Annotated in this window: 54 protein-coding genes, 1 tRNA gene and 1 pseudogene (1 of these 56 running past the window's edge); 23 read left to right on the top strand and 33 right to left on the bottom strand. The window is 64.9% G+C overall.

Annotated elements, in window-relative coordinates:
• The 8 genes from IE126_RS14815 to IE126_RS14780 all read right to left on the bottom strand — a co-directional run.
• Positions 1–46 carry the 5' portion of an inorganic phosphate transporter gene (locus IE126_RS14815; RefSeq protein WP_108128680.1) on the bottom strand. 1,424 nt of this gene lie to the left of the window's left edge, so the window shows 46 of its 1,470 coding nt (coding positions 1–46); the start codon lies at positions 44–46; its stop codon lies beyond the left edge, outside the window.
• 88 nt (positions 47–134) lie between these two features.
• On the bottom strand, positions 135–1,073 hold the full coding sequence (locus tag IE126_RS14810; protein WP_189381454.1) for a phosphotransferase enzyme family protein: 939 nt from the start codon (positions 1,071–1,073) through the stop codon (positions 135–137).
• Entirely contained in the window at positions 1,070–1,492 is a 423-nt protein-coding gene (arfB, locus tag IE126_RS14805; RefSeq protein ID WP_108128678.1) for an alternative ribosome rescue aminoacyl-tRNA hydrolase ArfB, read from the bottom strand. Before arfB ends, IE126_RS14810 begins: the two co-directional genes overlap by 4 nt.
• A gap of 333 nt (positions 1,493–1,825) precedes the next feature.
• Positions 1,826–2,449: a queuosine precursor transporter gene (locus IE126_RS14800; RefSeq protein WP_189381453.1), complete on the bottom strand. Its 624-nt coding sequence runs from the start codon at positions 2,447–2,449 to the stop codon at positions 1,826–1,828.
• A 78-nt stretch (positions 2,450–2,527) separates the two neighbouring features.
• Positions 2,528–3,415 (bottom strand): esterase-like activity of phytase family protein, encoded by an 888-nt coding sequence (locus tag IE126_RS14795; protein ID WP_189381452.1) that lies wholly within the window; start codon positions 3,413–3,415, stop codon positions 2,528–2,530.
• On the bottom strand, positions 3,388–4,293 hold the full coding sequence (gene mepA, locus IE126_RS14790) for a penicillin-insensitive murein endopeptidase (RefSeq protein ID WP_189381451.1): 906 nt from the start codon (positions 4,291–4,293) through the stop codon (positions 3,388–3,390). The genes IE126_RS14795 and mepA overlap by 28 nt, the downstream gene beginning before the upstream one ends.
• Positions 4,293–5,657: an MFS transporter gene (locus tag IE126_RS14785; protein ID WP_189381450.1), complete on the bottom strand. Its 1,365-nt coding sequence runs from the start codon at positions 5,655–5,657 to the stop codon at positions 4,293–4,295. The genes mepA and IE126_RS14785 overlap by 1 nt, the downstream gene beginning before the upstream one ends.
• 70 nt (positions 5,658–5,727) lie before the next feature.
• Positions 5,728–6,264, bottom strand: coding sequence for an acyl-CoA thioesterase (locus tag IE126_RS14780; protein ID WP_054302830.1), 537 nt, complete (start codon positions 6,262–6,264; stop codon positions 5,728–5,730).
• 122 nt (positions 6,265–6,386) lie between these two features.
• Between IE126_RS14780 and IE126_RS14775 the strand changes: the two genes are divergently transcribed.
• Genes IE126_RS14775 through yaaA form a run of 3 tightly spaced genes read left to right on the top strand, consistent with a single transcriptional unit; the run spans position 6,387 to position 9,492 of the window.
• The gene (locus IE126_RS14775; RefSeq protein ID WP_189381449.1) at positions 6,387–6,674 is read left to right on the top strand and encodes a YggT family protein; all 288 of its coding nucleotides are present in this window, start codon (positions 6,387–6,389) and stop codon (positions 6,672–6,674) included.
• 3 nt (positions 6,675–6,677) lie between these two features.
• Complete coding sequence (gene recQ / locus IE126_RS14770; RefSeq protein WP_189381448.1) at positions 6,678–8,717, top strand: DNA helicase RecQ; 2,040 nt, start codon at positions 6,678–6,680, stop codon at positions 8,715–8,717.
• A 10-nt stretch (positions 8,718–8,727) separates the two neighbouring features.
• Positions 8,728–9,492, top strand: coding sequence for a peroxide stress protein YaaA (gene yaaA / locus IE126_RS14765; protein WP_189381447.1), 765 nt, complete (start codon positions 8,728–8,730; stop codon positions 9,490–9,492).
• Positions 9,493–9,495: 3 nt separating this feature from the next.
• Here the strand turns inward: yaaA and IE126_RS14760 are convergent, their stop codons facing one another.
• Positions 9,496–12,036 (bottom strand): hybrid sensor histidine kinase/response regulator, encoded by a 2,541-nt coding sequence (locus IE126_RS14760; RefSeq protein ID WP_189381446.1) that lies wholly within the window; start codon positions 12,034–12,036, stop codon positions 9,496–9,498.
• A gap of 180 nt (positions 12,037–12,216) precedes the next feature.
• Between IE126_RS14760 and IE126_RS14755 the strand changes: the two genes are divergently transcribed.
• Entirely contained in the window at positions 12,217–17,655 is a 5,439-nt protein-coding gene (locus tag IE126_RS14755) for an alpha-2-macroglobulin family protein (RefSeq protein WP_189381445.1), read from the top strand.
• The gene (gene pbpC, locus IE126_RS14750; RefSeq protein ID WP_189381444.1) at positions 17,652–19,688 is read left to right on the top strand and encodes a penicillin-binding protein 1C; all 2,037 of its coding nucleotides are present in this window, start codon (positions 17,652–17,654) and stop codon (positions 19,686–19,688) included. Before IE126_RS14755 ends, pbpC begins: the two co-directional genes overlap by 4 nt.
• A 3-nt stretch (positions 19,689–19,691) precedes the next feature.
• Here pbpC and IE126_RS14745 read toward each other — a convergent pair whose 3' ends face one another.
• Positions 19,692–20,867, bottom strand: coding sequence for an acetyl-CoA C-acyltransferase family protein (locus IE126_RS14745; RefSeq protein WP_189381443.1), 1,176 nt, complete (start codon positions 20,865–20,867; stop codon positions 19,692–19,694).
• 117 nt (positions 20,868–20,984) lie between these two features.
• On the opposite strand from IE126_RS14745, the gene IE126_RS14740 reads away from it, so the two are divergent.
• On the top strand, positions 20,985–22,112 hold the full coding sequence (locus tag IE126_RS14740; RefSeq protein ID WP_054302838.1) for an MFS transporter: 1,128 nt from the start codon (positions 20,985–20,987) through the stop codon (positions 22,110–22,112).
• A gap of 6 nt (positions 22,113–22,118) precedes the next feature.
• Here the strand turns inward: IE126_RS14740 and IE126_RS14735 are convergent, their stop codons facing one another.
• The 4 genes from IE126_RS14735 to IE126_RS14720 all read right to left on the bottom strand — a co-directional run bounded on the left by IE126_RS14735 (position 22,119) and on the right by IE126_RS14720 (position 26,181).
• Positions 22,119–22,286 carry a hypothetical protein gene (locus IE126_RS14735; protein ID WP_158640712.1) on the bottom strand — a complete coding sequence of 56 codons (168 nt, stop codon included), beginning with the start codon at positions 22,284–22,286 and terminating at the stop codon, positions 22,119–22,121.
• Between the two features lie 114 nt (positions 22,287–22,400).
• Positions 22,401–23,132, bottom strand: a complete 732-nt coding sequence (locus IE126_RS14730) for a metallophosphoesterase (protein WP_108128656.1) — start codon at positions 23,130–23,132, stop codon at positions 22,401–22,403.
• Between the two features lie 201 nt (positions 23,133–23,333).
• The gene (gene serA / locus IE126_RS14725) at positions 23,334–24,929 is read right to left on the bottom strand and encodes a phosphoglycerate dehydrogenase (RefSeq protein WP_054302840.1); all 1,596 of its coding nucleotides are present in this window, start codon (positions 24,927–24,929) and stop codon (positions 23,334–23,336) included.
• A 94-nt stretch (positions 24,930–25,023) separates the two neighbouring features.
• Complete coding sequence (locus IE126_RS14720) at positions 25,024–26,181, bottom strand: phosphoserine transaminase (protein WP_054302841.1); 1,158 nt, start codon at positions 26,179–26,181, stop codon at positions 25,024–25,026.
• 283 nt (positions 26,182–26,464) lie between these two features.
• Between IE126_RS14720 and IE126_RS14715 the strand changes: the two genes are divergently transcribed.
• The 6 genes from IE126_RS14715 to IE126_RS14690 all read left to right on the top strand — a co-directional run bounded on the left by IE126_RS14715 (position 26,465) and on the right by IE126_RS14690 (position 31,890).
• Positions 26,465–27,034, top strand: a complete 570-nt coding sequence (locus IE126_RS14715; RefSeq protein ID WP_054301951.1) for a hypothetical protein — start codon at positions 26,465–26,467, stop codon at positions 27,032–27,034.
• A gap of 176 nt (positions 27,035–27,210) precedes the next feature.
• Positions 27,211–28,032, top strand: a complete 822-nt coding sequence (gene phnC / locus IE126_RS14710) for a phosphonate ABC transporter ATP-binding protein (protein WP_054301950.1) — start codon at positions 27,211–27,213, stop codon at positions 28,030–28,032.
• Between the two features lie 50 nt (positions 28,033–28,082).
• A complete protein-coding gene (gene phnD / locus IE126_RS14705; protein WP_108128651.1) occupies positions 28,083–28,979 on the top strand; it encodes a phosphonate ABC transporter substrate-binding protein in 897 nt (298 codons plus the stop codon).
• Positions 28,980–29,055: 76 nt separating this feature from the next.
• Entirely contained in the window at positions 29,056–29,934 is an 879-nt protein-coding gene (gene phnE / locus IE126_RS14700; protein ID WP_189381442.1) for a phosphonate ABC transporter, permease protein PhnE, read from the top strand.
• A 2-nt stretch (positions 29,935–29,936) separates the two neighbouring features.
• A complete protein-coding gene (phnE, locus tag IE126_RS14695; RefSeq protein WP_189381441.1) occupies positions 29,937–31,268 on the top strand; it encodes a phosphonate ABC transporter, permease protein PhnE in 1,332 nt (443 codons plus the stop codon).
• 4 nt (positions 31,269–31,272) lie between these two features.
• Positions 31,273–31,890 carry an LbetaH domain-containing protein gene (locus IE126_RS14690; RefSeq protein WP_189381440.1) on the top strand — a complete coding sequence of 206 codons (618 nt, stop codon included), beginning with the start codon at positions 31,273–31,275 and terminating at the stop codon, positions 31,888–31,890.
• Here the strand turns inward: IE126_RS14690 and IE126_RS14685 are convergent.
• The 5 genes from IE126_RS14685 to IE126_RS14665 all read right to left on the bottom strand — a co-directional run bounded on the left by IE126_RS14685 (position 31,887) and on the right by IE126_RS14665 (position 36,347).
• Positions 31,887–32,564: a glycosyltransferase family 2 protein gene (locus IE126_RS14685; RefSeq protein WP_189381439.1), complete on the bottom strand. Its 678-nt coding sequence runs from the start codon at positions 32,562–32,564 to the stop codon at positions 31,887–31,889. The two genes, IE126_RS14690 and IE126_RS14685, sit on opposite strands and share 4 nt — an antisense overlap.
• Positions 32,561–33,136: a DedA family protein gene (locus IE126_RS14680; RefSeq protein ID WP_189381438.1), complete on the bottom strand. Its 576-nt coding sequence runs from the start codon at positions 33,134–33,136 to the stop codon at positions 32,561–32,563. The genes IE126_RS14685 and IE126_RS14680 overlap by 4 nt, the downstream gene beginning before the upstream one ends.
• A gap of 10 nt (positions 33,137–33,146) precedes the next feature.
• Positions 33,147–34,280, bottom strand: a complete 1,134-nt coding sequence (locus tag IE126_RS14675) for a ceramide glucosyltransferase (protein ID WP_189381437.1) — start codon at positions 34,278–34,280, stop codon at positions 33,147–33,149.
• Positions 34,280–35,092 (bottom strand): UDP-2,3-diacylglucosamine diphosphatase, encoded by an 813-nt coding sequence (locus tag IE126_RS14670; RefSeq protein WP_054301942.1) that lies wholly within the window; start codon positions 35,090–35,092, stop codon positions 34,280–34,282. The genes IE126_RS14675 and IE126_RS14670 overlap by 1 nt, the downstream gene beginning before the upstream one ends.
• A gap of 112 nt (positions 35,093–35,204) precedes the next feature.
• Complete coding sequence (locus IE126_RS14665; protein WP_108128634.1) at positions 35,205–36,347, bottom strand: alpha-D-ribose 1-methylphosphonate 5-triphosphate diphosphatase; 1,143 nt, start codon at positions 36,345–36,347, stop codon at positions 35,205–35,207.
• 104 nt (positions 36,348–36,451) lie between these two features.
• Between IE126_RS14665 and IE126_RS14660 the strand changes: the two genes are divergently transcribed.
• Complete coding sequence (locus IE126_RS14660) at positions 36,452–37,132, top strand: DUF1045 domain-containing protein (RefSeq protein ID WP_308429983.1); 681 nt, start codon at positions 36,452–36,454, stop codon at positions 37,130–37,132.
• Here the strand turns inward: IE126_RS14660 and phnN are convergent.
• Genes phnN through phnG form a run of 9 tightly spaced genes read right to left on the bottom strand, consistent with a single transcriptional unit; the run spans position 37,114 to position 43,687 of the window.
• Positions 37,114–37,638 carry a phosphonate metabolism protein/1,5-bisphosphokinase (PRPP-forming) PhnN gene (gene phnN, locus IE126_RS14655; protein ID WP_189381435.1) on the bottom strand — a complete coding sequence of 175 codons (525 nt, stop codon included), beginning with the start codon at positions 37,636–37,638 and terminating at the stop codon, positions 37,114–37,116. The genes IE126_RS14660 and phnN overlap by 19 nt on opposite strands.
• 1 nt (position 37,639) lies before the next feature.
• Positions 37,640–38,323 (bottom strand): phosphonate C-P lyase system protein PhnL, encoded by a 684-nt coding sequence (gene phnL / locus IE126_RS14650; protein ID WP_054301938.1) that lies wholly within the window; start codon positions 38,321–38,323, stop codon positions 37,640–37,642.
• Positions 38,320–39,279, bottom strand: coding sequence for a magnesium transporter CorA family protein (locus tag IE126_RS14645; protein WP_189381434.1), 960 nt, complete (start codon positions 39,277–39,279; stop codon positions 38,320–38,322). Before IE126_RS14645 ends, phnL begins: the two co-directional genes overlap by 4 nt.
• 3 nt (positions 39,280–39,282) lie before the next feature.
• Positions 39,283–40,080: a phosphonate C-P lyase system protein PhnK gene (gene phnK, locus IE126_RS14640; protein ID WP_229825538.1), complete on the bottom strand. Its 798-nt coding sequence runs from the start codon at positions 40,078–40,080 to the stop codon at positions 39,283–39,285.
• Between the two features lie 56 nt (positions 40,081–40,136).
• Positions 40,137–41,003, bottom strand: a complete 867-nt coding sequence (locus IE126_RS14635) for an alpha-D-ribose 1-methylphosphonate 5-phosphate C-P-lyase PhnJ (protein ID WP_054301936.1) — start codon at positions 41,001–41,003, stop codon at positions 40,137–40,139.
• Positions 41,000–41,596, bottom strand: a complete 597-nt coding sequence (locus IE126_RS14630; RefSeq protein ID WP_054301935.1) for an HAD family hydrolase — start codon at positions 41,594–41,596, stop codon at positions 41,000–41,002. Before IE126_RS14630 ends, IE126_RS14635 begins: the two co-directional genes overlap by 4 nt.
• Positions 41,593–42,675, bottom strand: a complete 1,083-nt coding sequence (locus tag IE126_RS14625) for a carbon-phosphorus lyase complex subunit PhnI (RefSeq protein WP_108128624.1) — start codon at positions 42,673–42,675, stop codon at positions 41,593–41,595. Before IE126_RS14625 ends, IE126_RS14630 begins: the two co-directional genes overlap by 4 nt.
• Entirely contained in the window at positions 42,675–43,244 is a 570-nt protein-coding gene (gene phnH / locus IE126_RS14620; protein ID WP_189381433.1) for a phosphonate C-P lyase system protein PhnH, read from the bottom strand. Before phnH ends, IE126_RS14625 begins: the two co-directional genes overlap by 1 nt.
• Positions 43,241–43,687: a phosphonate C-P lyase system protein PhnG gene (phnG, locus tag IE126_RS14615; RefSeq protein ID WP_108128620.1), complete on the bottom strand. Its 447-nt coding sequence runs from the start codon at positions 43,685–43,687 to the stop codon at positions 43,241–43,243. Before phnG ends, phnH begins: the two co-directional genes overlap by 4 nt.
• Positions 43,688–43,804: 117 nt before the next feature.
• Here phnG and phnF point away from each other — a divergent pair, with 117 nt between their 5' ends.
• Positions 43,805–44,515: a phosphonate metabolism transcriptional regulator PhnF gene (phnF, locus tag IE126_RS14610; protein WP_108128618.1), complete on the top strand. Its 711-nt coding sequence runs from the start codon at positions 43,805–43,807 to the stop codon at positions 44,513–44,515.
• A gap of 2 nt (positions 44,516–44,517) precedes the next feature.
• On the opposite strand, the gene rlmH is transcribed toward phnF, so the two are convergent.
• The 3 genes from rlmH to IE126_RS14595 form a co-directional block, all read right to left on the bottom strand.
• Entirely contained in the window at positions 44,518–44,988 is a 471-nt protein-coding gene (gene rlmH / locus IE126_RS14605) for a 23S rRNA (pseudouridine(1915)-N(3))-methyltransferase RlmH (protein WP_108128616.1), read from the bottom strand.
• The gene (gene rsfS / locus IE126_RS14600) at positions 44,988–45,359 is read right to left on the bottom strand and encodes a ribosome silencing factor (RefSeq protein ID WP_170120548.1); all 372 of its coding nucleotides are present in this window, start codon (positions 45,357–45,359) and stop codon (positions 44,988–44,990) included. Before rsfS ends, rlmH begins: the two co-directional genes overlap by 1 nt.
• A 184-nt stretch (positions 45,360–45,543) precedes the next feature.
• Positions 45,544–46,095: a hypothetical protein gene (locus tag IE126_RS14595; RefSeq protein ID WP_108128614.1), complete on the bottom strand. Its 552-nt coding sequence runs from the start codon at positions 46,093–46,095 to the stop codon at positions 45,544–45,546.
• 66 nt (positions 46,096–46,161) lie between these two features.
• Here IE126_RS14595 and IE126_RS14590 point away from each other — a divergent pair, with 66 nt between their 5' ends.
• The 9 genes from IE126_RS14590 to IE126_RS14550 all read left to right on the top strand — a co-directional run bounded on the left by IE126_RS14590 (position 46,162) and on the right by IE126_RS14550 (position 53,776).
• Positions 46,162–46,692, top strand: a complete 531-nt coding sequence (locus IE126_RS14590) for a DUF2975 domain-containing protein (protein WP_145693630.1) — start codon at positions 46,162–46,164, stop codon at positions 46,690–46,692.
• 1 nt (position 46,693) lies between these two features.
• A complete protein-coding gene (locus IE126_RS14585; RefSeq protein WP_054301927.1) occupies positions 46,694–46,906 on the top strand; it encodes a helix-turn-helix domain-containing protein in 213 nt (70 codons plus the stop codon).
• A gap of 206 nt (positions 46,907–47,112) precedes the next feature.
• Complete coding sequence (gene leuC / locus IE126_RS14580) at positions 47,113–48,531, top strand: 3-isopropylmalate dehydratase large subunit (protein ID WP_054301926.1); 1,419 nt, start codon at positions 47,113–47,115, stop codon at positions 48,529–48,531.
• A gap of 12 nt (positions 48,532–48,543) precedes the next feature.
• A complete protein-coding gene (gene leuD, locus IE126_RS14575; RefSeq protein ID WP_108128610.1) occupies positions 48,544–49,149 on the top strand; it encodes a 3-isopropylmalate dehydratase small subunit in 606 nt (201 codons plus the stop codon).
• A 264-nt stretch (positions 49,150–49,413) separates the two neighbouring features.
• Complete coding sequence (locus IE126_RS14570) at positions 49,414–50,250, top strand: hypothetical protein (RefSeq protein ID WP_054301965.1); 837 nt, start codon at positions 49,414–49,416, stop codon at positions 50,248–50,250.
• Between the two features lie 23 nt (positions 50,251–50,273).
• On the top strand, positions 50,274–51,293 hold the full coding sequence (locus IE126_RS14565) for an endonuclease/exonuclease/phosphatase family protein (RefSeq protein ID WP_229825537.1): 1,020 nt from the start codon (positions 50,274–50,276) through the stop codon (positions 51,291–51,293).
• Positions 51,294–51,397: 104 nt separating this feature from the next.
• Entirely contained in the window at positions 51,398–52,504 is a 1,107-nt protein-coding gene (leuB, locus tag IE126_RS14560; RefSeq protein WP_189381431.1) for a 3-isopropylmalate dehydrogenase, read from the top strand.
• Positions 52,505–52,667: 163 nt separating this feature from the next.
• Positions 52,668–53,633 carry a DMT family transporter gene (locus tag IE126_RS14555; protein WP_054301923.1) on the top strand — a complete coding sequence of 322 codons (966 nt, stop codon included), beginning with the start codon at positions 52,668–52,670 and terminating at the stop codon, positions 53,631–53,633.
• Positions 53,634–53,699: 66 nt separating this feature from the next.
• Positions 53,700–53,776 (top strand) — tRNA-Pro (locus tag IE126_RS14550).
• Positions 53,777–54,545: 769 nt separating this feature from the next.
• Here IE126_RS14550 and IE126_RS14545 read toward each other — a convergent pair.
• Together IE126_RS14545 and IE126_RS25965 are read right to left on the bottom strand one after the other, a co-directional pair.
• Positions 54,546–54,932: a hypothetical protein gene (locus IE126_RS14545; RefSeq protein WP_189381430.1), complete on the bottom strand. Its 387-nt coding sequence runs from the start codon at positions 54,930–54,932 to the stop codon at positions 54,546–54,548.
• A gap of 758 nt (positions 54,933–55,690) precedes the next feature.
• Positions 55,691–56,489 (bottom strand): annotated as a pseudogene (locus tag IE126_RS25965) (hypothetical protein); the annotation flags it as partial.

Genomic DNA, 56,489 nt, shown 5'->3' with positions numbered 1-56,489 from the left:
GATCCTTGTCGAGCGTCTTCCACTTGTTCTGCTGAAATTGTGGCATGTTCCGTCATCGGCCTGTTACACGCGCTGCGCATAGCCCGGCCACTGCGGGCGGGCAACCGATTCCCGGTTTATTCCTGATGTTTTGGTCAGTTTCCTGCGGAAAGCTGGCGGTCGGCCCACATCGTCGCGCGGGCAATATGACTGCGGTGAACCGGGTGATCGGCAGGAAGACGGGTCATCGCCCAGCCGACCGAAGCCAGCACACGCGCCAATGTGAACAGTGACACCATATTGAAATCATCCTGCCGAAGGCTGCCGTAGCCTTCGATCAAGGCCGCCTGCAAAGCGGGGTGCTGCGGCTCATAAAGGTCTTGCGACAGAACGGTGCCAAGGTCGTAAAGCCGGAAGCCAATCCCGCTGTCGTCGAAGTCGATCAGCGAAAGCCGGTCGCCGGAAACGAGGATATTCTCGCGCAGCACATCGGCATGAATCGGGCCGGGCTGGCTGTGCCGGGCATGATCGGTCAGACGCTCGCGCAGCAGATCGCGGGCGCGGCGCAGCAGTGCCGCCTCTGCGGCCGACAGCGCGGGATGATCCCAGAAGCGGCCCCAAAGCGGGGTCTCGCCTGTCAGGCCGTCGATGTCCCAACGTGGGCGGGTGAAATCAGGCGGCAGCGTCAGCCGGTCGGTGGCGTCATGCACTTCGGCCAGAAGACGCCCAAGCGCATGATGGCGCGCTGTCTGTTCTGCGGCGGTGCCGGTCAGCGGCACCAGTGCTTCGCCGAAGGGAGCGCCTTCAACCCAGGAGATGACCGAAGCCAGGCGTCCGCCTTGTAACTGGTGAAGACTTGCACCGCTGGCAGAGGCGACGGGGGCAGGCACCGCGACGCCTGCCTTTGCCAGTTCAGCACACCACCACAGTTCCGAGCGGATGGCGGCCGGGTTCTGATAGCCGGTGCGATGCAGGCGCAGGGCGGCTTGCGCGCCATCGGGCAGGGCGATGGCGTATACCGCATTCTCGCGGTTGCGCAATTCATGCAGGATGCGCGCGCCCCACAGCGCCGCCGCCTCTTCCGCTTCGGTCATTCCTCGCCCTCCACCCGGCCGCGCAGGGCCTTCACTTCACCACGCTGGCTTTTGGCTGCCAGCCGCCGCCGCTGGCTGCCCAGTGTCGGCTTGGTGGCGATGCGCCGCTTGGGGGCGACCAGCGCCTGACGGATCATTTCGACCAGGCGCGCCTCGGCCAGTTCGCGGTTGCGGGCCTGACTGCGGGTTTCCTCTGCCCGGATCACGATGGCGCCTTCCGTGGTCCAGCGTCGCCCGGCGATGCGCTTCAGCCGCGCCTTCACCGCAGGTGTCAGGTGGGGCGAGCGTTCGGCCTCGAACCGCAGTTCCACCGCAGTTTCCACCTTGTTCACATTCTGCCCGCCCGGCCCGGAGGACCGGGAAAAGCTTTCTGAAAGCTCCCAGTCGGCGATGGAGATTGTCTCGGTGATGCGCAGCATGGCGCGAGATTAGCGGCTTTGACCGTCTGGAAAAGAGGGAAATAGCGACCTGACGAAACGATATTCAGGGGGTGCCCGACGCTGGTAATTCCGGCGTCGGAAACGAGAAAGGGCCGCCTTAAATCGGCGACCCTTTCCGAGTTCCAAGGAGATGGGCCAGTTAGGTTTCAAGCCCAATCATAGGATTGATTTTCAAGGGGTTGCCCTTAAATATCGCTCCTCCTGACTGTCCCGACACCTCTCTCCAATATCACTCTAGACACTGGATCACCTCCTTTCAAAAGATTGCCGATATAGGGAGCGTGACACAGATCTGGGCTTTGTCAAAAGGTTTTATACCGGACGTAGAGTCAACTTTCCGACAATGATGCGGAATGGCACAAGTGCAACAGCTGCCAGTGCCAGCTTGACCATCCAGTCGGCGACGGCGAGCGAAACCCACAGCGGGGCTTGCGGTCCGAAACCCAGGATCGGCAGCACTTCGCCCGCCCAGGATACATCGTTCGCGGGCTCGATGAAGGCGAGGCTGGCCGAGAAGGCGGTGGTGAAGAAGATCACTGTATCAAGGCTGGAACTGAACAGCGTGGAGACAAGCGGCGCGCGCCACCAGCTTCCCGCGCGCAGGCGGTTGAAGATAGCGATGTCGGTCAGTTGTGCGGCAAGGAAAGCAGCGCCCGAGCCGATTGCGATACGCAGGGTAACCAGCGGCCCGAATTCTCCCATGATCTGCGAACCGATCAGCGAGCACAGGATTCCAGCGACAAAACCCACCAGCACGACGCGGCGCGCAGCGGCGGCGCCATGCAGGCGATTGGTCAGGTCGGTCACCAGAAAGGCAACGGGGTAGGTCAGTGCGCCCCAGGTCAGCCAAGGGCCAAGCAGGTATTGCACAAGGATGTTGGAAGCCACGACAGTGGCCGCCATGGCGAGAACGCCGGGCAGGAGGGATTTCGACATGTGATATCCGTTTTTACAAGGTCGCGGAGACTTGGCCCTTCGGGCAGGCCGCTCCGTTACGCCTGGACGCTGCGCGAGTCAATCCGGCAGGCGGTATTCGACGATTTCGGTGGTCTGGAAGAAGCGGAAATTGTCGTCCGCAATCAGCGTCAGCCGGATGCCCTGCGCATCGCGCCAGACGGCAATGCCCTCCAGATTGTCATGTTGCCCGGCGCGGGTTTGCAGCACGGTTTCCCCGCTGTCGATCTTGTTGCCGGTCACGTTGAAGCGCCGGACGCGGGAGGCAAAGCCCATCAGACCGCGGAACTGGCGCTCCAGCAGGTAAAGCCGTCCATCCGGCCCGAAATCGGCACCGACCGGCAGGAAAGAACCCTCGCGCGGGATGGTAAAGGGCTGATCCCAGCCACCGTTGCGAAACCGCCAGACCGGAAATGGCCTGTCCTCGCGCCCCGATCTTTCTGGCAGGGTGTAAAGCGTGCCATCCGGCCTGATGGCCAGCGCCTCCAGCGAGGAGTTGCGCTGCATCTTCGCAAAGGCGGGCGGCGTCGGCAGGTTTTCGGCCCCGGCGCCCATCCGGGCATAGCGCAAGACCCGCGCCACTCCTTCGAACGACACATAGGCGGTGCCATCCGGGGCGATGGCGAGGCCCTCGCTGTCATTGCGGCCAGCGGCCAGCGGCTCTTTGCCCTTGCCGCGCAACGGCTGCACCGGCGCGGCCTCGATCCCGGTGATCCGGCCGGACCCATCGCGGAGCAAACGGCCCGAAGTCCAGCCGCCGCGATCTGACAGGGCGGTAAAGCGCAGACCCTCGTCGCTGATCTCCAGCCCCGACATGCCGCCCATGCGCGGATCATCCGACCGCCAGACGAAGCGTCCGATATGGCCGGGGGCCTCGGTCGGGCTGGCGCTGCCTTCAAGGGCGAGCCCGCAGGCGAGGATCAGCGTGATGACAGAACGGCGGCGCATTGCTTGGGCAGATCGGCCATCGTGTATTCACGCGGCCCGCGCTTTTTCGGCGCATTCGGGTCTTTGGGCTTTTTCGGCTGCGGCTCCAGCGCGGCGGTCACCCACCAGGTCAGGCTGTCGTCGCAACCATCGCCACCATTGGACAGTTCGGCCACTGTGGGTTTCTGCGTCTCGCAGGCCGTGGCGCCACGCGGGCATTTCAGCCGGACGTGAAAATGCGTGTCATGCCCCCAATAGGGGCGGATTTTCTGAAGCCAGTCCTTGTCCTTGCGACCGGCGGTGCGGCAAAGCTCGATCTTCACCGGCGGGGTCACGAAGATACGATCCACGCGCGGGTCAGAGGCGGCGGCCTTCAGCACCGCCGCATGCTGTGCCGTCCAGTTCGTGGTGATCTTGCGCTGATCGGCAGAGCGCACCGAAATCGAACTGATCTTTTCCCGATCCGCCCGGCTGAGGTTCAGCCGCTTGGGTGGCAGCATCCAGATATCGGCATCAAGTCCGATCTGGTGGCTGGCATGGCCGCTGATCATCGGGCCGCCGCGTGGCTGGCTGATGTCGCCGATGTATAGTCCGGCCCAGCCATTGATGCGGGATACCTGCGCCGACAGATCCTCAAGGAAGGCAATCATTTCCGGCTGGCCGAAGTTCCGGCCACGCGACAGACGCATGGCTTGCCAAGTCGGGCCGGTTTCGGGCAGCTCCACAAGTCCCGCCGCACAGCCCCGTGCGTAAGACCCGATGGGCATGGGCGCCTGTTGCGACGGCGCATCCTTTGCGCCGAACAGTTTGTTCGCCAGTTTCTCGGCGCTGACGGGTGCTGCGCTCAGGGAAAGGCTTGCGGCGGCCAGCAGGCTGGCCAGAAACATCTTGCGGATCATCAGACTGCCCGTTCACCATTCGGTTTTACCCAGATTAGCAGAATGAGGCCGATGAGAAACAGCCCGATCAGCGGGGCGACGCCAATGCGCTGCGATCCGCTGATGTCCGAGGCGACGGCGATGGCGAAAGGTGCGATGAAGGATGTGGCCTTGCCCGACAGGGCGAACAGGCCAAAGGCCTCGGTCGCGCGTTCGGGGGTAGTGTGAAACACCATCATGGTGCGCGAGGCGGCCTGAACCGTGCCTCCCGCCGCGCCGATCAGGATACCGCAGAGATACATGATGATATCCGGTGTGCCGGACGCTTCTGCGAAGGGAATGCCAAAGATCTGTTCGCGTGACATGCCGACGATGACGGCACAGACGACAATCAGCACCCAGACCGACATCACGATCACCGGCTTTGGCCCGCGCGCGGCATCCAGCTTGCCGCCGATCCAGGTCGCAAGGCTGGCAGAAATGGCGCCGATGATGCCGAAAATGCCGATTTGCGTGACGCTCCAACCCAGTACGCCCGAGGCATAGACCCCGCCGAAGCCGTAAAGTGCGTTCAGCGAGTCGCGGTAGAACATCGAAGACATGAGATAGGCGAACAGGCTCTGACGGCTGGGCAGGGTCTTCAGCAGCCGTCCCAGATCAGCCAGCGCCGCCTTCACCGGCTGCCCGGTGCCGGTGCCGGGCGTTTCGCGCACCCACAGGAAGAAGGGCACCATAAAGACGATATACCACAGCGCGGTGAAGGGCCCGACCGCGCGGGTGCCCTCGCGGCTGGCTGCATCCAGCCCCAGCACCGGGTCCAGTCCGATCAGCGTCTTGCCGGTGACGCCGCTTTCGGCAAGGAACAGCAGCATGATGACCAGCGAAATGATCCCGCCCAGATAGCCGAAAGCGAAGCCCGAGCCGGAAATCTTTCCCATCTCCTCATGCTCGGCGAGGCTGGGCATCAGGGAATTGGTGAAAATCGTGGCAAACTCCATGCCGATCAGGCCCAGCCCGAAGAACATCATCGCCATCGTCAGATCGGGCATATCGGGGGTCAGATACCAAAGGCCCCACGAGCCGATGACATAGAAGGCGGAAAATACCCAGATCCAGATCATCCGGCGACCGGAGCCGTCGGCGATGGCACCCAGAACCGGGGCCAGCAGGGCGATCAGCACGCCGGAAATGGTTTGACCATAGCCCCAGAAAGCTTGTGCCTGTGCGCCCGCCGCCTCGGCCGAAAGGCCCTGGGTCAGGTAATAGCTTTTCGCCACTTCCGCAAAATAGGGGCCAAAGACGAAGGTCAGCAACAAGGTGTTGTAGGGCTGGCTGGCCCAGTCAAAGAAAAACCAGCCCCAGATGCGTTTCTTCGCGCTGACCATGGCTGTCCCCTTTGCCTGTTCGGGCCGATCAAGCCTGAAAGGCTATCGGCTGGCAACCCCTCCGATGCAGTCAGCCGTGCCGTTCCGGTGGCCAGGGGCGGGTGGCATCCGCCGCGATCCAGGCGGCGACCCATTGGGGCAGAGGCGGGCTTTCGACGGGCTGGCCCATCGCCTCCAGCACGCGCGCGGGCGGCACCATCCCGGCTTTGGAGGTGAAGGCTGATCGGGCAAGCATCTGGCCGGTGCAGTCATCACCGCGCCACATGCTTTGTTCCAGATACATGAACCGCGCATCCCAGCCCACGCAGCGCGAATGCATCGTCACGCGCTGGAATGTCGTGACCCGCTTGCGATAGCGTGTGGTATTGCCAGCCACCGCCATGCCCCAGCCCTGTTCGCGCACCACCCGCACCAGCCCTGTGCGAATGGCCAGCGGCACCCGGCCCAGATCGAACAGCGTCAGCGTGCGGCCGTTGTTCAGCTCCATCCACGGGTCGATATCCCAAGGCCAGATGCGATGTGTGCTGACATGGGTGTCGAAGATCCCCAGGGCGGGGGCATTGCGGAACTTCACGATTTCCTTGGCGAGTCGGGCATAGGGATACATGGGCGCCTCCTGTCCCCGTGGCCTGCCGCGCGTCATCCACGGGGTCAAGCGGAACGCTGCGGAAAGGCTTGCTCCCCTAGGGTCATCGCGTTACCTAGACCACAACAGCTTGTGAGGGCACCATGGTTTCCATTCTGCAAATCCTGCTCCTGCTGCTTGACGTGGCGCAGTGGGTGATCATCGCCCATATCATCATGTCGTGGCTGATCAACTTTCAGGTGCTCAACACCCGGCAGCCGCTGGTCGCGCAGCTGTGGTATGGCCTGAACCGCGTGCTGGAGCCGGTTTACGGCACGGTGCGCCGCATCCTGCCCGCGATGTCGGGCATCGACTTCGCTCCGCTCATCGTGCTTCTGGGCATCTACGCGCTGCGCATCGTCATTATCAACAACGCCGCCTCTTTCTACTGATCCATGCAACACCCGCGCGAGCTTCTGGCGAGGGTCTTCGGCTACGGGGCCTTTCGCCCCGGTCAGGAAGAGATCGTCGAGGCGGTGCTGGCAGGCCGCGACACGCTGGCCATCATGCCCACCGGCGGCGGCAAGTCGCTGTGCTTCCAGCTTCCGGCGCTGTGCCGCGAGGGGGTCACGGTCGTCATCTCGCCGCTCATCGCCCTGATGCGCGATCAGGTGCGCAGCTTGCGCGAGGCGGGGGTGGAAGCCGGGGCGCTGACCTCCGGCAATACCGACGAGGAAACCGAAGAGGTGTTCCGCGCGCTGGATGAAGGACGGCTGAAGCTGCTGTATATGGCGCCGGAACGGCTCGCCTCCGGCAGCACCACTGCGCTCTTGCGCCGGGTCGGCACCAATCTCATCGCGGTGGACGAGGCGCATTGCGTCAGCCAGTGGGGCCATGACTTCCGCCCCGATTACCTGCGCATCGGCGAGCTGAAACGTGCGCTGAATGTGCCGCTGGCCGCCTTCACCGCCACGGCGGACGAGGAAACCCGCGCCGAGATTGTGACGCGGCTGTTCGGGGGGGGGGCGCCTGCTACCTTCTTGCGCGGGTTTGACCGGCCCAATATCCATCTGGCTTTCGCCGTGAAGGACAGCCCGCGTCGCCAGATCCTTGATTTCGCGGGCGCGCGGAAGGGGCAATCCGGCATCGTCTATTGCGCCACACGGTCCAAGACCGAGGTGCTGGCCCAGGCGCTGCGCGAGGCCGGACATGCCGCCTGCTACTATCACGGCGGCATGGATGCCGAAGACCGCCGAAGCGTCGAGGTGCGGTTTCAGCAGGAGGACGGGCTGATCGTCTGCGCCACCATCGCTTTCGGCATGGGGATCGACAAGCCTGACATCCGCTGGGTCGCGCATGCTGACCTGTCGAAGTCGATCGAGGCTTATTATCAGGAAATCGGTCGCGCCGGGCGTGACGGTGCCCCGGCCGAGACGCTGACGCTTTATGGCCCCGATGATATCCGCCTCCGCCGGTCGCAGATTGACGAAAGCCCCGCCCCCGCCGACCGGAAAGAGGCCGATCACGCCCGGCTGAACGCGCTTCTGGGTCTGGCCGAAGCGACAGGCTGCCGCCGTCAGGTGCTGCTGGGCTACTTCGGTGAGGCGTCAGAGCCTTGCGGCAATTGCGACATCTGCGACCGCCCCGCGCAGGTTTTTGATGCAACGGAACCCGTGCGTAAGGCCCTGTCAGCCGTGCTGCGCACCGGTGAATGGTTCGGTGCCGGGCATCTGATCGATATTCTGACCGGCAATGACACCCCCAAGGTACGCGAGAAGGGGCATGACCAGCTGCCCACCTTCGGCGTCGGGCGCGACCTGTCGAAGACCGGCTGGGGCGCGGTATTCCGTCAGATGATGGGGCGGGATCTTCTGCGCCCTGATCCCGAACGCTTTGGCGCCCTGCGCATGACCGAGGCCGCGCGTCCGATCCTGCGCGGTGAGGCAAACATCACCCTGCGGCGCGACACGGTGCAGACCACCGCGCGACCAGCGGTCAAATCACTGGTGGCGGAAGAGGATGCGCCGCTGCTGTCTGCGCTGAAAGCGAAACGCCGTGCTTTGGCCGAGGCTGCGCGCGTGCCCGCCTATGTCATCTTCCCTGACCGCACGCTGATCGAGATGGCAGAACGCCGCCCCGCGACGCTGGACGAGATGTCGCGCGTCAGCGGCGTAGGCGCGAAGAAGCTGGAAAGCTATGGCACGGCTTTCCTTTCAGTCATCAATGGTGCGGCCGATCCGGTGCATCCGGCTCGCGCCCGACTGGCCGGGCAGCCCGCCGGCGCGCTGTTCGATCTGCTGGCCGAAGCGCAGTTGCGGCTGATGCGCGGCGAAGATGGCACTGGCAAACCGATGTCTCTGTCGCAAAGCGCGCTGCGCCGCATCGCCGAGGCACGGCCTTCTACCCTGTCGGACCTGGATCGCGCCGGAGATCTTGGCCCCGCGCGGCTGGAACGCTTTGGTGAAGCGTTTCTGACCCTGTGCCGTGAGGTCTGAAAGATATTTCATGCTGACTGTCATTTCCCCCGCCAAACGTCTCGATCCCGCGCCGCCCGCTCTGCCCGCCGGTCTTGCTGCGACCGATCCGCAGTTTGCGGCTGAAGCAGCCGAGCTTGCCCGGATCGCGCGTGGCCTGACGCCCGCGGATCTGCGCAGGCTGATGGGGATTTCGCCGGCGCTGGCCGAGTTGAATGCGGATCGCTTCGCGGCTTTCGGTGCCCAGGACCGCGCGCCTGCCGCTCTGATCTTTGCAGGCGACACCTATGCCGGGCTGGAGGCTGGCAAGCTTGATGCTGATGCCTGGCGCTGGGCCACGACGCATCTGCGTATCCTGTCGGGGCTTTACGGTCTTCTGCGCCCGACCGACCGGATCGAGCCCTACCGGCTGGAGATGGGTTCGCGGCTTGCCAATCCGCGCGGCGGCTCGCTTTACGACTGGTGGGGCGAGCGGCTGGCGCAGGCGCTGGACGCGACGGCGGAGGAGGCGGGCGCGCGCTTTCTGGTGAACTGCGCCTCGGTTGAATATTTCTCGGCGGTCGATCCTGCCGCGTTGCGCCTGCCCGTGATCACCCCGGTCTTTCTGGAAGACCGAGCGGACGGGGCAAAGGTCATCAGTTTCTGGGCCAAGAAAGCCCGTGGGGCGATGGCGCGGTTCATCATGGAGAACCGCCTCTCCGACCCGGCGGACCTACGCGGCTTTACCGCAGGCGGCTATCGCCATGATGCATCCGCGTCCGAAGGGCCGCGTCTGGTCTTTCGCAGGACGGCCTGACCGTCAGGCTGCCCCGCTTTCGGGCAAATCAGTCCGCGCGGGCAGCGTGTCCTCTGGCGCATACCGGGCCAGAACCTCGCAAATCGCGGTCTTGCGCAGTGGCTTTGTCAGATACCTGTCGATCCCGGCGGCAAGGATGCTTTGCTCGTCCCCTTCCATGGCATGGGCGGTCAGGGCGATGATCGGCACATGCCGCTGGTCCCCTTCCAGTCTGCGGATGGCGCGGGCGGCGTCTCGGCCGTCCATCTCGGGCATCGAGATATCCATGAACACCAGATCGGGCTTAAAGCTCTGGAACAGTTCCACAGCCTCGCGGCCATTGTCAGCGAAGGTCAGTTCTATAGCCAGATCGCGCACCATCTTGCGGAAGACGAGCTGGTTTGTGCGGTTGTCCTCGGCCGCCAGAACCCGCATCAGGCGCCGTCCCGTCGGCGCGGGAGGCGGAGCCGCCGGCAAGGGCGCCAGTGCCTGAAGCCTGCGGTAAAGATCGGCGCGCAGGATGGGGGTTTGCAGGAAGCCCGAGATATGTCCGTCGCGATCCTGTTCCCGCGCCTGAACCGGATTGGCCGAAAGTAGCAAGACGGGCGTCGTCACCCCCGCTGCGCGGGCGTGTTCGACGAAGGCAAGCCCGCCCATCTCCGGCATGTCTTCGTCCACCAGAATGGCGTCGAAATCGCGGTCCTGTTCCAGCAGGGACAGGGCTTCGGCCGCAGAGCGGCACAGGGCGCTTTGCATACCGCAGGTCGCAAGCTGGCGCTCCAGGATGGTTCGGTTGATGAACTGGTCGTCCACAACAAGCGCACGTTTCAGCGAGACGCTGGCGGGATGATCCTCGCCCGATTCCGCGACCGGCAGTGACAGGCGGAAGCCGAAGCATGACCCACGACCGGGCTCGCTGTCGACCCAGACGGCACCGCCCATATGCTCCACCAGACGGCGCGAGATTGCGAGGCCAAGCCCGGTTCCCTCAAACTTGCGGTTGGCGGCGGTTTCCACCTGATTGAACTCGCCGAAGATATGGTCAAGGTTCTCGGCGGCGATGCCGATGCCCGTATCCTCGACCGTGATGTGAAGCTGCTGCGCGCCGGGTACCGCCTCAAGGCCGACGACCCGGATGAGGACATGGCCCTTCTCGGTGAACTTCACCGCGTTGCCGGCAAGATTTGTCAGCACCTGCCGCAACCGGCCCGGATCGCCGACAAAGCGGGTTGGCAGGAACATATCGTAGTCGATCATCAGATCGATGCCCTTGGCCTGCGCGCGCGGCTGCAACAGCATGGCGACCTCGTGGATCACCCGCTCCAGATCGAAGGGTTCGGGATGCAGTGTCAGCCGCTCGGCCTCGATCTTCGAGTAATCCAGAATGTCGTTGATGATGACCAGCAATGCCTCACCGGAGGAGCGGATGGTATCGGCGAACAGACGCTGTTCATCGTTCAGCGGCGTGTCGCACAGCAGTTCGGCCATGCCGACGACGCCATTCATCGGCGTGCGGATTTCGTGGCTCATATTGGCAAGGAAGGCCGATTTGGCGCGCACCGCCGCCTCGGCGGTTTCGCGGGCATGTTCCAGCGCATCCTGCTGTTCGCGCGCGCGGGTGATATCGACCCGCAACCCGACGCGGCCGCCATCCGGGGTTTCCTTGTCGATGACACGCAGCCAGCGCCCGCCCGCGATGGCCTGTTCGAAATCAACACTGGCGGATTCGCGCAGGCTCAGCCGTTCTTCGATCCAGTCGTCTTCACGGCCTATGGCTTCGGGGTACTGGCCGTGCTCCAGGCCATAGCGCAGGATCGCCTCGAAACTGGCACCCGGAACCATGGCGGGGGCGCTTTCGCTGTACAGCGCGCGGTAATGCTGATTGCAGACCATCAGCCTGTCCTCCCTGTCAAACAGAACGAACCCGTCGGGAATTGCCTCTATCGCGGCCCAGATGCGCATTTGTTCGGTGATGTCGACGGCCAGACTGACCATATCGCCGTCGCGCGCCCGACGGTCGACCAGCCGCACCCAGAGCCCGCTGGAGAATTGCAGCACGATTGGCGGGATCGGATCATCCTCCCAGCGGGCAAGCATGTGATCACGCCAGCTTTCGACCGTATGCTCGCCGATGTCGACCAGCCCGGATTCCGCCACGGTATCCAGAATCTCCGCATATTCGGTGCCCGGCGGGATCGCCTCGGATTCGAAGACCGCCAGATAGGCCCGATTTGCGGCGACCAGCCGATTCGAGGAATCAAACACTGCAAAGCCATCGCGGATCGTATTGATCGAATCCCACAACCGTCTTTCGGCCATGACGGCAGCGGTGTGGGCGCGTTCAAGATCGGTCAGGAAGCGCAGATTCTGGCCCTTCAGGGCCTCAGCCTCCGACAGGGCGGATCTGACGACCTGCCGCTGTTCGACGATCTGGTCAGACAGGGCGCGGGCATGCAGGGCCAGCTTTTCATTGGCGGCGTGCAGTTCCCTGCTTTTCTGTTCCAGCAGCCGTTCGGCCGCCAGCCGCCCGCGCCGTTCCTTGGCCAGCCGTTCCGCCAGTTCCATCCGCTACCCATCATCCAGATCGTTCCGGGGATCGTGGCTCCGCCGGTTTCGGGCAGGTTGGCGCAACATCGTAAAGCAAGGCTTAACCGGGACCGGACCGCGAACAGGCGGAAGCGGCGATTGCACCGCGCCTCCGGGCGTGGCAGCATCAGGCCCAAGTGTTTTCCGGGGGATTTTCCGATGCGCCTGTTTCGCTCTGCCTTTGTTGCAGCCGTGTTTGCCGTGGGATTGCCGGGGCTGTCGTCTGCGCAGGAACTGGTTCCGGCCAAGCGATTCGCGCTGACGCAGGATGCCGACCTTCCGGGCGGGGATCTGTCATCGCAGTTCGATACGACTCTGGACGCCTGTGAACGCGCCTGCATGGCGGAATCCCGCTGTACCAATTTTACCTTCAACACGCGGAACGGATCGTGTTTCGTGAAGGCGGCGCCGGGCGAGCCTGGCTTTTATCAGGGGGCGATTTCCGGGCGCCTGATTCTGGCCGATGCCGCGCTGCTGCGTGATGCTCCGGCCCGTCGCGCCGATCTGACGTTCCTGAACGATGGCGATCTTGCCGCCGCGCTGGATCAGGCGCAGGGGCTTGGCAAGCTTCACACTGCGGGGGAGTGGACAGCGGCGGAACACATGGCTGCGGCGCGTCAGAACGAGGCCGAAGGCAAGCCGATGCGGGCCGCGAACTATGTCGGTGCCGCGCTGAACGTCGAGGATGGTTCTGACCTCTGGGTGGAATATGCGCGGCTTCTGCTGGCGGCGGCGGGCCAGAACCAGAATGACGCCGGATCGTTGCGCCAAAGGGCGCTTTCAGCGGCGGTCAATGCCTATCTGAGGGCCGGGCAACCCGCGATCCGCCACAATGCGCTGGTGCAGATGGCGCTGGCGATGGAAACGCAGGGGCGTGGTGGCGATATGGTCAAGGCGCTGCGGCTGGCGCAATCCATCCAGCCGCGGGACGATACGGCAGCGCTGCTGGACAATGCGGCGGGCAAATACGGCTTCCGTATCCTGGAAACGGATATCCAAAGTGACACGGCGCGCCCGCGTGTCTGCGTGAATGTGTCGGAAGATCTGGTGGAGTCGGGGCTGGATTACACCCCCTTCGTGCAACTGCCGGAAACCGGGCTGACGGTGCAGCCGGGCGGCTGGCGGCAGCTGTGCGTCGAGGGCGTCAGCCATGGCAAGCGCTATCAGTTCACCTTCCGCGAAGGGCTGCCCTCGGCCGACGGGCAGGAACTGGCGAAATCGGTGCAGATCAGCGCCTATGTCCGCGACCGCGCGGCGCAGGTGCGCTTCCCCGGCCGGGCTTATGTGTTGCCGAAAACCGATCAGGCGGCGCTGCCGGTGGTGACGGTGAATACCGACAAGCTGGATCTTGCGTTGTATCGCGTATCCGACCGCAACATCCTGCGGGCGGCGCAGAATGGCTATATCGACTGGCCGATTGCCGAATATCAGGAACAGGGTTTCGCAGGTGAAGTGGGCGAGGAGCTGTGGAAGGGTAGCGCCACCGTCGTGCGCGAGGTGAACAAGGATGTCACCACGCGCCTGCCGCTGGCCGAGGCGCTGCATGACCTGCCCGCCGGTATCTATGCGCTGAAGGCGGCGGTGCCGGGGGTGGACCCCTATGCCATCCCGGCGGCCTGGCAATGGTTCGTGGTCTCCGATCTTGGCATGACTTCGCTTTCGGGGACTGACGGGCTGCATGTCATCATTCGCAGCCTCGCCAGTGCCGAGGCACGGGCAGGTGTGACGGTCGAGCTGCTGAGCCGGACCAACAATGTTCTGGGCACTGCGGTGACTGACGCGCAAGGTTATGCCCGGTTTGACGCCGGGCTGGCGCGCGGCACCGGCGGGGCGGCGCCCTCGATGCTGGTGGCGAAAGATGGCGACAAGGATCTGGCCTTCCTGTCGCTGACCGACCCGGAGTTCGACCTGTCCGACCGTGGTGTGGAAGGGCGAGAGGCAGCGGGGCCGGTGGATGTGTTCCTGACCACGGATCGCGGCGCCTATCGTGCGGGCGAAACCGTCTATGCAACCGCGCTGACCCGCGATCCGCGCGCGCAGGCGGTCGAAGGGCTGCCGCTGACCGCGATTTATCGTCGGCCTGACGGCGTGGAATACGCCCGTGCGCAGGCGACGGATGGGGGTAAGGGCGGCCATGTCTTTGCACAACCCATCGCGGGCAGCGCGCCGCGTGGCGTGTGGAAGATGCAGGTCTATGCCGATCTTGAGGCGAAGCCGCTGGCGACGCAGACCTTCCTCGTCGAGGATTTCCTGCCGGAACGCATCGACTATGCGCTGACCCTGCCGGATACCCCGCTCGCCCCCGGCGATGTGGCCGAAATCGGTGTCGAGGCGAAATACCTGTTTGGCGCGCCCGGTGCCGATCTGGCGATCGAGGGCGAGGTGCTGCTGCGCGCGGCCAAAGGTCTGCCTGCCTGGCCCGGCTATGTCTTTGGCCGCCATGATCAGCCGTTCGACGCGCGGATGGAGGCGATCGCCTCCGGCACCCGCACCGATGCGGCCGGCAAGGCGACCGTTGCCGCCGCGCTGCCCGAAGCAGATGATCCGGGCCGCCCGCTGGAGGCGCGCTTTACCCTGCGCATCGCCGAAGGCTCGGGCCGTCCGGTGGAGCGGCGAGTGGAAACCCCGCTGGTGCCGGTATCGCCGATGATCGGGGTGAAGCCGCTGTTCGATGGCACCGTGCCGGAAAACGCTGAGGCGCGTTTCGCGCTGATCGGCGTCGGCACCGATCTGGCCGCCACGCCGATGAAAGCGGCCTGGGAGCTGACGCGGGTCGAGACCAATTACCAATGGTATAGCTACTCGGGCAACTGGAACTGGGAGCCGGTGACGACACGGACCCGCATTGCCAGTGGCGAGGTCGATCTGGGAGCGGCGCCGGTCGAGGTTTCGGCCCCGGTACAATGGGGCGAATATGAGCTTTCGGTCAGCCGCATCGACGGTACACCTGCCGAAACCTCGACCAGCTTCTATGCGGGCTGGTATGCCCCCGCCGATGCCACGGCCACGCCCGACACGCTGGAATTGTCACTGGATAAACCCGCCTATCGGCCCGGCGAGACGGCAAAACTGCGCATGGTGCCGCGCGCGGCGGGCAAGGCGCTGGTCATGGTGATGTCTGACCGTCTGATCGCCATGCAGGCGGTGAATGTGACCGAAGGCGAGAACCTGATTGATCTGCCCGTGACCGATGAATGGGGGGCGGGGGTTTATGTCACGGCCTCGGTTCTGCGGCCGATGGATGTGGCGGCTGGCCGCAATCCGGCGCGGGCGCTGGGTCTGGCCCATGCCAGCATCGACCCCGGCGCCGCGAAGCTTGACGTTGCCGTGCAGGCCCCGGCCGAGGCTGCGCCGCGCGGTCCGCTGGACATCGCGGTGAAGGTGGCGGGTTTGGCCGAGGGCGATACCGCCTATGTCACCGTTGCGGCGGTGGATGTGGGTATCCTCAACCTCACCGGCTTCACCGCGCCTGATCCGGCGGGTTATTACTTTGGCCAGCAGAAGCTGGGCATCGGCATCCGCGACGTCTATGGCCGTCTGATCGACGGGCTGAACGGAGCCGAAGGCCAGGTGCGTTCCGGCGGCGATGCGGGCGCGCAGGCAAGGCTGCAAGCCCCACCCCCCACTGAAGAACTGGTGGCCTATTTCACCGGCCCGGTCGAGGTGGGGGCCGATGGTCTGGCGCGCGTCAGCTTCAATCTGCCTTCGTTCAACGGCACCGTGAAGGTGATGGCTGTCGCCTGGAGCGGTAAGGGCGTCGGCCAGTCCAGCGCCGATGTGCTGGTGCGTGACCCGGTGGTGGTGACCGCCTCGCTGCCGCGCTTCATGGCCCCCGGCGATGAAAGCCGCCTGCTGCTGGAAATCGTTCATGCCACCGGCCCGGCCGGTCGGATGAAACTGGCCGTCGCGGGAGAGGGTGTTACCCTTGGCAACGTGCCTGCCGAAATCGACCTTGGCGAGAAGCAGAAGACCAGCCTCCGTATTCCGGTGACTGCGGGCGCGGCGGGGATCGACAAGATCACCGTCACGCTGACCACGCCGGAAGGTAAGGACCTGGTGAAAACCCTGACCCTGCCCGTGCAATCGGGCGAGCCCGAGATCGCGCGCGTCAGCCACTTTGATCTGGACAAGGGGCAGGCGTTTACCTTCGATTCCGCTGCCTTCGACGGGATGATGCCCGGCACCGCCAAGGCCACGCTGGCCGTCGGTCCCATCGCGCGACTGAATGCGCCGGGGCTTCTGGAGGCGCTGGATCGTTACCCCTATGGCTGCACCGAACAGATGACCTCGCGCGCGTTGCCGCTTGTCTACTTTGATCAGGTGGCGCAGGCGATGCAGCTGAAAGGGGCCGGGAATATCAACCTCCGCATCGACCAGGCGATTACCGAAATCCTGCAGAACCAGAATGCAGAAGGTGCCTTTGGCCTGTGGTCGGCGCCGGAATATTCGGGCGGCGACCTGTGGCTGGATGCCTATGTGACCGATTTCCTCAGCCGGGCCCGTGCGCAAGGGCATGAGGTGCCGGCGCTGGCCTTCCGCAATGCGCTGGATAATCTGCGCAATCAGGTGAACTACCAGTCCGACTTCGACGAGGGCGGCGAGGCGCTGGCCTATGCGCTGCTGGTTCTGGCGCGCGAAGGGGCGGCGGCGATTGGCGATCTGCGCTATTACGCCGATGTGAAGGGCGATGCCTTCGCCACGCCGCTGGCACAGGCGCAACTTGGCGCGGCGCTCGCCTCTTACGGCGATCCGGCGCGGGCCGATGCGATGTTCCGCAAGGCGATGGCGCGGCTGGATGCAGCGAAGCCCGACACGGCGCAGATCCTGCGGGCGGATTACGGCACCACCCGGCGCGACGCGGCGGCGGTGCTCACGCTGGCGGTGGAATCCGGCTCGCAGGCGGTGAACCGCGACGAGTTGGTCAGTCGCATCGCCACCACCGGCGCGCTTTCGACGCAGGAAAGTGTGTGGACGCTGCTGGCCTCCAACGCGCTGATTGACGGGGCAGGGGCGGATGTCACGATGAACGGGGCGCCCGTCGACGGGCCGCTGGTGCGCGTGTTGTCCGATGGCGATGCGCCGGTGAAGGTACAGAACAACGGCGCGAAGACCTTCCTGACGGTCACCACCTACGGCGTGCCTGCCGAACCGCTGTCGGCGGCTGGCAACGGCTATTCCATCAGCCGCAGCTATTACACGCTGGATGGTCAGGCGGCGACGCTGGACGGGCTGAAGGTCGGCGACCGTCTGGTCACCGTGCTGGAGGTGACCCCCTTCGGGCGCGGTGAGGCGCGGCTGATGGTGAACGATCCGCTGCCCGCCGGTTTCGAGATCGACAACCCCAACCTGATCGGCGGCGGCAATGTCGATGCACTGGACTGGCTGGGTCTGGAAACCGATGCCGCGCATAGCGAGTTCCGGCAGGATCGTTTCCTGACGGCGGTGGACCGTTACGATAACGGCAGCTTCCGGCTGGCCTATATCGTGCGCGCGGTTTCGCCCGGCAGCTTCACCCATCCCGCCGCCTCGGTCGAGGACATGTATCGCCCGAGCTTCCGCGCCCAAAGCGGCACCGGCCGGGTGACGATTGCCGAGTGATGCGCGCGCGCTGGCCCATTGTCCTGGTCGCTGCCCTGTGGGTGGCGGCCTTTGGCCTTGACCGGGCGCGGGACTGGGTGGCGGCGACCGATCTGCCGCCGCTGACCCTGCCAAGCTCGGTCGAGGTGGTGGACCGCAACGACATCCTGCTGCGTGCCTATACCGTGGCAGATGGCCGCTGGCGCATGACTGTGACGCCGGATGAGGTGGACCCGAGTTACCTCGCCATGCTGGTGGCCTATGAGGACAAGCGGTTCTGGCAGCATGATGGCGTCGACTGGCGTTCAATGGCGCGGGCGGTTGCGCAGGCGGTCCGGTCGGGGCGCGTGGTTTCGGGTGGGTCGACCCTGACCATGCAGGTTGCGCGGTTGCTGGAAGACAGTGGCACCGGCAAGGTGTCGGGCAAGCTGCGGCAGATGCGGGTGGCGCTGGCGCTGGAACAGCGGCTGACCAAGTCGCAGATCCTGCAACTCTACCTCAACCTCGCGCCGTTTGGCGGCAATCTTGAAGGGCTGCGCGCGGCCTCGCTGACCTACTTCGGCAAAGAACCGCGCCGCCTGACGCCAGCGGAAGCCGCGCTGCTGGTCGCCATTCCTCAGGCTCCGGAAAGCCGTCGTCCCGACCGCCACCCCGGTCGCGCGGCAGAGGCACGGGGCCGCGTGCTGGAGCGCGCTTTGCGCGATGGTGTGATCAGCGCCGAGCAGGCGCGCCAGACGCAGGGCGAAAGGGTGCCCGATGGGCGCCAGCCGGTACCGATGCTCGCCCCGCATCTGGCCGACCGGGTGGTGGCCGAAAACCCCGGCGTGCCGCGCCTGAAGCTGACCATCGAGGCGGGATTGCAGAAGTCGCTGGAGGCGCTGGCGCGCGAGGCGGTGCAGGCGCGTGGCGAGCAGTTGCAGATCGCCATTCTGGCTGCCGATCACCGCTCGGGCGAGATTCTCGCCTCGGTCGGATCGGCGGGGTTTCTGGCTGACCGGCGGCAGGGCTTCGTGGATATGACGCAGGCGCTCCGCTCGCCCGGCAGCACGCTGAAACCCCTTGTCTATGGCCTCGCCTTCGACGAGGGGCTGGCTCATCCCGAAACCATGATCGACGACAAGCCGGTCAACTTCGGCACCTATGCGCCGCGGAACTTCGACAAGATCTTCCGCGGCACTGTGCGGGTGCGCGAGGCGTTGCAGATGTCGCTGAACATCCCCGTCGTCCTGCTGACCGATGCGCTGGGTCCGGCCAAGGTCATTGCCGGGATGCGCCGTGCGGGCATGGCGCCGGTGCTGAAGGGGGACGAGCCGGGGCTGGCGATCAGCCTTGGCGGAGTGGGGGTGACGCTGCACGATATGGTGCAGCTTTACGCCGCCATCGCGCGCGGCGGCGTGGCGCTTCCCCTGCGGGTCATGGGGGATGGTGCGCCGGGGCAAAGGGTGATGTCGGCGGTCGCGGCGTGGCAGGTGGCCGATGTGCTGGCCGGTTTGCCGCCGCCGCCTGGCGCGCCCTCGAACCGGCTGGCCTACAAGACCGGCACCTCCTACGGCCACCGCGATGCCTGGGCCATCGGCTTTGACGGACGCTATGTGGTGGGCGTCTGGATGGGGCGGGCGGATGGCACGCCGGTGCCGGGGGCCTTCGGCGCCGATACCGCCGCGCCGGTGCTGTTTCAGGCGATCGGTCGGATCAGCCGCAGCCTGACGCCGCTGCCACCGGCCCCCCCGGCGACGCTGCTGGTGTCAAATGCCGAACTGCCGCAACCCCTTCGCCGTTTCCGGTCCCGCACCGCCGCGTTCGAACTGACCGCCGACGCGCCGGTCGTCACCTTCCCGCCGGAAGGCGCGGAGGTAGAGCGGCTGGACGGGCAATTGCTGGTGAAGCTGCGCGGCGGGCGCTTGCCGCTGACGGTGATGGCGGATGGTGTGCCACTGCGGACAGACCTGCGCAGCCGCGAGGCGCTGCTGGCGATGCCCGGCGCGGGCTTTGTCACGCTGAGCGTGATTGACGCGGAAGGGCGATCCTCCCGCGTCCGGGTGCTGCTGAAATAGCGGTCAGATCCGCTCCAGCGCCAGCGCGATGCCCTGACCGCCGCCGATGCACATGGTGACGATGGCGCGCTTGCCGCCGATCCGCTCCAGCTCGTACATCGCTTTCACGGTAATCAGCGCGCCAGTTGCGCCCACCGGATGCCCCAGTGCGATGGCGCCGCCATTCGGGTTCACCTTCGCCGGATCAAGCCCCAGTTCCTTCGTCACCGCCAGGGCCTGGGCTGCGAAAGCTTCGTTCGATTCGATCACGTCGAAATCAGCCAGCGTCAGGCCCGTACGCTCCATCAGTTGCCGCACGGCGGGGATGGGGCCAAGGCCCATCACCTCGGGCCGCACACCGGCGACGGAATAGCCAAGGATGCGGGCGCGGGGCGTCAGTCCGGCTTTCTCTGCCGCGTCGGCCCGCGCCAGCACCAGCGCCGCGGCCCCGTCATTGATGCCGGAGGCATTGCCCGCTGTGACGCTGCCGCCTTTCTGGAATACGGCTTTCAGCCCGGCCAGCGCCTCGGCGGTGGTGGCCTTGGGATGTTCATCGGTGTCAAAGATCACGGTGCCCTTGCGGCCCTGAATCTCGATGGGCGCAATCTGGTCCCTGAACCGGCCTTCCGCGATGGCGCGGGCGGCGCGGGCCTGGCTTTCCAGAGCGAAGGCATCCTGATCCTCGCGCGAGATGCCGCATTCCGCCGCCACATTCTCGGCGGTCACGCCCATATGCCCGGTGCCGAAGGGGCAGGTCAGCGCGCCGGTCATCATATCCAGTGCGCGGGCGTCGCCCATCTTCTGCCCCCAGCGGGCGGCAGGCAGCGCATAGGGCGCGCGGCTCATGCATTCCGCGCCACCCGCCAGCGCGAAATCGGCATCCCCCAGCATCAGCATCTGCGCCGCAGAAACCACCGCCTGCGCGCCGGAGCCGCACAGCCGGTTCACGTTCATCGCGGGTGCGGTTTCGGGCACCCCGGCCTGCACCGCCGCAACCCGCGACAGATACATGTCACGCGGTTCGGTATTGATCACATGGCCGAAGACCGTCGTGCCGATCTGGCCCGGCGCCACCCCCGCCCGCGTCAGCGCGGCTTTCGCGACATGGGTGGCAAGGTCGATGGGGGCAAAGCCTGAGAGACTGCCGCCAAAAGCGCCGATTGCAGTCCGGGCACCAGAGAGGATAACGATGTCGGTCATGAGGAAGCCTTTCACTCGGGTCGGTGCGAGACTGGCGGCAGGGCGCGATGGGCGCGAGTCTGACGTTGCGTCATCAGCGGGCGAAAGGCAAAGGCGGCAACGCCGCAGGAGACGGATATGGAAATGACAGCGCGGGACCGGCACGTCCTGCTGGCGGCGGGAATGGCGGTCTTTGTGCTGATGGGTGCGGTGCAGGCGGTCTATGGTCCGGCCCTGCCGGTGATCGCACGGGAAACCGGGCGCGGGCTGGCCTCGGTTTCGGTGCTGTTCACTGCGCATTGGATCGGCGCTGCCGCGGGGGTGGCGGCGATGTTCGCGCTGGGCGCGCGGATGACGCCGCGTGTTGTGGTGATCGTGCTGGCAGCGGGCTCGGCCCTGCTGGGCGCCGGGATGGGATGGGGCGTGATGCTGGCGGGGGCGGTGCTGGCCGGGATGGGGCAGGGCTGCGCCGCCGTGCTGTTCAACCCGCGCCTGCTGGCCGCCTACGGGCCGCGCGGCCCGGCAATGCTGACACTGATCAATGCGGTTTTCGGGGCAGGGGCCATCCTTGCGCCACTGGCCTTTGTCGCGCTCGCCGGGACCTTCCGGCCGCTGTTTCTGGTGCTGGCTGCCGGTTTCGTCGTGACGCTTGTGCTTGCCCGCGACATCGGGCGTCCGCTGGCCGATACGGCCCATGGTCGCCTGCGGGCCGACTGGATCATACTGGGCTTCGGTGCCTTCGGGGTGGGGTTCGAGGCCACCCTGATCGGCCTTGGCCCCGCCGCTCTGGTGCGCAGCGGCATGTCCGAGGTGGGCGCTGCTGAAATGCTCAGCCTGTTCTTCGTGGCGTTTCTGGCGGCGCGTATCCTTCTGGTCTTTGTCGCACACCTCGTGGCGCCCTTCACGCTGTTTACACTGTCTGTCGCAGGGCTGGCGCTGTCTCTGGGCGGGGCCATGGTCATCTCGCCGGGCTGGATGTTCGTGGCTTCTGGCGCCTTTGCCGCGACGATCTTCCCCGGTTACTTCGTCGCAGCGGTGCAGCGCATGGGCCATGATCCCCGTGTTTCGCCGCTGATCGTCGCTGGTGGTCTGGTTGGGGGCATCGGGATGCCCTTCGCACTTGCCCATATGGTCGAGTCAATGGGGCCGCGCGGCCTGTTCCTTCTGCTGGCAATGTTGTCCGCCATGGTGGTGCTGGCGGCGCTGGCCTTCGGCCTGCGCGGTCGGCCCGTGGCTGGGGGCAGGGGGCCAGAACCGGCCCCCTGAGCCGGGTCAGAGAAACCGCCGCGGCGCCAGCGTCGTGTCGCGCAGGGCGTGCCCGCCCGAGAGCAGGCGCCACAGATGCACCATGGTCACCATGTCATCGCCCCTGGGTTGGGCGTTGCGCGAATGATCTCTCAGTTTCAGAACGCGCATTCCGTCGATCATTTCCACCGTCATTTCCGACACTCCCTTGCTGGACCTGCCCCCGCAGTCCAGCCTGTGCCGGGTCGATTAACGCCAGCTTACCGCCGGGTGACGGGATTGTGGCGTTTTGTTCGGGTTGCGCGCGGCTCAGGGTTGCAATGGCACGCGTCCGGAGGGTGTCAGGTGAAATACCTCGCGCCCCTCGAAGGCGACGGCGGTCAGCGGCCCGCCATAGGCGGCACCGCTGTCGAGGTTCAGCCGGTTGCCGTAATGCGTCGGTGCATCCAGCGCGGTATGGCCATGCACGATCAGCGCGCCATGGTCGCGGTCGTCCGAGAGGAAGGGTTCGCGAATCCAGACCAGATCGGTTTCCGTCTGATCCTCGAACGCGACACCGGGGCGGATGCCGGCATGGACGAAGACCAGATCGCCTGCCCGGTGCATCGTGGGGCGGGAGGCCAGCCAGTCCCGGTGTGCCTGCGGCACAGCCGCCAGCGCATCGGCATGGACCGGCGCGACCGGCCGGTCGCCGGGGGCATGGATGCCATAAGAGGCGAGCGTGGTTGCCCCGCCAAGGCGCGGGTGCAGCCAGGTGTAATCGGGCCGGAGCCCCGGGTCCTGTGCCGCAGGGTCATCCAGGAACAGGCTGAACATGCGGTCATGATTGCCCTTCAGCACCACCCAGTCTTCGCCGCGTGCCTGCCCCTGCATCAGATGCTCAATGACGCCGCGGCTGTCGGGGCCGCGATCCACCAGATCACCCAGATGGATGACCGGCGCAGGGCCGCCATGGCGGGCCATATCCTCTGCGATGAAGGTATGTGCGGCAAGCAGCAGGTTCAGATGACCGTGGATGTCACCGATGGCATAGGCGCGCATGGGGTATCCCTTCGCGGAATGGAAAGCGCCGGGGGCTTCACGCCCCCGGACCCCCGTGGAGTATTTGGACAAGGGGCAAAGGGCAAGGGTGCCACAGGCGCTGAGGCCGGGTTGCGGCGCGGGTGAGCGGATTTCACGGGCGGAACGGCTGTCGCGCCGCTTTGAAAGGAAAAGGGCCGGGGGATGCCCGGCCCTTTCGTATCATGCAACGTGGAATTGAAGGGGTTTGACCTGCTGGAACATGCCGGTCGCCTCCAGCGTGTCGACCACTTTCGGGTCGATGGCCTGATCGAGATACAGGAGCGCGATGGCGTCCTGCCCCACGCCGGAGCGGCCAAGGGTAAAGTTGGCGATGTTCACGCCGTTCTTGCCCATGGTCATGCCCAGAAGGCCGATGATGCCCGGCACGTCCTCGTTGGTGGTGTAGAGCATATGGGCGCCGACCTCGGCGTCGATATTGATGCCCTTGATCTGAATGAAGCGCGGCTTGCCATCGGCGAAGCAGGTGCCCGCGACCGAGCGTTCGCGCTTGTCCGTTACCATGGTGACCTTGATATAGGCATCAAAGGCGCCGGTCTTGTCCTGTTTGGTCGTCGAAACCTGAATGCCCTTGTCCTTGGCCACGATGGGGGCGGAGACGAGGTTCACATCCGGGTTATGCGCCTTCAGGACGCCGGCGATGACCGACTGGTTCAGCGCGGCGAGGTTCATGTCCGCCACGCGGCCATCGTAGAGGATATTGATGGCCTTGATCGGCTCGTCCGTCATCTGGCCGATGAAGGCGCCCAGATGGTCAGCCAGTTTGATCCAGGGGCCCATGACGGCGGCCTGTTCGGCGGTGACGTTCGGCATGTTCAGCGCGTTTTGCACCGCGCCGGTCAGCAGGTAGTCCGACATCTGTTCGGCCACTTGCAGCGCGACGTTTTCCTGCGCTTCGGTGGTCGAGGCGCCGAGGTGCGGGGTGCAGACGACATTGGGGTGGCCGAAGAGCACGTTTTCGGTCGCCGGTTCGACTTCGAACACATCCAGCGCCGCCCCTGCCACATGGCCGCTGTCCAGCGCGTCTTTCAGTGCCGCCTCATCCACCAGACCGCCGCGGGCGCAGTTGATGATGCGCACACCCTTCCTGGTCTTGGCGAGGTTCTCGCGCGACAGGATGTTGCGGGTCTTGTCGGTCAGCGGAACGTGCAGCGTGATGAAATCAGCCTTGGCCAGCAGCTCTTCCAGCTCGACCTTGTGTACACCCAGCGTTTTCGCGCGCTCTTCCGAGAGGAAGGGATCATAGGCGATGACCTTCATCTTCAGCCCAACCGCACGGTCGCAGACGATGCCGCCGATATTGCCCGCGCCGATCACCCCGAGCGTCTTGTTGAACAGCTCGACCCCCATGAATTTCGACTTTTCCCATTTCCCGGCATGGGTGGAGGCATTGGCCTCGGGGATTTGCCGGGCGACGGCGAACATCATGGCGATGGCATGTTCGGCTGTGGTGATCGAGTTGCCGAAGGGCGTGTTCATCACGATCACGCCTTTCTTCGAAGCTGCCGGGATGTCGACGTTGTCGACACCGATACCGGCGCGGCCCACGACCTTCAGGTTGGTGGCGCTTTCCAGCAGCTTTTCGGTGACCTTGGTGGCCGAGCGGATGGCTAGACCGTCATACTGGTTGATGAGTTCAGCCAGCTTTTCCTTGTCCTTGCCGAGCTTCGGCATGTAGTCGACCTCGACGCCACGGTCGCGGAAGATCTGGACGGCGGTTTCAGAGAGTTCGTCGGAGACGAGAACGCGGGGAGCCATTGCGGTATCCTTTGCGAATGTATGTTCACATTGATGCGCAGGGCGCATCCGGGGGATTGTGGGGAGGGGGCGCATCGGGGCGCCCCCGAAAGGATCAGGCAGCTTCGGTCAGCGCCGCTATTTCCGCCGCAAAGGCGAATTCAACCCAAGGCATCAGTGCCGCCACATCGGTGGTTTCCACCGTCGCGCCGCACCAGATGCGCAGGCCCGGAGGTGCGTCCCGATAGGCACCCGCATCCAGTGCCACGCCCTCTTTCTCCAGCCGCTTCGCGACGGCCTTGGCGAAGGCAGCACCGTCCTTGATGCGGGCATCGGTGAACTTCAGGCAGACCGAGGTACAGGAGGCCGTGGCCGGATCGACCGCCAGATTGGCGATCCAGTCCTTGTCGGCGATGAAATCGGCGATGGCCCTGGCGTTACCTTCGCTGCGCGCGATCAGCCCCTTCAGCCCGCCGATGGACTTCGCCCATTTCAGCGCGACCAGATAATCCTCGACGCAGAGCATCGACGGGGTGTTGATCGTTTCGCCTGTGAAGATGCCTTCGATCAGCTTGCCGCCCTTGGTCATGCGGAAGATCTTGGGCATGGGCCAGGCCGGGGTGTAGCTTTCCAGCCGTTCCACCGCGCGCGGGCTGAGGATCAGCACGCCATGGCCGCCCTCGCCGCCCAGCACTTTCTGCCAGGAGAAAGTGGTGACATCGAGCTTGTCCCAGGGCAGGTCCATCGCGAAGGCGGCCGAGGTCGCGTCACAGATGGTCAGGCCCGCGCGGTTTGCCGGGATCGGATCGCCATTCGGCAGGCGCACGCCCGAGGTGGTGCCGTTCCAGGTGAACACGACATCCCGGTCGAAATCGACGGTGGTGAAATCGACGATCTCGCCATAGCCGGCCTTCTGCACCTTGGCATCCAGCTTCAGTTGCTTGACGACATCGGTGACCCAGCCTTCGCCGAAGGATTCCCAGGCCAGCATTTCAACCGGCCGCGCGCCCAGAAGGCTCCACAGCGCCATTTCCACGGCGCCGGTGTCAGAGGCGGGCACGATGCCGATGCGGTAATCGGCGGGCACGCCCAGAATTTCACGGGTGAGGTCGATGGCCTCTTTCAGCTTCGCCTTACCCACGGCGGCACGGTGCGAGCGGCCCAGCGGCGCATCAGCAAGCATGTCGAGGGTGAAGCCGGGAAGCTTGGCGCAGGGGCCAGACGAAAAACGCGGATTGGCCGGGCGCGCAGCCGGGGCGATCAGATCAGCCATGGTATCCTTCCAGATATAAGCCTCTCGTTGGGGAGAGGTGTCCCGCCGCCGGAATTACGGAAGCCCTGAGATTCTTGCAAGCGGAAATGTCGTTTCCGATAGGAAACCCGTCGTAACCGGGCCGGTTGCGAACCGGTTGTCCGGTGGAACGGGTGGCGGGGCGGCGGAAGGAAATGCCACCCGAATGTCGGTTTCTGCTGGACCAGGGCGACTTCCTCGCGTCAGGTGTGCACTGGCCCCGGTTTTTCTGCGGGGCTGACGGATTTCAGAACACGAGGAAGATATGCTGAAGAAAGCCATTTTTGCCGCCTGTGCCGGATTTGTGCTGGCCACGCCTGCTTTTGCCGACGAGGTAACCGACGCGCTTGACGCTGCGAAAGCGGCTTATGAAGCGGGTGACCTGAACGGGACCGCGGCGCAGGTGATTGCTGCCGGGAAGGCGGTGCAGGCCCTGCAATCGAAGCGACTGCAAGCCCTGCTGCCCGAGGCGCCTTCGGGCTGGACGCGTGAGGTCGATGCCGAAGCTGCCAATGGCATGGCGATGATGGGCATGGCCGGAACGCTGATTTCCGCGCGCTACTCCGATGCTGATGGCAACGGATTCACCCTGACGCTGACGGCGGACAGCCCGCTGGTGGCCTCGATGGCGGGGATGCTGGGCAACGCGCAGATGATGCAGATGATGGGTAAGGTCACCAAGGTTGGCGGGCAGGATATGCTGGAACAGGGAACCGACCTGTCGGCGCTGGTCGGCAACCGGGTGCTGGTGCAGGCGCAGGGGATGGAGCCAGCGGCGATGATTCCGGTGCTGGAACAGCTTGATTTCGCAAAGCTGGCGATGTTTGACCGCTGAAGCCCGGCGCGGCAACCAGAGGGCGGTACCGCGCGGTGCTGCCCTCGCGTCAGGGGCGTGACCAACCGGCTTTCCGCCCTGTTCGCCCGCATTGTCACCAAGTCGTCACCTGACTTTGGCGTGGCTGTCATGCGGCCCGCATAGCAATCGCCCCGACTCGAACGGAAGGGGCGGGGATGCTGCAAGTCCGCAATGTATCGCGCGTGTTCGGCCAGAAGGCCGCGGTGGACGCGATCAGCTTTGATATCGACCGCCCCGCCTTCGTGGGGATCATTGGCCGGTCCGGTGCAGGCAAGTCGACCTTCCTGCGCATGATGAACCGCCTGACCGACGCCAGCGCCGGACAGATCATGGTTGAGGGTCGTGATATCCTTGCGCTGAAAGGTGCCGCCGCCCGCGCCTGGCAAAGTGACTGCGCGATGATCTTCCAGCAGTTCAACCTTGTGCCACGCATGGATGTGGCCTCGAACGTGCTGCATGGCATTCTGAACCGTCGGTCCACCCTGCAAACGCTGTTCAACCTCTGGCCCCGCGCCGACATCCTGAAGGCGCTGGAAATCCTCGACCGGCTGGGCATCGCCGAGCAGGCGCCAAAACGGGCCGAGGCGCTTTCGGGTGGCCAGCAGCAGCGCGTCGCCATCGCGCGGGCGCTGATGCAGGACCCCCGTATCATCCTTGCCGACGAACCCATTGCCAGCCTCGACCCGATGAATGCGCAGATCGTGATGGACACACTGAAGCGCATCAATGTCGAGGATGGCCGCATGGTCATTGCCAACCTGCACACGCTGGATACCGCGCGGCGCTATTGCGACCGGGTGATCGGCATGCGGGACGGCCGCATCGTCTTTGACGGCACGCCGGAACAGCTTTCGACCGGCGTCGCGCGCGACATCTACGGCGCCGACGACAGCTTCAACGAGGCCGCGACCTCGACCGCCATTCCCGCCGATACCGCGCCCGACCGGGCCTGGGCCGAGCGGATGCTGGCCAACTGAACCCGTTTCACCCGCCCCGCAGAATGCAGGGCAGAACCCGGAGCACATCGATGAAACACCTCCTCCTCGCCCTTGCCGCGACCACCGCGCTGACCGGCGCCGCCAGTGCCGAAGGCATCACCCAGTTCAACGTGGGTATTCTTGGCGGCGAAAACGCCCAGGATCGCATGACCTCGAACGAATGCTATCGCGCGAAGATCGAAGAGGCGCTGGGCGTGCCGGTCAAGGTCTTTACCCCGGCCGATTATGACGGCGTGATCCAGGGCCTGCTGGGCGGCACGCTTGACCTCGCGTGGCTGGGCGCCTCGGGTTATGCCAAGATCTACCTGACCGACCCGGAAGCGGTGGAGCCGGTTCTGACCAAGCAGAACATGGACGGCTCGACCGGCTACTACTCGATCGGTTTCGCCCGCAAGGACTCGGGGATCACCTCGATCGAGGATGCCAAGGGCAAGGTCTTTGCCTTCGGTGAACCGAACTCGACCTCGGGCTATCTGGTGCCGGGTGCAGAGCTGCAAGAGAAGTATGGCAAGCTGGAAGATTACTTCGGTGAAGTGAAATTCTCGGGCGGCCACGAGCAAACCATCGTCGGCGTTGCCAAGGGCGATTTCGACGCTGGCGTAAGCTGGGCTGACGGTCTGGGCAACTGGGAAGACGGCTACAATTCCGGCGCCTTCCGCAAGGCTGCCGATGCGGGCCTCGTCGACATGAATGACCTCGTGGAAATATGGAAGTCGAAGCTGATCCCCGAAGGGCCGATGGTGGTGCGCAAAGCGCTGCCGCAGGACGTCAAGGACAAGGTGATCGCGCTGACCGCCGATCTTCATGAAACCGACAAGGATTGCGCCTATGGCGTGGCTGCGGGCGAAGCCAAAGACTTCGTTCCGGTTACCCATGACGAGTATCTGGGCATCGTTGCGGCCCGGAAGCTGCAAGAAGGCATGTGAGTTTTTCTGACGTGTCGCCGGGTTCCCTGAAGGGAGCCCGGCAATTTCTTTTCCGGCCCTGCAACAGGACTGCACAATGGTAGATATCGCCTTCGGCCCGCAGGGCGACAAAGGCCCCGGCCCCACGAACGGGCGCGACGCCTATCTTGATCTGGTGCGTCGCCGCCGCATGTATGGCGGGATTCTGCTGGTGCTGTTCGTGGCGCTGATGGCCTCGGGTTTCCGTCTGGCTGAAAGCCGCAATGCGGGTGGCTTTATCGACGGGTTGCCGCAGGTCTTTGCCTTTCCGTCGGAAGTGATTTCCGAAGCCTGGGCCAAACGGGCCGAGGTGCCGGGCCTGATCTGGGCGCATGTGCCCTCGCTGATCGAGACGATCAACATCGCGGCGGTGTCCACACTCGCGGGCGGGCTGGCCGCCATGGTGCTGGCCTTGCTGTCCACGCGGGGGCTGTCGCGCTGGCCGCGCTTCACCGGCGTGTTTCGCCGCATGATGGATGCCTTTCGCGCCGTGCCCGAAATCGTCATCGCGCTGGTGCTGATCTACCTCCTGGGCGGTGGCCCGGTTCCGGCAGTCATCGCCATCGCCCTGCATACCTCGGGGGCTCTGGGGAAGCTGTTTTCCGAAGTGGCCGAAAATGCCGATCTGAAGCCGGTCGAGGGGCTGACCTCGGTTGGCGCCACATGGGGCCAGAAGATGTGGCTCGGTGTCATCCCGCAGGTGGCGCCGAACTGGCTCAGCTATGCGCTGCTGCGGTTTGAAATCAATGTGCGCGCCTCGGCCATCCTTGGCTTCGTGGGCGAGGGCGGCATCGGCCACGATCTGAAACTGGCGATGCAATGGGGGCAGGGGCGATATGACGAAGTCGTCGCGATCTTCCTGCTTTTGTTCCTGACCATCGTGGCCATCGACCGCCTGTCGGACCGCGCGCGTGAAAAACTGGTGAGGGGGCGCTGAACATGGCCGTGACCGATTTTACCGGGGCCCGCGCTCCGCTGACCGAAACGGTCATTCGGCGTTTTACCCTGCGTCGCCGCATGGCGCTGGCGGTGCCTGCAGTGATCTGCGCCTATTTTGTCTATATCTTCTTCGCCTTCGATATCGCGGGCATTGCCGCGCGGATGCGGCCTGACAATGCGGTCATCCTTTTGTCGGATTTCTGGTCCTACAAGACCCATGTGACCCGCGACAACCGCAGCGGCAGGCTGAGCGTCGCCATCGAAGGCGAGGCGAAAGGGGCTTACCCCGAAGGCCAGTTGCCCGACTGGGTGATGCAGACGGGCGACACCACGGTCATCGACCTCGGCGGCGGCAATATCGTCACTTATGACGCGGCCGGTGCGCGCTATGTGGTGCCGGGCTACGGCACCATCGACATCGCGCCCGAAGACGGCAAGCTGCGCCTGACCGCGCCTGAACCGCTGCCAGACTGGATCAACGCCTCTGACAACCGGGTCAGCGTCACCACGGATGCCGGGCGCTTCGCCTATACCCGGTCGAAGGTTGAAACCTTCCGCTACCAGCCAGGGTGGGAGCTGTTCTTCTTCACACTCGACAGCCCCTTCGCAGGCAAGGGCGCGGGCGAACTGGCCGCGCTGGCGCTGTGGGGGGATCGGGTGGACCCTGCGCGCAGCAATCTGGGCTATATGCTGTCCGAGTTCTGGAACAACCGCATGTGGCGTCATGGCGACGTCGCCTGGGCGATGTTTGAAACCGTGCTGATGGCCTTCCTTGGCACCATGGGGGCGGCAGTGATCGCCCTACCGCTGGGCTTTCTGGCCGCGCGCAACTTCATGCCGCTGGGGCCGCTGCGCTTTGCCATGCGCCGTGTGTTCGATTTCATCCGCGGCGTGGACGGGCTGATCTGGACCATCATCCTCAGCCGGGCCTTCGGCCCCGGCCCGATGACCGGCGCGCTGGCCATCCTGCTGACCGACACCGGCAGTTTCGGCAAGATGTTCTCGGAAGCGCTGGAAAACATCGACGAGAAACAGGTGGAGGGCATCCGCTCCACCGGCGCCAGCGCCGTGCAGCGCGCACGGTTCGGGGTGATCCCGCAGGTGACGCCGGTGCTGGTGAGCCAGGTGCTTTACTACCTCGAATCCAACACCCGCAGCGCCACGGTGATCGGCGCCATCGTCGGCGGCGGCATCGGCCTGCTGTTGACCCAGGCCATCATCACCCAGAAAGACTGGGAAGAGGTCGCCTATTACATGGTGCTGATCGTGCTGATGGTCATGGCGATGGACAGCCTGTCGGGCTGGCTGCGCAAGAAGCTTATCAAGGGATAAACCCGTGCCGAAACTCTCCGCCACCGAAGCCTTCGTGCATCCGGGCTGCCAGATCGTCAATTCCACCTTCGGCGCTTATTGCGAGGTGGGCGAGGGCAGCCGGGTGCTGAACTCCGACTTTGGGGATTATGCCTATTGCGACCGCATGGCCGACATCGCCAATACGAGCGTCGGCAAATTTTCGAACATCGCCGCGATGACAAGGATCGGGCCGACGGATCACCCGTTCACCCATGCCGCGCAGCACCACTTCCTCTATCGCTCCTCCTATTATTGGGAGGATGCGGAGGACGACCCGGCCTTCTTCGCCGCCCGCGCCGCGCGCCGCTGCACGCTGGGGCCGGATTGCTGGATCGGCCATGGCGCGATCATCAAGCCCGAGGTCACCATCGGCGCGGGTGCCATCGTCGCCTCGGGCGCGGTGGTCACCCGCGACGTGGCGCCCTTCATGATCGTGGCAGGCTGCCCCGCCGCGCCGCTGCGTGCGCGGTTCACGCCGCAGGTGGCTGACCGCCTGCTGACGCTGGGCTGGTGGGACTGGGATCACGCGACACTGCGCCGGGCGCTGCCCGATTTCCGCAGCCTGCCTGCCGAGGCTTTCCTTGAGAAATACGGCGGCTAGCGCACCTGCCGCGTCAGGCTGGCGATCTGGCTCAGCACCGTCAGCGGGCCAGTAGCGCGCAGAATGTCGACGATCATCAGCACGTCCGAGGCTATGCCACGCCACAGCCCACGTTTCGCGGCTTTGGCGGGGCTTGCGACACCGGGCCAGCGCACGACTGCCGGGCGCATGCCGTGTTTCAGCATCAGCCGGTTCAGGAACACCTCGAAGCCGAACTTCGGCAGGCTGTCCAGTGCTGCCAGATGCGGCGCGATCAGGGCCCGCGGCAGCATTCTTTCGCCCGAGATGTAGTCCACCCCCAGCCAGTGCCACAGCCGGGGTGCATTGCCGCGCAGCGACAGGCTGACATCGGCACGTCCCTCCAGAACCGGCCAGACCAGCCGCGTGATATCCGCCGCAGTCAGCCCGGTCAGATCTGCGTCGATCAGCAGCAGCCAGTCGCCGTCACTGGCGGCGATGCCCTGCGCCAGCGCCCGCGTCTTGCCCCGGTTCGGCACAAGGCGCAGCACCTCGGCCCCGGCCTGCTGCGCGACCCCGGCGGTGCCGTCGCGTGACCCGTCATCGATGACCAGAACCCGGTCGATCTGCGGATGCCCGACCAGCACGGACAGAACGGCGCCGATCCGCGCGGCCTCGTCATGGGCGGGAACCAGACAGGAGATCTTGCTGCTCATTGCCCGATCCTTCTTTTGCGCAGGAACCACAGGCCTGTGGCCAGAAGAACCACAGCCGTCAGCACCAGCGCACCGTGGAAGATCCAGTCGTCGATCCGTTGCCAGGCAGAGCCGAAAATCCAGCCCAGCCCGACGAACAGCAGGCTTTTCGGGATCGAGGCCAGCAGGTTGACCATCAGGAACTTCCCGAAATCCATTCTTGCGATGCCCGCCGCCGTCAGCACCGCCGCGCCTGCCGAATGGGTCAGCTTGCCCACCACCAGCAACCGCGTGCCCTGCGCCCGGAAGGCCCGCACCAGCCGGGCAAGGCGTGGCCGGGTCAGTCCGATCCGGTCGAGCCGGCGTTGCCGTACCAGGCGGCGCCCGTGGCGTCCCAGCGCGTAGAACAGCGCGTCGCCAGCCACATCGGCCACGATGACGCAGATCACCACGGCAGGCAGGTCCATCAGCCCCAGACGGGCCAGATAGGCCGCGATGACCGTGACCACCGGCCCTTCGATCAGGGCCAGAGGGGCCAGCACCAGCAAGCCATGATGCTGAATCAAGGCGACCAGATCGGGTTGGGGCATCATCGGGGGCGGGTCACTCGGCCGGGTGCAGCGCCGGGGCAGGCACTGAGCCCATGGTATTGCCACGCCAGTCGAAGCCACGGCGCAGGAAGGTGGCGCCCCAGATTGCCGGTATCATCAGGTCGCGCAGGGGCAACACCGCGATGTCCTGCCAGCCCGAGGGCCAGCCCGCGCGCCGCATCAGTCGCGCCTCTGCCGCATACCACAGGCCAAGGTAGGCCAATGCCAGCGCAGGCGGCAGTCCGGCACCCGCCAGCGCGCCGAGGCACAGCAGCGCAGGCAGCACGGCGCCATTCGCCGGTTCCGCCCCGAACAGCCGGGGAAATCCGTCGCGACGGATGCGGCTCCACCGCAGTTGCCGGTTCCAGACCTGCGCAAGGCCGCGCCGCCCCACCGGCTGTGCGAAGGGCAGGGGCGTCAGGCGAATCCGCAGGCCCAGCTCGCGGATCAGACGGGTCGCTGCCGCATCCTCGGCGAGTTCCCGGCCCAGCACGGTCAGTCCGCCGAAACGCTCGATCAGCGGTTTGTTGAAGAACAGGGTCTTACCCTGGGCATAGCCCTTTCCGAGGGTGTCAGCGGCGAATTGCAACCGCGCCTGATTGCCGTTCAGGAAAGCGCATTCCAGCCGCCCGGCCAGCCCCTGCGGACGAATACCCACGGCGGGGGAGGACACCAGCCCCGTTGCCGGACCCCAGCTTGCCACCACGCGCGCCAGATAGTCGGGCGGCAGCAACAGGTTCGCATCGGTCATGCAGACCCATTCCGCCGTATCTGAATACCAGCCTTTCCAGACATTGTTGATCTTCGGGTTGCGCGTCACCCGCGCCTCGCCCACCAGCAGACGGGCCGACACCTGCGGATGTTCCGCGATCAGGTGGCGGATCAGCGGCAGAACCGGATCGTCGGGCGATGCGGCGCAGAAGATCACGTCATAATCGGGGTAATCCTGCACGAAGGAACTGCGCAGCGTCTCGGCATCGAACGGGTCCAGCCCGCAGACCGGGCGCAGCAGGGTCACGCGCGGTGTGCCGATCAGTCCGGGGGCAGCCGGGCGGTCAGCCCTCAGCCGCCCGAGGAACAGCAGGACCGAGGCATAATGCGCCACCAGAAATCCGGCAGCGGCAAGGGCAAGCAGAAAGGCGATCATCAGGCACCTGCAAATTCGGGTTCAGCGGCGGCGCGACCCGGCAGCAGCGCGGGTGCCTTGCGCGCATCCAGCAGGCGCAGGCTACCGTCGGCGGTTTCGGCCAGCGCGGTCAGGCTGTCGATCCAGTCGCCGCAATTGGCATAGGTCAGGCCGAAATCGTCATGCAGCCCGGCAATGTGGAAATGCCCGCAGATCACGCCGTCAACCTGTTTGCGGCGTGCGAGGCGCAGCACCTTCCGCTCGTGCGCGCGGCCCAGATACAGCAGCGCATTGACCGAGGTCAGCAGCATGTCCACCGCGCTGCGCGCTTCGGGCGGGGTATCGGGGCGGCGGCGGGTCAGCAGGCGTTCGAACCGGCGCAGGCCATGGTCGATCCGGCTGCCCAGCCGGGTGAAGATATGGGCACGGAACAGCCGCCCGTCGCAGGCATCGCCGTGCAGCACAAGATAGCGACGCCCGTCGGCGGTGGTATGGATCAGCGCTTCCTGCGCCTCGGCCGGAACGCGGCAATGCTGCGGCGCGCGGTCGGGGAAGGGATCGTGGTTGCCGCGCAGGTAAAGGATGCGCGCGCCCTCGGCCTTGCGCGCGACCAGATGGTCGATCACCGCCTGATCGGCCGCGCTCCAGTGAGGCAGCAGCGGGTGCCAGAGGTCGAGGATGTCGCCCACCAGCACATAGGTCTCGGCCCGGTGCGCCTGAAGGAAAGCCAGCACCAGATCCGGCCGCGCGCCAAGCGCGCCCAGATGCAGGTCGGACAGAAACAGCGTCCGATACGGGCAAGCGGCGGCGGGTCGGCGGTCCGGCTGGGTCACGGCAAGGCTCCGTCACGGGGTCGTGAGCGGACCATGAGCGCGGAAGGCCACGATTTGATGACGTTTCGCTTGTAGTTTCACGACGATTGCGGCGGTGCAGCGAAACCTGCGCTCAGGCGACGCGGCGGCCCTGCACCCAGACGCCCCGCACCGCCCCTGCCTGCCCGATCCGCGTGACGCGGATGACATCGGCACGACCGCCGGGCACCAGATGGCCGCGATCTTCCAGCCCGGTCGCCTCGGCCGGGGCGGCGGTCACGGTGGCGATGCCGCGCGCGGTATCGCCCCAGACATCGCCCAGCATCAGCGCCGCCGACAACAGCGACGAGGGCACATAATCCGACGACACGATATCGAGCAGATCGGCCTGCGCCAGATCCTGCGCCGCGACATTGCCGGAATGGCTGCCACCGCGAATGAGGTTCGGTGCCCCCATCATCACGCGGATGCCATGGTCATGGCAGGCCTGCGCGGCCTCGGTCGTGGTGGGAAATTCGGCGAAATGCACCCCATGCCCCGCCGAAACCGCAACCTGCGGCGCGGTCGTGTCGTCATGGCTGGCCAGCACCGCACCAAAGCGCCGCGCCTCGGAGACGACAGCCGCCTCGTGCACCGCGCCCACCTGATCGCGCAGGGCGCGCTGGTCGGCGACGTGCTTGTGAAACTCTGCCTCGCTGAGGCCATGCTTGCCGCAAAGGTAGTCCTTCAGCTTGGTCACATCGCGGAACTGCCGCTCGCCGGGTGTATGGTCCATCAGGCTGACGATGCCGATGCGATCTTCGGCACCGAACTTCGCCAGTTCAGCCACCAGCGTTTCCGAACAGACCTCGGCGCGCAGATGCAGGAAATGGCTGATCCGCAGCGCGCCCTGCGCCCTCAGGTCCAGAATTTCATCGGCCAGTGCACGGGCATATTCGCCGTAATTGGCCTTCTTGTTCGACACGACAGACCCGACGCGCAGCGCGTCGAAAACTGTGGTGATACCGACGCTGGCAAGCTCGGCGTCATGGGCGATAATGGCGGCCTGATGCGGCCAGCCGACACGCGGGCGCGGCTCGATATGGCGTTCCAGATTGTCGGTATGCAACTCGATCAGGCCGGGCATCACCAGATCACCCGCGCAGTCGATGGCACCGGCAGGCACGGCGGCCCCTTCGGCGATGTCAGTAATCCGCCCGTCAGACAGCCGCACCTGGCCGCGCAGGGTTTCTCCCGGCAGAACAAGGGTGGCATTGGCAAGGATCGTATCGGTCATTTCAGAAAGTCCTGTCTTGCGGTTCCGGGCGCAGGCGGCTGCAATGGCACGAAACCGTCACGCCTTTGTGACAGTCGCAGGGTAGGCCAGCCGCCATGGAAAAGATGAAACGCTATGCTGTCTATTACGCGCCGCGCGCCGGCGCCTTTGCCGCGCGGGCGGCGGAATGGTTGGGCTGGGACCCGGTCGCGGCCGAGCCCCGGCCACAGCCACAATTGCCGGGTCTCCCTGCCGCTGTTGCCGATCTGACGGCAGAGCCGCGTAAATACGGCTTTCACGGCACGATCCGCGCGCCCTTCCGCCCGGCAGACGGGCTGGGGCAGGATGAGGTTGCGGCGGGGGTTGCCGAACTCGCCAGCCGTCTGAAGCCCGCCGTCTGTGACCACCTGCGGCTGGTCAATCTGCACGGATTTCTGGCGCTGATCCCCGAAGGCGGTGAGGCCGCGCTTCAGGCGCTTGGCGCGGCGGTGGTCGAAGGCACCGATGCTCTGCGCGCGCCGCTGAACGAGGCCGAAATCGCCCGCCGCCGCCCTGAACGGCTCAGCTCGCGACAGCGCGCCCTGCTGGACCGCTGGGGCTATCCCTTCGTGATGGAGGAATTCCGCTTCCACCTGACGCTGACCAGCAGCCTGAGTGCGCCGGACGCCGCAGCGGCTCGCAACGTGCTGGAGCCGCATTTTGCCCCGGTCCTGCCGCAACCTTTCGCCATCGAGGATCTGTGCCTGTTCGGAGAGGATGGCGCGGGGCGTTTCCATTTTCTGCATCGCTACGCCCTGACCGGCTGAAGCGCCGCCAGAAACCGCGCTATGCCCTCGGACAGACTGCCGTCATTGCGCACCTCGGTGGCCTGAATGCCTTCGGGCAGGGTGAAGGCCGCACGGGCCAGCCGGGCGCGGATATCGGCCTCGGGCTCGCGCCCCCGCGCGGCCAGCCGCTGCGCCAGCACCGCATCCGGCGCGGTGACAAGGATCACGCGCAGACCGGGAAACCGCGCCTGCGCCTGCGGCAGGGCCAGGCGCGAGCCGTTGAAGATCACCACCCCTGGCGCAGCGAGCTGCGCTTGCGGGATGCCATAGCTCAGCCCATGCGCCTGCCAGTCCAGCGCGAAGTCCCCGGCGGCCTTGCGTGCGGCGAAATCCTCGGGGCTGACCCCTTCGAAATCCTCGCCTCCGGCCTCGGTCGGTCGGGTGATCACCCGCCGCACCAGTCGCAGACCTGGCCGCGCTGCCACCGCACCGGCGATCAGCGTATCCTTCCCGGCCCCGGAAGGCCCGACCACCGCGATCAGCATATCAGGCCGCCAGACGCGGGGTGAAGCCGGTCACATCGACCAGCCGGTCACACACGCGATCCCGCGCGCCCTCGTCATGGAAGATCCCCACGATGGCCGCGCCGCGCGCCTTGGCTTCCTCGATCAGCCCCAGCACAACCTCGCGGTTGGCGGCATCCAGACTGGCCGTCGGCTCGTCCAGCAAAAGCGCGGGATAGGGATGTGCGAAGCCGCGCGCGATGTTCACGCGCTGCTGTTCCCCGCCCGAGAAGGTGGTGGGCGAGAGACCCCAGAGCCGTTCGGCAATGTTCAGCCGCGCCAGCAGATCCGCCGCCCGCGCCCGCGCCGCATCGACCGGCACGCCCAGTTGAAGCAGCGGCTCCGCCACCACATCCAGCGTCGGCACGCGCGGCACCACGCGCAGGAACTGACTGACATAGCCCAGAACCTCGCGCCGCAGGCGGATGATCTCGCGCGGGGCGGCGCGAGCGACATCCAGATCGCCGACCCGGATGCTACCCCCTGCGGCCAGGTAATTGCCGTAGATCATCCGCATCAGCGTGGATTTCCCCGACCCCGACTGCCCGGTCAGCCCGACACATTCGCCCGGCGCGACGGCCAGCGCCGCCCCCGCCATCACCGGGATCACGGCGCTGCCCTGATTGTGCAGGGTAAAGGCCTTGGAAAGATTGGTAATCTCGATCATAGCCAGCGTTTCCACTTGAAGAAAAGATAGGTCAGCACCGCCGAGGCCAGCATCAGCGCCAGCGCCATCGGATAGCCGAATGCCCATTGCAATTCCGGCATATGGGCAAAGTTCATCCCATAGGCCGAGGCGATCACCGTGGGCGGCAGGAAGATCACTGCCACCACCGAAACGATCTTCACCGTCTTGTTCTGGGCAAGGTTCACCATGCCCAGGGTCACGTCAGAGGCCATGGCGACGCGGCTGGTCAGAAAGTCGCCATGTACTTCCAGCGCCCGGATATCGCGCATCAGCCCCTTGACCACCGGGCGCAACCCATGGCCCGCGCCGGCCTCGTTCAGCGCCTGCCCGAAATAGCTGATCGCACGTTCCAGGGTCAGCAGCGACTGTCGCACCCGGCTGATGAGATCGCTTTCGCGCGCGACCTGCCGCAGCGCCTCCTGCAGCGCGTCATCGCTGGCCTTCGCACCTTCCTCGAATACCTGCGCCATCAGAGCATCCAGCGCCCGACCCGAGCCCTCCATCAGGTCGGCCAGCCGCCCGACGATTTCCTCCATCAGCGACAGGAAGACCCGGCGCGGATCGGCGCAGCCCGGCCCCACTTTGTCTGCCCGTTCCGGATAGGTCTCGAACGGGCGCGGCGCGTGGTGGCGCACGGTCACCAGCCGTTCCGGGTGCAGGATGAAACAGACCGGGCCGGACATCGGCGCCTTGGTCTCGCTCAACCCCGGCAGCACCACGGTCAGATAATCGACGCTGCCCTCGCGGTAGAGTCGGTTCGACACCTCGATCTCTTCCATATCGGCCAGCGTCGGCACCTCGACCCCCAGAGCCTGCGCCAAAGCCACCTGACCGGAGAGCGGGCGGTACAGATCCACCCAGACCGCCTGCGCAAGGTCGGTCCCTTGCGGCAATTGCTTCAGTTTCCGGTCGGCGGGGGCATAGGCGTAAAGCATGGTTCAGACCTGCAAGACAGAGGATACCAGCAATTGCGTATACCCGTGCTGCGGGTCGTCCAACACCTGATCGGTCAGCCCCTGTTCCACCACCCGGCCCGATTTCATCACCATCAGCCGGTCGGCGAGCAGACGCACCACCGCAAGGTCATGGGTGACGATCACGACCGAAAGCCCCAGATCGCGCACAAGCCCGCGCAAAAGATCCAGCAAGCGCGCCTGCACGCTGACATCCAGACCGCCGGTCGGTTCATCCATGAACACCAGTCGCGGGCCGGTCACCAGATTGCGCGCGATCTGCAAACGCTGCTGCATCCCGCCGGAAAAGGCGGAAGGCCGGTCGTCGATCCGGTCGGCGGCAATCTCCACCCGGCCCAGCCAGTCGGCCGCGGTGTCGCGGATGGTGCCATAGTTGCGCGCACCCACCGCCATCAGCCGCTCGCCGACATTGCCGCCCGCGCTGACACCCATGCGCAAACCGTCGCGGGCATTCTGATGCACGAAGGCCCATTCGGTGCGGCTGAGCCGCCGCCGCTCCGGCTCTCCCAGCGCGCCCATGTCACGGCCGTCGTAAAGGATGCGCCCTGCATCGGGCTTCAGATGCCCGGCCAGGCAGCCCAGCAGCGTGGATTTGCCGGAACCGCTTTCGCCCACGATCCCCAGAACCTCACCGGGGAACAGGTCGAACGTCACATCGGTGCAGCCGATCCGGTTGCCATAAAGCTTCTTCACGCCCTGAACCGACAGAAGCGGCCGGTCCTCTTTTACCCTGGCACAAATATCCATATCCACCGCCCCCATCGCGCGATCCCCTCGGGCAGGAGCGCCAAAATTCTTCAAAGAATTTTGGGCCCCGGTCATTCTGCCGCTCCCGGCTGGCCCAGCCGTCCGACATGTCCTGCCGCGCGGCGTCCCGCACAGAAATCGGTGTCGGAGCAGACATACATCCGGCTGCCCCGGTCATCGGTGATGACCTCATCCAGATAACTGTCACCGGCGCCGCACAGGTCGCAGTCATGCGGGGCTTTCGATGCCTCGAACGGGTGATCCTCGAAATCGAGGCTCACGACCTGCGTATAGGGCGGCAGCGCATAGATGCGCTGTTCGCGACCCGCGCCAAATAGCTGAATTGCCGGGTTGTCCGACAGTTTCGGATTGTCGAATTTCGGGATCGGCGAGGGGTCCATCACATAGCGTTCCTCCACCTTCACCGGATAGGCATAGGCGGTGGCGATGGTGCCGTGGCGCGCGATGTCCTCGTAGAGTTTCACATGCATAAGCCCGTATTCCTCCAGCTCGTGCATCTTGCGCGTTTCGGTCTCGCGCGGCTCCAGAAAGCGCAGGGGCTCCGGGATCGGCACCTGATAGACAAGGATCTGACCCTCGCAGAGCGGTGTTTCCGGGATGCGGTGGCGGGTCTGGATCACGGTGGCTTCGGCGGTCGCCTCGGTCACCGCCACGCCGGCGGTGCGCTGAAAGAATTTGCGGATCGACACGGCGTTGGTGGTGTCGTCGGCGCCCTGGTCGATGACCTTCAGCCGGTCGTCGGGCGTCAGGCAGGCCGCCGTCACCTGCACCCCGCCCGTGCCCCAGCCATAGGGCATCGGCATCTCGCGGCTGGCGAAAGGCACCTGATAGCCGGGCACCGCGATCCCTTTCAGGATGGCGCGGCGGATCATCCGTTTGGTCTGCTCGTCCAGATAGGCGAAGTTGTAGTCGCTCACAGCAGCCCCCGCGCGGTCAGTGCCGCTTCCAAAGCCTCAGGCGTGGTGAAATGTTCGGCCTGCATGCCGAAGGCGCGGGCGCCCTCGACATTCTTCAGGCTGTCGTCGATGAACAGGCAATCGCCCGGCTCCAGCCCGGCACGGTCGCAGAGGCGTGCGTAGATCCGTGCCTCGGGTTTGAGTATCCCTTCCTGCCCCGACACGACGGTCACGTCGAAGGCGTAGCCCAGCCGAGGATGCGCCGCGATACCCGCAGGCCAGGTTTCGGCAGACCAGTTGGTGATCGCATGGATGGCCAGCCCGCGCGCGCGCAGCCGGTCCATCAGCGCCCATGTGCCCTCGATAGCTTCGGGCACTGTGGCGGCGTAACGGTCGACATAGGTGGCGAACAGGGCACGGTCGGCCGGGTCGGCAATCTCTGCCGCCAGCGCGGCAAAGCTTTCGCCGCCGTCGGCGCGCAGATTCCGCGCCATGAAGTCGGTGCGGGTCAGGAAATCCTCCACCGCGTCGCGGCTGCCCAGATCAGGCAGGAAGGCCGGATGCGGTTCCCAGCGGATCAGCACATTGCCGATATCAAACACGATGGCCTTCATTCCGCTGCCTCCTGCATCTGCATCGCCTCGGCCCGCAGACGGCGCACCAGTTCCAGCTCGGACTGGAAGTCGACGTAATGCGGCAGTTTGATATGTTCCAGAAAGCCGGTGGCCTGGATGTTGTCGCAATGGCTCAGCACGAATTCCTCGTCCTGCGCCGGGGCGCCGGTGAAATCCTCGCCCAGTTCCTGCCAGCGCAGCGCGCGGTCGACGAGGCTCATGGCGATGGCCTTACGCTCGGTCTGGCCGAAGGTCAGGCCATAGCCTCGGGTGAATTGCGGGGGTTCGGTCTTCGAGCCTTTGAACTGATTGACGGTTTCACATTCCGTCAACTCCACCTCGCCGATCTCGATGGAGAAACCCAGTTCGGGGATCTCCATTTCCACCAGCACGCGGCCGATGCGCAATTCACCGACGAAGGCATGGGTACGACCGTAGCCGCGCTGGGTGGAATAGGCCAGCGACAGGATGAAGCCTTCATCCCCCCGCGTTATGGCTTGCAGGCGCAGCGGGCGGTTCGCGGGCAGTTCCAGCGGTTCCCGCGTCAGGTCGGGCGGAGGGGCGTCGTCGCGCGGTGCGGCCTCGATCAACCCGTCGCGGTCCAGAAGGCTGGTGACATGCGGCACCGGCTCAGGTCGCGCCGGCACCTGTGGCGCGAGAGGCGCCTCTCCCTCAGCGGCCAGTTTGAAATCCAGCAGGCGGTGCGTGTAGTCGAAGGTCGGCCCCAGCACCTGCCCGCCGGGCAGATCCTTGAACGTGGCGCTGACGCGCCGGTCGACCGCCATCGCCGCCGTCTCCACCGGCTGCGAGGCGCCAAGGCGGGGCAGCGTCGTGCGATAGGCGCGGATCAGAAAGATCGCCTCTATCAGATCGCCGCGCGCCTGCTTGATCGCCAGCGCCGCCAGATCGGGATCATACAGCGAGCCTTCGGCCATCACCCGGTTCACCGCCAGTTTCAACTGTTCGCGGATCTGCGGCAGGGTCAGTTCGGCGACCGATGGATCGCCGCGCCGTTCCTCGGCCAGCCAGGCATGGGCATTGTCGATGGCGCGTTCGCCACCCTTGACGGCGACATACATCAGGCTTCCTCCACGAGGGTGGATCGGGGCAGGGCGGCGAGCGTGTCGCCGCTGGTGAAATAGCAATCGAAGCCCAGCGGAAAGAGCGCGCGATTGGCGCGGAACGCCGCGATCTCGGGCAGCGACAGTTGCGCGGTGTCGCGGATGCCGGGGCCACGGAGCGTTGCGCCGGTTGTGGAAAGCGCGGGCAGTTCCACGATCAGCGTGGTGGAACGATCCGGGTAATCCGGCTGGCCGATGCGGAAGCGGGTCAATGGCTGCAGCGCCGCCCAGCCGCCCACCGCGAAATCGGCCTGATCCGCCGGGGCGAAGGGGGCGCCGGTATGGAAGGTGATCCAGTCGCGCACCGCCGGGCAATCGACAGCCCCGGCCAGGTGCACCGGCGTCGTGGTATCGGCCAGCGTCAGCAGCAGTGCCCCGGCAGCGGGCGACAGCGGGGCGGGCGGGATGACGCCAGCCATGCGATGCAGCGTGCCGGGGCGGGCCATCGCCTCCAGCGCGGCGCGGAAGGCGATGGCGGCATCGGTTGCGGCATTCGTGAAGCCGCCGGTCAGGGCTTCGGGCGTCATTGATCCTCTCCGCGTACCATGGTGAAGAATTCGACCTTCGTTGCGGCGGCCTTGACGGCGCGGGTCGTGCGGCGCGCCTCTTCCTCAAGCCGCAGGGGATGCAGCACCTGCGCCTCGACCCGTGCGGCTTCGGGCGTCTGCATCAGCGCATCCACCACGGCGGCGCGGCGGGCGTGATCCTTGTCGCGGCCCTGCACATAGGCATGGCCCACGGCGCCGCAGTCCAGCCGCAGCGAGCAGCGAGTCACCGTCATCTCGCCCAGATTGAACGGGGCGCCGGTGCCGCCGACACGACCCCGCACCATGACGGAACCCACTTCGGCCGGGCGCAGCAATGCGGTTTCGGGCAGGTCGGGCAGCAGGGCGGCAAGCCGCGCTGGCGGTGCCTTGGCCAGAAGGGACATCCAGCCCTTCCGCGCCAGATCTTCCGGGCGTTCGGTCATCTGATCCTCGACAGGTTGCGGATTTGTCTAGATTACTATACAACTAGACAAGTGATAGCTGATGAGCCGAGTCGGCACAACGCCCAATGGCGTGAAACTTTTGCGACAGGATGGATGATGGCCCGCAGCCCGATCTGGAAATCCATTGCCGGGACGCTCGCGGCAGAGATCGCAGGGGGGCTGTACCGCCCCGGCGACAAATTGCCGTCAGAGGCGGATCTGGCCAGCCGGTTCGGCGTGAACCGCCATACGGTGCGGCATGCGCTGGGTGCGCTGGCCGAGGCGGGCACGGTGCATGCCCGGCGTGGGGCCGGGGTTTTCGTCACAGCACGACCGACCGACTATCCGCTGGGCCGACGGGTGCGGTTTCACCAGAATGTCGCCGCCTCGGGGCGCACGCCCTCGCGCAGGCTGACCCGGCTGGAGACCCGCCCCGCCAGCACGGAGGAGACCGAGGCGCTGGCGCTGGCCCCCGGCGCTCTGGTGCATGTCATGGAAGGCGTGTCGCTTGCTGACGGGCAGCCGCTGGCGGCGTTCCGGTCGGTCTTTCCTGCGGAAACTTTGCCCGGCCTGCTGGCGCTGCTGGAGGAACATCAGTCGGTCACCACCGCGCTGGGCGCGCTGGGGGTTGCCGATTACACCCGCGCCGAAACCCGGCTGACCGCGAAGCGCGCCGGGGCGGTGCTGGCGCTTGCCTTGCAGGTGCAGGAAGGGGCACCAATCCTGCGATCCGTGGCGGTGAATGTGGATGCGGCTGGGCGACCGCTGGAATACGGCACGACATGGTTTGCCGGGGACCGGGTGACACTGACAGTCACGCCTGACTGACCTCAGGCGCGGTGATAGGGGGCGCCCGAAAGGATCGAAGCCGCGCGGTAAAGCTGCTCGGTCAGCATCACCCGCACCAGCATATGCGGCCAGACCATCTTGCCGAAGCTGATCGAAAAATCGGCCCGCGCCCGCAGTGCGGGGGCGATACCGTCGGCCCCGCCGATGACGAAGGCGACATCCTGCCGCCCGCCATCGCGCCATTTTGCCAGATGATCGGCAAATTCCGGGCTGGACAAGAGCTTGCCGCGTTCGTCCAGCGTGACCAGCAGGGCGCCCGAGGGCAGGGCGCGTTCGAGCAGCGCGGCCTCGGCCTCCATGCCGCCGCCCTTGCGGTCCTCGACCTCGTGCTCGGTGAAGGGGCCAAGCGCCAGTGCGCGGCCGGTGCGGTCGAAGCGCGTTGTGTAATCGTCGATCAGGTCACGCTCGGGGCCGGCACGCAGCCGACCCACGGCGCAGAGATGCACCCGCATCAGACCCCGGAGGTCGGGGCAGGGCGCTGCTGGCCCGCAGGCAGCCACATCTTTTCAAGCTGATAGAACTCGCGCACTTCCGGGCGGAACACATGCACGATGACATCGGCGGTGTCGATCAGAACCCAGTCGCCGGTTTCCTTGCCCTCGACCTTGCACTGACGGCCATAGTCCTGCTTCAGCCGGTCGACCAGCTTTTCGGAAATCGCCGCCACCTGACGCGAGGACCGCCCCGAGCAGATGACCATGTAATCGGCCATGTCGGAACGCCCGCGCAGGTCGATCTGCACGATGTCCTCGGCCTTGTCGTCGTCAAGCGAGGCGATGATGCGGGCAAGAAGTTCTTCGCTGCTGGGGCCGGCGTCGTTCATGCGCTCGGCCCTCGGTCCGACCGGCAGGCCGGTCGCGGGATCAGAATGAGACAGGACATCGTCCTCCAGATAGCGCGCCAAAGGCCCCGGCGCCGGGGTTTGCAGGTTCAGGCTAACACCGAAGCCCGCGCGACTCAATGCGCGCGGACCCGGGCGAAAGCTGGCGCTTACACGCTTCCGCCGATCACGGCAAGGCGGGGTTCCCGCAGGGGCGCAGGCCTGCCATCGCCTCGGCACCGATCAGGGCTGCAATCGGTGCGGGCCGGACGAGGGGCTGGAAGCCCTGCTCCTGCTCCAGCTTTATCAGTACCCCGCCCTCTGCCGTCGGGGGCAGGGGGCCGCCGGTCAGGCAGGCATCCAGCGCGACACCGAGGCTGCCGTGACTCTGCCCGTCCTGCGGCCATGCGGCCACGGCAGATTGCGCGGCCCGCATCCGCGCGGCATCGGCGCGGGACAGGCCGAAGGCCATAACCACCCCTTTCGCTTCCGGCAGGGATGGGGCGGGCCGGGGCTCCAGCACGAAGGTTTCGGCAACGGAATGCCCGGCGCGATCCGCCTTGAACTCCAGTCTGGCGCCCTGCGGTTGTGGTCGCAGCCCATCGGGCAGGACCAGGGCGAGCTCAATCCCCGACGGATCAACCGTCAGCGGGTCAAGCGCCTGCAGGCGCATGAGGGTCGAAGGCACAAGGCTGGAACAGGCGGCAAGTAGCAGCGGCAACAGGGCGGCGATGCGCATGCGATTCTCCTTTGACAGTTATTAATTATTGTTTTACAGAAAAATTACTTTGCAAGAGGGAAAATCATGCCGCCAAGAATATTGCGACTGTCGCTTGTGTTGTGGTGGGTTGTGACCCTGCTGCTGCCCGGCCTGCCGCTGCTGGTCCTGCTGTGGGGATGGCATGGGGTGCGGGAGCCCGGCTGGCTTCTGACGGCGTTTCCGGGGCTGCCGCCGGAAACCAGGCTGACGGCGGGGAAATCCTCGGGCACGCTGGCCCTGGGTCTGCTGGCGCTGGTGCCTATGCTGGCCGCGCTTTGGCATATGCGGGGGCTGTTCGCACTTTATGCTGCCTCCGAGGTGCTGACGCCGATGGCGGCGCGGCGTATCCGGGCGATTGGCGTGGCGCTGGCCTTGCTGGCCGTGGCCCAGACGGTTCTGCCCGGCTTGCAGCTTCTGCTGCTGACGGCGGACAATCCGCCGGGTGCCCGGATTGTTTCGATTGCCCTGACCTCGGAAATGCTCTGGCTGGCGCTGGCGGGCGGCTTGCTTGTGACCATCGGCTGGGCCATGACCGAGGCGGCACGGGTGGCGGAGGAGAACCGGGGCTTTGTCTGAGGTGGAGATCGTGGTTCGACTGGACGTCATGCTCGCACGCCGCAAGATGCGCTCGCGCGAGCTGGCGGAAAGGATCGGGATTACCGAGGCCAATCTCAGCCTGCTGAAATCCGGCAAGGTAAAAGGTATCCGGTTCGAGACGCTGGCGGCGATCTGCGCGGTGCTGGACTGTCAGCCGGGTGACCTGCTGGAGGCCATCCCGCGCGAGAGCTGACTTGCCTTGCAAGGGGATTCGGGCGTATGAAACGGCCCATGAACGGGTTCATCTACTTCAACATCACCGATCACGCGCGGCTTCCGGCCCGCTTTTTCGGCATGACCCGCACGGTGCTTGCCCGGCTTTGATGCCGCGCCCTGCCTTCGTCTCCGAGGGCACCCTTCCCCTATCCCACAGCTATCCCATTGATGAAGGTGAGAGCCATGACCGCTCCGCGTACACTCTACGACAAGATCTGGGACGATCACGTCGTCCATCAGGCCGAAGACGGCACCTGCCTGCTGTATATCGACCGCCATCTGGTGCATGAAGTCACCAGCCCGCAGGCATTTGAAGGTCTGCGCATGACCGGCCGCAAGGTCCGCGCGCCGGAAAAGACCATTGCCGTGCCGGACCACAACGTCCCCACCACCGCAGGTCGCGACACCCATATCGACAACGAGGAATCGCGAATCCAGGTCGAGGCGCTGGACAAGAATGCCAGGGATTTCGGCATCAACTACTATCCCGTGTCCGACATCCGTCAGGGCATCGTGCACATCGTCGGCCCGGAACAGGGCTGGACGCTGCCGGGCATGACCGTGGTCTGTGGTGACAGCCATACCGCCACCCACGGCGCCTTCGGTTCGCTGGCGCATGGCATCGGCACCTCAGAGGTGGAGCATGTTCTGGCGACGCAAACGCTGATCCAGAAGAAGTCGAAGAACATGAAGGTGGAGATCACCGGCAAGCTGCGTCCGGGCGTCACCGCCAAGGACATCACGCTGTCGGTCATCGGCGCGACCGGCACCGCCGGCGGCACCGGCTATGTCATCGAATATTGCGGCGAGGCGATCCGCGACCTGTCGATGGAAGGCCGTATGACCGTCTGCAACATGGCGATCGAGGGTGGTGCGCGCGCTGGCCTGATCGCGCCAGACGAAAAGACCTTCGAATATATCAAGGGCCGTCCGCATGCCCCGAAAGGCGCCGCCTGGGAAGCCGCGATGACCTACTGGAAATCGCTGTTCACCGATGAAGGCGCGCATTTCGACAAGGTGGTGGTGCTGAAGGGCGAGGACATCGCCCCGGTAGTGACCTGGGGCACCAGCCCAGAAGACGTGCTGCCGATCACCGGCACAGTGCCCGCGCCCGAAGACTTCACCGGCGGCAAGGTCGAGGCCGCGCGCCGGTCGCTGGAATATATGGGTCTGACCCCCGGCATGAAACTGTCGGACATCAAGATCGACACCGTGTTCATCGGGTCATGCACCAATGGCCGGATCGAGGATCTGCGCGCCGCCGCCGCCATCCTGAAGGGCAAGAAGATCAAGCCGGGGATGCGCGCGATGGTCGTGCCGGGCTCGGGCCTCGTGCGGGCTCAGGCCGAGGAAGAAGGTCTGGCGCAGATCTTCATCGACGCGGGCTTTGAATGGCGTTTGGCCGGGTGTTCCATGTGCCTCGCCATGAACCCCGACCAACTGTCGCCGGGTGAACGCTGCGCTGCGACCTCGAACCGCAATTTCGAGGGCCGTCAGGGCCGCGGTGGCCGCACCCACCTGCTGTCCCCCGCCATGGCGGCGGCGGCGGCGGTGACCGGCCACCTGACGGATGTGCGCGAGATGATGGCCGAGACGGTCTGAGGAGTATCTGGAATGGACAAGTTCACCACCCTCACCGGCGTTGCCGCGCCGATGCCGCTGGTCAATATCGACACCGATATGATCATCCCGAAACAGTTCCTGAAAACGATCCAGCGTTCGGGTCTTGGCAAGAACCTGTTTGACGAGATGCGTTACACGCAGGACGGCGCCGAGATTGCCGATTTCGTGTTGAACCAACCTGCTTATCGCAAGGCCGAGATCATTGTCGCCGGTGACAACTTCGGCTGTGGTTCCTCGCGCGAGCACGCGCCTTGGGCGCTTTTGGATTTTGGCATCCGCTGCGTGATCTCTACCAGCTTCGCCGACATCTTCTTCAACAACTGCTTCAAGAACGGCATCCTGCCGATCGTGATGCCGCAAGAGGTTGTCGAAGTACTGATGGAAGACGCGAAGAAGGGCGAGAACGCCCGGATGACCGTCGATCTGGAAGCGCAGACCGTGACGACCTCGGATGGCCAGAGCTTCGGTTTCGAGGTCGATCCCTTCCGCAAGCATTGCCTGCTGAACGGTCTGGATGACATCGGCCTGACGCTGGAAAAAGTGTCCAGCATCGACACATTCGAGGCCAAGGCCAACCTGCTGCGCCCCTGGGTCTGACCTGAGGCGCTACTACATCTTGTGCCGCCTTGGGCTGAAACCCCAAGGCGGCCTTTTTCTTGCCCCGCTTTGATGCAAAGCGGCGACAGTTTTTCCCTGTAATTGCCTCATTGATCGGGTCCAATGGTCTGAACCGTTGCGACTTTGAAAGAAAGAAGGCAAAACTTGGGCAAGATTGAGGCAGCCCGTCGCAAAGCACGGGGAAAACTGGGAAAAGCCATCCGGCAACGTATCGGACGGCGCCGGGTCGAGGAAGGCAAGGCAGTGATCACACGGCTGATAGGAGCCGCGTTGCGGGCATTTTTTGTGGTGGTGCTGATTGCTACCCCTTCGGTTCTGATGCCCGGAACCGGCGCCGACGAAAAGCAGATGGTGGCGCTGGTGGCCCTGTTCGCGGCCGCACTGACCTTTGCGGAATACAAGACCACCTATCCCGGTCTGGTCGAGTTTCGCGACGCCCCGCCCTTCAACCGCATCCGCTTTCTCATCCTGTTCTTTACCGTCTTCATCCTGACCGTGATCCAGAAAAGCATGGTGGAGCCTTCGACGCTCAGCACCCTGATCAGCGCCATTGGCCTGCTGATCGGCGAGGCGATGGATTTCCCCTATTCGCCGGTTCGTCTGGCGACCCTGATGATGACCGAGGGTGCCTCTGACCTTCAGGTGATTTCCGTGCGCACCGCTGCGGCGATGGCCTATCTGATCTCGCTTCTGGGTCTGGCTTTCTTTGTCATCATGCTGAAGCTGAAAGGCTGGCCGGACCGGGGCAACGGGTTCAACGTCTGGGTCAATCTGCCGACATTCGATCCGACCACCGGCGGCGATGTCGTGGTGCGGCTGGAGCGCGATGCGCGGATCAACATTGCCTTCGGGTTTCTGTTGCCCTTCCTCATCCCCGCTGTGGTCCGCATCGGATCAGCCGGGTTCGAGCCGCTGACGCTGACCAATCCGCAAACCCTGATCTGGACGATGACCGCATGGGCCTTCCTGCCGTTCAGCCTGTTCATGCGCGGTATCGCGATGGGCAAGATCGCCGAGATGATCCGCGAGAAGCGGCGCATTTCCAGCGTGATGGGCGCCGAGGGCTATATGCCGGCCTGATCGCCGCGCTTCTGTGCGCCGCCTTGCCCGCTGGGGCGGAAACGCTGCGGATTGCTACATGGAACGCGGAGCTGGGCCGTAAGGGACCGGGGCTGCTTCTGGAAGAAATCGAACGCGGCAAAAGCCCGGCCATCGCCGGGGCGGTAAGGGTAATCGCCGCGCTGGATGCCGATGTGCTGTTGCTAACGGGGATCGACTTCGATGCCGAACAGGCGGCGCTGACGGCGTTGCGGGGGCGGCTGGCCGAAGCGGGCCTGTCCTACAGCTGGCAATTTGCTCTCGCGCCCAATGCCGGTCTGCCCACGGGTCTGGATATTGACCGGGACGGCCGGTTGAATGGCCCGCGCGATGCGATGGGCTATGGCGCTTTCCGGGGGCAGGGCGGAATGGCGCTGTTGTCGCGCCTGCCGGTCTACAGCGAGCTTGCGGTGGATTATACCGGCTTCCTTTGGGCCGATCTGCCGAGCGCGCTTTTGCCGCCCGATTTGACCGGGGAGGAGAGGGCGGTGCAGCGCCTTTCTTCGGTCAATCACTGGCGCCTGGGGCTGGAACTGCCCGAAGGCGGCAGGCTGGAGCTTCTGGCCTGGGCCGCGACACCGCCGGTCTTTGACGGGCCGGAAGACCGCAATGGCCGCCGCAACCATGACGAGGCGGCTTTCTGGCTGCGGCTCATGGATGGCGCCTTGCCTTTCGATCCGCCACAGGCACCCTTCGTGTTGCTGGGGGACGCCAATCTGGACATTCAGGATGGCGATGGCCGCCCTCAGGCGCTGCGCGCCCTGCTGGCCGATCCCCGGCTGCAAGACCCCGCCCCCCGTGCGGCCAATGCCCCGGCGGACCCCGGCCACAAGGGCGACCCGTCGCTGGATACGGCGTTCTATGCCAGGGGGCCGGGTGGATTGCGGGTGGACTACATCCTGCCCTCCGCCGATCTGCGCGTCACCGGCGCCGGGGTGATGCGCCCGCCATCCGGCCCGCTGGCCGAGGCGCTTGCAGCCAGTTCGCGGCACTTCCCGGTCTGGGTCACGCTTGATCTGCCCTAGCCTGAAATCCCCAAGCCTGCTTGACCCGACTGCCCCCAAAGGCTACGCCACCGCCAGGCTTTCTTGCGGAGCCAACCCTGCGTGCAGATCAAGGAGCCCTTGACGTGGCAAACCCCTCCATCCTCATCCTTGCCGGCGACGGCATCGGCCCTGAAGTCATGGCCGAGGTGAAAAAGATCATCGGCTGGTATGACGCCAAGCGCGGCATCACCTTCGACGTGAGCGAAGACCTTGTCGGCGGCTGCGCCTATGACAAGCACGGCACGCCGCTGCACGATGACACCATGGCCAAGGCGCAAGAGGTGGATTGCGTGCTGCTGGGCGCCGTGGGTGGCCCGAAATACGACAATCTCGATTTCAGCGTGAAGCCCGAGCGCGGCCTGCTGCGCCTGCGCAAGGAGATGGACCTTTATTCCAACCTGCGCCCGGCCCAGTGCTTTGACGCGCTGGCCGATTTCTCGTCGCTGAAGAAAGAGGTCGTCGCCGGTCTGGATATCGTCATCGTCCGCGAACTGACCTCGGGTGTTTATTTCGGCGAGCCGCGCGGCATCTTCACCGAAGGCAACGAGCGTGTGGGCATCAATACCCAGCGCTACACCGAGTCGGAAATCGCCCGCGTCGCGCGTTCGGCCTTTGAAATGGCCCGTCGCCGCAACAACAAGGTCTGCTCGATGGAGAAGGCCAATGTGATGGAGTCGGGCATCCTGTGGCGTCAGGTCGTGCAGGAGATCCACGACAAGGAATATCCGGATGTCGAGCTGTCGCATATGTATGCCGACGCCGGTGCGATGCAGCTCTGCCGCTGGCCCAAACAGTTCGACGTGATCGTGACCGATAACCTGTTCGGTGACCTGCTGTCGGATGCCGCCGCCATGCTGACCGGCTCGCTGGGCATGCTGCCCTCGGCCTCCTTGGGCGCACCGATGGCCAATGGTCGTCCGAAGGCGCTGTATGAGCCCGTCCATGGCTCCGCCCCCGACATCGCCGGTCAGGGCAAGGCCAACCCGATCGCCTGCGTCCTGAGCTTCGCCATGGCACTGCGTTACAGCTTCGACCTCGGCGACGAGGCGACACGGCTGGAGCAGGCGGTGGAGAAGGTTCTGGCCGAGGGCGTGCGCACGGCCGATCTGATGGGCCCTGAAGGCGGTACCCCGGTCTCGACCTCGGCGATGGGCGATGCCATCGTGGCCGCGCTGGACGCCAGCCTCTGAGCCTTCAGACAGCGCATTGACCGGCCGCCTTCGGGCGGCCGGTTTCGTTTGGGCTTTCCCGCCGATCCGCTCCACAAGCCTTGAGCGGGCGGGGCGGCTTCTGTAGAACGGGCGCTAGCGCAAACATCCCGGCGCTCGCGCCGCTTTCCGCAGGTCCAGACGCATGAGCCCCAATGCCCAGGGCGCGCTTCTCGCGCTTCTCGCCTTTGCCATCTATGCCACGCATGATGTGGTGGTGAAGTTTCTGGGCGCGGATTACCACGCCATCCAGATCATCTTCTTCGCGGGCCTGCTGAGCTTCCCTCTCGCCACCACCATGCTGATGAGCGACCGGACCGATGGCCACCTGCGCCCGCGCCATCCATGGTGGACGGCGCTGCGCATGGTGTCTACGGTCATCACCGGCGTCTCGGCTTTCTATGCCTTCTCGGTGCTGCCCCTGGCGCAGACCTATGCCATCCTGTTCGCGGCGCCCCTGCTGATCACCCTGCTGGCCATTCCCCTGCTGGGCGAAAAGGTCGGCCTGCGGCGGGGCCTTGCGGTGCTGGTGGGTCTGGCGGGCGTGATGATCGTGCTGCGCCCCGGTGCAGAGCCGCTCAGTCTTGGCCACGCGGCCGCGCTGGCGGCGGCTGTATTCTCCTCGCTTGCCTCGGTCATCGTGCGCAAGATCGGGGCAGAAGAACGCTCGGTCGTGCTGCTGCTCTATCCGATGATGGCGAATTTCGTGGTGCTGGGGCTGGCGCTTCCCTTCGTCTACAAGCCGATGCCAGTGGTGCATCTGGGTATGCTGGGCATCATCGCGCTGTTCAGCTTCGTCGCCATGCTGCTGATCATCATGGCCTATCGCCGGGCCGAGGCGGTGATCGTGGCGCCGATGCAGTATTCGCAGATGATCTGGGCCGCGATCTACGGCTATCTGATCTTTGATGAAACGCCGGACGGCTATACCCTGCTGGGCGCTGCGGTGATCATCGCTTCGGGCATCTACATCGTCCTGCGCGAAGGGCGCGCGAAAGTGTCGGAGAACCGTCCGGTGCTGGAATCCCGCTCCCGTCCCGAGACGGGCACGACGCCCCGCATCTCTCTTTTGCTGCGCCGCCGCGAAATCGCAGAGAGGAACGAGGGATGATCGCAGAAGAATCGCATTCGCCCCCTTGCAAACCCCTGCAATCCGGTTTAACCCCCACCCCACGGTCGGAGCGTAGCGCAGCCTGGTAGCGCACCTGCTTCGGGAGCAGGGGGTCGGAGGTTCGAATCCTCTCGCTCCGACCAATTTCCCGCACATTTTCAAGCACTTAGCGACCACCCTCGGGGCGCGGGGCGCCTCGCGCGGTCCTGTCATAGCGCTGTGCTAGCTTTTTAGCGTTATCGACCGAATCCCCATGCCGATCTGTAGCGCGACAAAAATAAGTGGCCAAAACGACAAAATTAGGCGGCCAGAAACTGAAAGCAGAGATATGCTACAGCTGCATATCTCGACGCTCCCTTCGCCCCCTTGTCGAGGCTGCGCGCCGTGTCGAAGGTGGCCCTTATCTGATCGAGAAAGGGTTGATGCGGCGGTGCGGCTTCCCTGAAGCGGCCGTTCATGGCTTGGTGCAGCAAGATCCCGGATCAAGTCTCGCCTATGCAGGACGGAGCTGCAGTTAGATGCCCCGCACAATACGCCTTTCAGCAACACGGCTCTGTGAGCTGCGCACCAAATGCTGGTAAGCGGTCGATGGCCCAAGTCCGCGAGTTTCAGGGTCAGGTTGAGGAACGCGCGAAAAATTGGGAATGCAGACTGGCATTAAGCTAAAGGACCGGCTTCAGAAAAGCGGCCTGAACCACTCAATAATCTGATTTATGTTTGAGATGATGGGCGGGAGAGCGAGAGATACAATGATACTGATAACCGCCCACTTTACGGTGTGACGAACACCAGCTTTTCCTTCTTCCTGAACAGGCCGTATGATATTCTTGTATATCTCTTCATAGTTAAAAAAAACGCTTTCCAAGCTTCTGAAGTTGCTGTCAATTTTTGAGATAGGTCCAGCAAGAGGTTTCAGTAGATCATTCCCCTGAATCGACGCTTGAGCTTCTGAGATTTTTGCCGAAGATTCCCGCAACTCCCTCCCCAGCTCATTAGGGTTAAATGTAAGTATTTTGAGATGCGGTGTTCTAAGTTGCTTCTATCCGCCTCCAGCTTCTGAATGAGTTCACCAAGACGCACATATGTTGCGGGCTTGATATTCAACACGACTAGCGGCCGGAAGCCTTCTTCCCCGTACATCTCGAACGCGATGACGTCGCTCTCGTTCAACTCCCAGAGCTTGCTTTCGACGAAATTCCCATTCCAGTGAGCTTTCGACAGGCCCTCTTTCAATGCGTCGTCGTAGTACGAGACTTCACCGTCTTTATTTGCATTTGCTACGAGCGCATGAAGCAGCATTGCCTCTTGGTGGGGAGTAAACTCTATATTTTTTAGACTGCATTTACTTACCGTGCTCTCGAAAGTCTTCTTTAGACTAGGCTGCTAGCGGGTTGTCTCGCAAGCTTTCCTGCAATCGCCGGCTACCGATATCTGTCTTTTCGACTGATCTCGAGCGCGTTCAGCGATATCCAGCCTAGCACGTCTGCGACTACAGACCATTGCTGAAATGGAGGTTAAGGGCTCGAAGCAGACCCACGGCGGCGCAGTAGACGCTCGCGCTGGCGCGCCAGGCTTGCGGGCGCTGACGGCCCTCTGCCGACCTTCATTGACAGGAAGTTCGCAACGAGGCAGCGAAACATTGCGGTCGTTCGTTCATGGTGCAGCATTCCAAGTATGCTAAACGTCCATTGATCCAAGTTACTCTCGAATCAAAGAGCATTTGAATGCCGACCTATCACGAGATACAAGAAGTGACGAAAGCTCGCTTTGGATTCACCCCCAAAACTTGCTGGATCGCGGACATAAAGGCAGGGTTCGGCCTGACGCGTGGATCCGCTCCCAATAGTCTTGACCAAGACTCCCGTAAGCATCCATGTCCTCCACATCGTAGAGACCAGTTAGCCACGATCATGGCCGAACTCGGCGTGCTTCCGGTGAGCATCTAATGCCTCAGAGAACGGCCCTCTGCCGACATTCGCACGTCACCTGTCGCTGTTTCTCCGAACCAGCCTTTGGCTGCTACGTGCGGCATTGTCCGACAGGCGAAGGCAGGCCATTTAACCCCGATAGGAACGCCTCATGCTTCGGGTGTTTATCCGACCGTGCCGCTCCGCCTTTCGTTGCTCGCCTTCTTGCAGGGCAGCAAGCCGCGCCTTCGCGGCCATAGACCGGACTGGGTCGGTTCGGGCGAAGATGGTGCGAAGCACAGGCGCGGAACAAAGGACTTCGGCCTGTCTCTCATAGATGATTGGAGTGGGTGCGGGAGAAGGTGCGGACGAAATCTTCTTTCTGCGAGACGCGTCTGGATTTAGCCGTGCCTCGATTGCTTCGAGGCGATCTCGAATAGCCGTGGCAATTTGCGTCCCCGCTGCGTCCTTAAAAAACTCGTGCAGATCCAGGACATCCCCTGCCTTCACGTCAGTCATCAGTGCCGCCCGATTAACGGTAGCCACGTGATGCCGCCCTAGGCCAATTGCAGCCTCAAGGATCAGCTGCTTTCGAAGATCAGCGTTCTCCGGTCGCAGAAACAGTTGCTTCATCTTCTCAAAATTTTGCATGAAGATGTGCAGATCCTCCAGCATCGGCTCCAGCGTGGTCAGGTTGAACCGGCCCGGCCGATCCGTCACCACCCCGAAGTTCCGGCCGGAAATCTTGCCGCCGAAGGCGGTGCGCTGCAGATACAGGAATCGCGCCGCGCGCTCGAGGTCGGTCAACCTCGCCAGCGCCACCGCCGTGGATGCTTTGCGGCTGAGGGTGACCACCGCCGAGGGCAGGATCACCTCGCAGGGCGAGGCGATCACCGCGCTCAACACTGCCTTGCCGGGCAAGGCCAGCGCCTCGGCGCTGGAGGCGCTG

This window comes from Gemmobacter nanjingensis, assembly GCF_014652195.1.
In the GTDB taxonomy this organism is placed as follows: Bacteria; Pseudomonadota; Alphaproteobacteria; order Rhodobacterales; family Rhodobacteraceae; genus Gemmobacter; species Gemmobacter caeni.
Note: the sequence above shows the minus strand (reverse complement) of the source record. Positions and strands in the feature narration are given on the sequence as shown.

Coding starts and splice junctions, on each gene's coding strand:
- phnE (WP_189381441.1), top strand. CDS start 29,937: ATGGCCGTGACCGATTTTACCGGGGCCCGCGCTCCGCTGACCGAAACG.
- IE126_RS14730 (WP_108128656.1), bottom strand. CDS start 23,132: ATGCGCGCCTATGCCATCGGTGACATCCACGGTCATCTGAACCTGCTG.
- rlmH (WP_108128616.1), bottom strand. CDS start 44,988: ATGCGGGTGCATCTCTGCGCCGTGGGTCGGCTGCGTGCCGGCCCCGAG.
- IE126_RS14740 (WP_054302838.1), top strand. CDS start 20,985: ATGGAAATGACAGCGCGGGACCGGCACGTCCTGCTGGCGGCGGGAATG.
- IE126_RS14625 (WP_108128624.1), bottom strand. CDS start 42,675: ATGTATGTCGCCGTCAAGGGTGGCGAACGCGCCATCGACAATGCCCAT.
- phnC (WP_054301950.1), top strand. CDS start 27,211: ATGCTGCAAGTCCGCAATGTATCGCGCGTGTTCGGCCAGAAGGCCGCG.
- IE126_RS14665 (WP_108128634.1), bottom strand. CDS start 36,347: ATGACCGATACGATCCTTGCCAATGCCACCCTTGTTCTGCCGGGAGAA.
- leuC (WP_054301926.1), top strand. CDS start 47,113: ATGACCGCTCCGCGTACACTCTACGACAAGATCTGGGACGATCACGTC.
- IE126_RS14595 (WP_108128614.1), bottom strand. CDS start 46,095: ATGCGCATCGCCGCCCTGTTGCCGCTGCTACTTGCCGCCTGTTCCAGC.
- phnF (WP_108128618.1), top strand. CDS start 43,805: ATGGCCCGCAGCCCGATCTGGAAATCCATTGCCGGGACGCTCGCGGCA.
- IE126_RS14800 (WP_189381453.1), bottom strand. CDS start 2,449: ATGTCGAAATCCCTCCTGCCCGGCGTTCTCGCCATGGCGGCCACTGTC.
- IE126_RS14645 (WP_189381434.1), bottom strand. CDS start 39,279: ATGCTTTACGCCTATGCCCCCGCCGACCGGAAACTGAAGCAATTGCCG.
- IE126_RS14715 (WP_054301951.1), top strand. CDS start 26,465: ATGCTGAAGAAAGCCATTTTTGCCGCCTGTGCCGGATTTGTGCTGGCC.
- phnK (WP_229825538.1), bottom strand. CDS start 40,080: ATGGGGGCGGTGGATATGGATATTTGTGCCAGGGTAAAAGAGGACCGG.
- phnD (WP_108128651.1), top strand. CDS start 28,083: ATGAAACACCTCCTCCTCGCCCTTGCCGCGACCACCGCGCTGACCGGC.
- IE126_RS14680 (WP_189381438.1), bottom strand. CDS start 33,136: ATGATGCCCCAACCCGATCTGGTCGCCTTGATTCAGCATCATGGCTTG.
- IE126_RS14795 (WP_189381452.1), bottom strand. CDS start 3,415: ATGCGCCGCCGTTCTGTCATCACGCTGATCCTCGCCTGCGGGCTCGCC.
- IE126_RS14720 (WP_054302841.1), bottom strand. CDS start 26,181: ATGGCTGATCTGATCGCCCCGGCTGCGCGCCCGGCCAATCCGCGTTTT.
- phnH (WP_189381433.1), bottom strand. CDS start 43,244: ATGACGCCCGAAGCCCTGACCGGCGGCTTCACGAATGCCGCAACCGAT.
- IE126_RS14810 (WP_189381454.1), bottom strand. CDS start 1,073: ATGACCGAAGCGGAAGAGGCGGCGGCGCTGTGGGGCGCGCGCATCCTG.
- IE126_RS14755 (WP_189381445.1), top strand. CDS start 12,217: ATGCGCCTGTTTCGCTCTGCCTTTGTTGCAGCCGTGTTTGCCGTGGGA.
- IE126_RS14555 (WP_054301923.1), top strand. CDS start 52,668: ATGAGCCCCAATGCCCAGGGCGCGCTTCTCGCGCTTCTCGCCTTTGCC.
- mepA (WP_189381451.1), bottom strand. CDS start 4,293: ATGATCCGCAAGATGTTTCTGGCCAGCCTGCTGGCCGCCGCAAGCCTT.
- phnN (WP_189381435.1), bottom strand. CDS start 37,638: ATGCTGATCGCGGTGGTCGGGCCTTCCGGGGCCGGGAAGGATACGCTG.
- phnL (WP_054301938.1), bottom strand. CDS start 38,323: ATGATCGAGATTACCAATCTTTCCAAGGCCTTTACCCTGCACAATCAG.
- IE126_RS14545 (WP_189381430.1), bottom strand. CDS start 54,932: ATGCTGCTTCATGCGCTCGTAGCAAATGCAAATAAAGACGGTGAAGTC.
- phnG (WP_108128620.1), bottom strand. CDS start 43,687: ATGACCGAACGCCCGGAAGATCTGGCGCGGAAGGGCTGGATGTCCCTT.
- recQ (WP_189381448.1), top strand. CDS start 6,678: ATGCAACACCCGCGCGAGCTTCTGGCGAGGGTCTTCGGCTACGGGGCC.
- IE126_RS14685 (WP_189381439.1), bottom strand. CDS start 32,564: ATGAGCAGCAAGATCTCCTGTCTGGTTCCCGCCCATGACGAGGCCGCG.
- yaaA (WP_189381447.1), top strand. CDS start 8,728: ATGCTGACTGTCATTTCCCCCGCCAAACGTCTCGATCCCGCGCCGCCC.
- IE126_RS14590 (WP_145693630.1), top strand. CDS start 46,162: ATGCCGCCAAGAATATTGCGACTGTCGCTTGTGTTGTGGTGGGTTGTG.
- serA (WP_054302840.1), bottom strand. CDS start 24,929: ATGGCTCCCCGCGTTCTCGTCTCCGACGAACTCTCTGAAACCGCCGTC.
- arfB (WP_108128678.1), bottom strand. CDS start 1,492: ATGCTGCGCATCACCGAGACAATCTCCATCGCCGACTGGGAGCTTTCA.
- IE126_RS14775 (WP_189381449.1), top strand. CDS start 6,387: ATGGTTTCCATTCTGCAAATCCTGCTCCTGCTGCTTGACGTGGCGCAG.
- leuD (WP_108128610.1), top strand. CDS start 48,544: ATGGACAAGTTCACCACCCTCACCGGCGTTGCCGCGCCGATGCCGCTG.
- IE126_RS14675 (WP_189381437.1), bottom strand. CDS start 34,280: ATGATCGCCTTTCTGCTTGCCCTTGCCGCTGCCGGATTTCTGGTGGCG.
- IE126_RS14760 (WP_189381446.1), bottom strand. CDS start 12,036: ATGGAACTGGCGGAACGGCTGGCCAAGGAACGGCGCGGGCGGCTGGCG.
- phnE (WP_189381442.1), top strand. CDS start 29,056: ATGGTAGATATCGCCTTCGGCCCGCAGGGCGACAAAGGCCCCGGCCCC.
- IE126_RS14780 (WP_054302830.1), bottom strand. CDS start 6,264: ATGTATCCCTATGCCCGACTCGCCAAGGAAATCGTGAAGTTCCGCAAT.
- IE126_RS14735 (WP_158640712.1), bottom strand. CDS start 22,286: ATGACGGTGGAAATGATCGACGGAATGCGCGTTCTGAAACTGAGAGAT.
- IE126_RS14660 (WP_308429983.1), top strand. CDS start 36,452: ATGAAACGCTATGCTGTCTATTACGCGCCGCGCGCCGGCGCCTTTGCC.
- IE126_RS14630 (WP_054301935.1), bottom strand. CDS start 41,596: ATGAAGGCCATCGTGTTTGATATCGGCAATGTGCTGATCCGCTGGGAA.
- IE126_RS14745 (WP_189381443.1), bottom strand. CDS start 20,867: ATGACCGACATCGTTATCCTCTCTGGTGCCCGGACTGCAATCGGCGCT.
- rsfS (WP_170120548.1), bottom strand. CDS start 45,359: ATGAACGACGCCGGCCCCAGCAGCGAAGAACTTCTTGCCCGCATCATC.
- IE126_RS14785 (WP_189381450.1), bottom strand. CDS start 5,657: ATGGTCAGCGCGAAGAAACGCATCTGGGGCTGGTTTTTCTTTGACTGG.